This window comes from uncultured Polaribacter sp. (assembly GCF_947497125.1).
Taxonomy (GTDB): domain Bacteria; phylum Bacteroidota; class Bacteroidia; order Flavobacteriales; family Flavobacteriaceae; genus Polaribacter.
This window is the reverse complement of sequence record NZ_CANMFI010000006.1, coordinates 173015-228106: the sequence shown is the minus strand read 5'-3', so window position 1 is coordinate 228106 and position 55092 is coordinate 173015. Positions and strand designations below refer to the sequence as shown.

Here is a 55092-nt window from a genome sequence, read left to right as displayed (position 1 = left end):
AAGGATTGAAACGGCATCCTTTTTTTTGTAATTATAACCTGCTAAATGGAAATACATCCCTAAAACAAACTATAAATATTATCTGATAACTTACAAATCCAACAAAAAAAAGATACAGTGGAAAGCCTGACGCAACCTTTTTTGGGGGCGGAACTCTAAAAAAAATACTACGTTATAATAAGTACATATATATATTGTAGGAATTATTGTTTTCTAATATCTTTGTGCTTCTAAAATTAGATTGATTTAAATGATTAAAATTACTTTACCAGACGGAACTATTAAAGAGTTTGAGAAAAATTGCACACCAATGGAGGTTGCAAAGAGTATTAGTGAGGGCTTTGCTAGAAATGTAATTTCGGCAAATTTTAATGGCACAACCATAGAAACCACTACTCCACTTACAACCGATGGTTCTTTAATTTTATATACATTTAATGATGAAGGCGGTAAGAAAGCTTTCTGGCATTCATCTGCCCATGTATTGGCTGAAGCTATTTTAAGTTTTTACCCAAAAGCTAAGTTAACTATTGGGCCTGCTATTGAAAATGGTTTCTATTATGATGTAGATTTAGGTGAAGGTGTTATTTCTGATAAAGATTTTGCAGCTATTGAAAAGAAATTTTTAGAAATAGCTAGAGGAAAACACAAGTTTTCTATTAGAGCCGTTTCTAAAGCAGATGCTTTGTCTTTATATAAGGAACAACAAAACGAATATAAAGTTGAGTTGATTGAAAACTTGACCGATGGTGATATTACCTTTTGTGACCATAGCAATTTTACAGACTTATGTAGAGGAGGCCATATACCAAACACGGGAATTATTAAAGCAATAAAGGTGATGAGTGTTGCCGGTGCTTATTGGCGTGGTGATGAAAAAAACAATCAATTAACACGTGTGTATGGTATTAGTTTTCCGAAACAGAAAATGCTTACAGAGTATTTAGAGTTGTTGGAAGAGGCTAAAAAGAGAGATCACAGGAAATTAGGGAAAGAGTTAGAATTATTTACTTTTTCTCAGAAAGTTGGTGCTGGTTTGCCTTTATGGTTGCCAAAAGGAGCTGCGCTTCGTGCACGTCTTGAAGATTTTTTGAAAGCTGCACAGAAAAAAGCAGGATATGAAATGGTGATGACACCGCATATTGGGCAAAAGGAACTATATGTTACTTCTGGACATTATGAAAAATATGGTGCAGATAGTTTTCAGGCCATAAAAACACCTAAAATGGATGAGGAGTTTTTATTAAAGCCGATGAACTGTCCACATCACTGTGAAGTTTATAATTTTAAACCATACTCATATAAAGACTTACCAAAACGTTTTGCAGAATTTGGAACAGTATATAGGTACGAACAAAGTGGAGAACTACATGGATTGACTCGTGTAAGAGGGTTTACCCAAGATGATGCGCATATATTTTGTACACCAGAGCAATTAGACCAAGAATTTAAAGAAGTGATAGACTTAGTACTATATGTTTTTGGTTCTTTAGGTTTTGAAGACTTTACTGCACAGGTTTCTATAAGAGATATGGAAAACCTAGATAAATATATAGGAGATGCCGAAACTTGGGAGATTGCAGAGCAAGCTATTATAAATGCAGCTACAGACAAAGGCTTAAATTTTATTATTGAAGAAGGTGAAGCAGCATTTTATGGCCCTAAATTAGACTTTATGGTTAAAGATGCTTTGGGCAGAAGCTGGCAATTAGGTACCATACAAGTAGATTATAACTTACCTAAACGTTTCGATTTAACTTATACTGGTTCAGATAACCAAGCACACAGACCAGTAATGATTCATAGAGCACCATTTGGTTCTATGGAACGATTTATTGCAGTATTGTTAGAACATACCGGAGGAAATTTCCCTCTTTGGCTTACTCCAGATCAAGTTATCTTATTGCCAATCAGTGATAAATATCAAAAATATAGCGAAAAAGTTTTAGAATCGTTAGAAAATTCCGAAATTCGCGCCCTCGTAGACAGTCGAAGTGAAAAAACTGGACGTAAAATACGAGACGCAGAAGTTAGCAAAGTACCATTTATGGTGATTGTTGGCGAAAAAGAAGAACAAGACGGCACCGTTTCTGTAAGAAAACATGGAGAAGGAGATCTTGGTACTTTTACAATTGAAGAATTTATTTCTTTAATTAAAACAGAAGAAAGTAAAACATTGAAGAAATTTTAATTAATTTTGACAAATAATAGATAGGTCGCTGAAAAACAGCGAAACATTAATTTTTAAATTTACACGTCATAGCAATTCGTAGAAGCAGGTCGAGAAGACCGTTAAGAGTAATCAAAGAAGATCAGCATAGGATTAATGAAAAAATAAAATATGTTGACGAAGTTCGTCTTGTGGGCGAAAATATAGAAGTTGGTGTATATCCTTTAGAAAAAGCTAAAGAATTGGCCAAAGAGCAGGAATTGGATTTAGTAGAAATTTCACCAAAAGCAAAACCACCTGTTTGTAAAATTATTGATTACAAGAAGTTCTTGTATGAACAAAAGAAAAGAGAAAAATCTTTAAAATCGAAAGCTACCAAAGTAACGATTAAAGAGATACGTTTCGGACCTCAAACAGATGAGCACGATTACGAATTTAAAAAGAAGCATGCTGTAAAGTTTTTACAAGAAGGAGCTAAATTAAAAGCTTTTGTATTCTTTAAAGGACGTTCTATCATCTTTAAAGAACAAGGACAAATTTTATTATTAAAATTAGCCCAAGAACTAGAAGAGTATGGTAAAGTAGAACAATTACCAAAATTAGAGGGTAAACGTATGATTATGTTTATTGCCCCTAAAAAAGTAAAGTAATAAACGTTTTAAGGTTTAAAAGTTCTTCAGGTTTAAAAGTCTAGTTTATACACTACTTTAAAACACATTATAAACTTTTATACTTTTTAACTCACAATAATAAGCAAGATAAAAACGAAGGAGAGATGCCTAAAATGAAAACAAAATCTAGCGCCAAAAAACGATTTAAAGTTACTGGTACTGGAAAAATCAAAAGAAAGCACGCGTTTAAAAGTCACATCTTAACAAAGAAGTCTAAAAAACGTAAATTAAAGTTAACTCATGATGGTTTAGTACATAAGTCTGATGAGTCTAACATTAAACAACAATTAAACTTAAAGTAAGTTTAATAAGGGAATTTAATTATTAACCATGGAGTTAGGCAAAAATAAAAAGTATTCTTAAACGAATCGCCTACTACAAAAAACATTGAAATTATGCCAAGATCAGTAAATTCAGTAGCCTCAAGAAAAAGAAGAAAAAAAATCTTGAAGGCAGCAAAAGGTTACTTCGGACGTAGAAAAAACGTTTACACAGTAGCAAAAAATGCGGTTGAAAAAGGTATGCTTTATGCATATAGAGACCGTAAAAATAACAAAAGAAACTTTCGTTCTTTATGGATTGTACGTATTAACGCTGCAGCTCGTTTACACGGAATGTCTTATTCTCAGTTTATGGGGAAAGTAAAAACCAACAATATCGAATTAAACCGTAAGGTTTTAGCAGATTTAGCGGTTAACAACCCAGAAGCTTTTAAGGCAGTTGTAGAGAAAATAAAATAATTAACAATACTTGCTTATTTAAAAAACCCAAACTTTTTAGTTTGGGTTTTTTTTATTAATTTACACGTCATAAAAAATAAATGATGAGAGCTCCTTTAATTACTTTACTACTTTTATTAACCACTGCTACTTTTTTCTCACAAGAAACTTTGGAACCTGTAAATACAATAGAAAATCAGTTTGATGAGATTTACAAAAAATCTTCTAGTTACCAGACTTATAAAGTAATCAGTAAAGATAAATTTAACAAATTAAAGGCCAATATTTTAGATAGCTTAGAGCGATTAGAGGCTACTATCGCTAAAAAGGAACTTTTATTAGTTACAGCTAATAATACTGAAACAGCACTTAAGGACGATTTAAATGAAACAAAGAAAGCCTTAGAAACTGCTATTAAAAAAGAAAATACAATTTCGTTTTTTGGAATCCCCCTTAGCAAACTAGCCTATAATTTTTTAATGTGGATACTTGTTATTATCTTAATTGCGGGCATGAGCTACTTTGTGTTTAAATATCTTAGAAGTAATATTTTAACAAAAAAGGCTCAAAATGATTTGTCTGCAGTTAATGAAGAATATGAAGAAAGTAGAAAAAAAGGGTTAGAAAGAGAGCAAAAACTGAGAAGGCAACTTCAAGATGAGATTATGAAACATCAAAAATAAAGTAAAAACTTAAAGCCCAAAAAAATATTTTTGGGCTTTATTTTTATAAAATAAAATCAATAAGAAAAGGAATTCATAATTAAAGACCTCAATTATTTTAATTAGATACATAATCTTTAATCATTTTTAGATATTACTAATTAAGTAGCAATTCCAAAAAAGTACCGTTCAACTTCAAAAATATTTTGTAAATTGAGATACTAATCAATTCATTTTATTCTTTTGAAAGTATTACATATAAGTGCAGAATGTTTTCCTATTGCAAAAGTTGGAGGTTTGGCAGACGTTGTTGGCGCTTTGCCGAAATACCAAAACAACTTAAAAACTACGAGTAGTGTTGTAATGCCTTTTTACAACAACAGGTTTACCAAGCAGCATACCTTTACTGAGGTTTATAAAAACACCATTGCTCTTGGGCATCAATATTTTCAATTTAACATACTTAAATTGGTTGACAGTTCTTTGGGGTTTGAATTGTACTGTGTAGATATTAAAGAACTCCTATTTACAGAAAATGTATATACAAATGACGATACGGATCGTTTTTTAGCGTTTCAAATTGCAACGCTAGATTGGATACTAAGTGGTCATGAATACCCAGATATTTTACATCTGCACGATTACCATACAGGCTTAATTCCTTTTATGGTTTCTAGGTGCTACAAATACAAACCTTTAAGCAATATACCTACTGTCTTAACCATACACAATGCACAATACCAAGGTTGGTTTTCTCATGATAAAGTAAATTTACTACCTCCATTTAATTTTGAAGATGTTGGTTTGTTAGACTGGGACAATACAGTGAACCCACTTGCAGCTGCCATAAAATGTGCCTGGAGAGTAACTACTGTCTCGCCATCATACATGATAGAGTTAAAACAAAATGCAAACGGTCTAGAAAATTTACTACTTCATGAAAGCGCAAAATGTGTAGGAATTCTTAATGGTATTGATACCGCAGTTTGGGATCCGGAAACCGATAAAAGACTCTTGAAAAACTACAGTTCTACAACCGTAATTTCTGGTAAAAAAGAACATAAAAAATGGCTTTGCAATAAATTTAATTTAGATGTAAAAAAACCACTCTACACCTTTATTGGTAGATTGGTTGGTGAAAAGGGTGCAGATTTATTCGCAGAAATTTTTAAAGAAGCACTTTCACACAAAGACATCTCTATCCTTCTATTAGGTTCTGGAAATCCAGATACAGAAAAAGAAATAACCTCAATTAAAGACCCTAACTTTAACACCTATATTGGTTACAATGAAGATTTAGCGCATAAAATATATGCAGGTTCAGATTTTCTGTTGATGCCATCTCGTGTAGAACCTTGTGGATTAAACCAAATGTATGCACTTCGCTACGGAACAGTACCCATCGTAAACGCTATTGGAGGGTTAAAAGACACCATAATTGATATTGATAATAACGGTTTTGGCTTGTTACATGATGGGGTAACCACAGCTAATGTAAACGCAGCAATACGAAGAGCTTCAGAATTTTATTCGGAAACTAAAAAATTTAGAAGCAATTTAAAAACCATAATGGCAATTGATAATTCTTGGAACAATTCTGCCAAAACATACGTTAACTTATATAAATCTTTAAAAAAATAATTATGATAAATGACAAAGTGCTTGGTATTATTTTAGGTGGCGGACAAGGTTCTAGATTGTATCCTTTAACCGCAGATAGGTCTAAACCTGCGGTGCCAATTGCCGGTAAATATCGATTGGTAGACATTCCTATTTCTAATTGTATCAATTCTGATATTAAAAGAATGTATGTGTTAACGCAATTCAACTCTGCTTCTTTAAATAAACATATCAAAAACACATATCATTTTAGTTTTTTTAGCGCTGCTTTTGTAGATGTTTTGGCTGCAGAACAAACCATGAAAAGTGACAAATGGTTTCAAGGAACAGCAGATGCTGTAAGGCAAAGCATGCATCATTTTTTACAACATGATTTTGAATATGCACTTATATTGTCTGGAGACCAGTTGTACAATATGGATTTTAATGACATGATCTCGAAACACGAACAAAGTGGCGCCAAAATTTCGATAGCCACCTATCCAGTGAATGCAAAAGATGCTACCTCTTTTGGTATTTTAAAAACTGATAAAAACAATACCATTACTTCTTTTATAGAAAAACCTAAAAAAGAATTATTACCAGATTGGACATCCAATGTAAGCCAAGAAATGAAAAATGCTGACAGAAATTACCTTGCCTCTATGGGAATTTACATTTTTAATAGAGATTTATTGGTAGAGTTGATGAGCAATCCTGACACAATAGATTTTGGTAAAGAAATTATACCACAAGCTATTGGCAAACATAAAACCATGAGTTATCCTTACGAAGGTTATTGGACAGACATCGGTAACATAGATTCTTTCTTTGAAGCAAATATAGGACTGACAGATGAACTGCCTAAATTTAATTTATATGATGAAAATCGTGTGTATACTAGAGCCCGTATTTTACCAACCTCTAAAATTGCAAATACTACTTTAAATAAAACCATTATTGCAGATGGCTGTATTATTAATGCCGAAAAAATAGAAAAATCTGTCATTGGTATTCGTTCTAGAATTGGTAAAAATAGTGTGGTAACCAACACCTATATGATGGGTAATGATTTTTACGAATCTTTAGAAGACATTCAAAATAAAAAGATAGAAAACCTAGTTGGTATTGGAGACAATTGTACTATAAACAACTGCATCATCGATAAAAATTGTAGAATTGGTGATGGCACTGTCATTAACGGTGGTATGCATTTAAAAAATATAGAAACAGATACATACCAAGTAAAAGAAGGTATTGTTATTATTAAAAAAGGTGCTACTATTCCAAAAGGAACTCGTATTTAAAACACATCAATCTAAACAAAAAACATGTCTAAAGTTATAGCACACAGTCTCTTTTCAGATTTTGACATCAGTCTTTTTAAGGCTGGTAAACATTATAAATTATTCGAAAAATTTGGTGCTCATATAATAACCAAAGATGGCATACTGGGTACATATTTTGCTGTTTGGGCTCCTAACGCACAAAAAGTAGCTGTTATAGGAGATTTTAATTATTGGAATACAACACAACACTTGTTAAATGTAAGATGGGATTCTAGCGGTATTTGGGAAGGTTTTATTCCTTTTGTGAATAAAGGAAACCTATATAAATACAAAATTACAAGTAGTACAGGTAGCGAAGAAAAAGCAGATCCGTATGCAAGAAGGGCTGAGCATCCGCCAAAAACGGCCTCTGTTGTTTGGGAGGACAACTATGGTTGGAAAGACAAAAATTGGATGAAAAACAGAAAAAAGCACAACTCTTTAGAGGCGCCTTTTTCTGTGTATGAAGTTCATTTAGGTTCTTGGAAAAAACAATTAGAAGAAAATAGGTTTTTAAGTTATGTAGAATTGGCAGACGATCTAGTAACCTATGTAAAAGAAATGAATTTTACGCATGTAGAGTTTATGCCAATTATGGAATACCCATATGACCCAAGTTGGGGTTATCAATTAACCGGTTATTTTGCACCTACGGCTCGTTTTGGATATCCTGATGAGTTTAAATTTTTAGTGGATAAATTTCATGAAAATAACATCGGAGTTCTCTTAGATTGGGTACCTTCTCATTTTCCTTCTGATGCCCACGGATTGGGGAATTTTGATGGTTCTTGCCTTTATGAACATCCAGATCCAAGAAAAGGATACCATCAAGATTGGAAAAGCTTAATCTTTAATTATGGAAGAAATGAGGTAAAATCTTTTTTAATAAGCAATGCCATCTTTTGGCTACAAGAATACCATGCAGACGGCCTAAGAGTTGATGCTGTGGCATCGATGTTGTTTTTAGATTATTCTAGAAAAGATGGTGAATGGGAACCAAATCAATTTGGTGGAAGAGAAAACTTAGAAGTCATCTCTTTTTTAAAAGAAATGAACGAGGCGGTTTACAAAAACTTTCCAGATGTACAAACCATTGCAGAAGAATCTACATCTTTCCCAATGGTATCTAGCCCAGTATTTCTTGGAGGATTAGGTTTTGGCATGAAATGGATGATGGGTTGGATGCACGATACTTTAGACTACTTTGCCAAAGAACCAATTTACAGAAAACACCATCAAAATGAATTAACCTTTAGTTTAAACTATGCATTTACAGAAAATTTTATGCTTCCTCTTTCTCATGATGAAGTAGTGTATGGTAAAAAATCTATTGTAGAAAAAATGCCTGGTGATGAGTGGCAAAAATTTGCAAACCTTAGATTGCTATATTGCTTTATGTTTACACACCCGGGTGCAAAGTTATTGTTTCAAGGAGATGAATTTGGGCAAACGAGCGAATGGAACTTTAACAGTAGTTTAGACTGGCATTTACTTGAGTATGATGTACACAAAGGCGCTCAAAATATTGTAAAAGAGTTAAATAAATTATACAAAAAAGAGCCTGCTTTGCATGAAAAACAATTTTCTTCTGATGGTTTTGAATGGATAGATCATGGAGATCATGAAAACTCTGTCATTAGCTTTCTTAGAAAAGGCAAAACAGCAACAGAAAATATTATTATTGTTTTAAACCTTACGCCAATACCAAGAGAAATTTATAGAATTGGTTTGCCTAAAAATGGTACTTTAAAAGAAATTTTTAATAGCGATGAAATACAATACAACGGAACAGACAATTTTAAAAACACGACTGTTGTCTCTGAAACAATAGATTGGAATCTAAGAGAACATTCGGTAGTATTAAAACTTCCACCTTTAGGTATGATCGCTTTAAAATACAGTTAAACTAGATTTAATGTCGGTATTAAATTCGTAATAAAGAAAGTTTTTTTTTAATACTCCGTAATAAAAATGGGCATTTTTAGAAGTATAAAAAATAGTACTGCTTTTTTAATAAATATCTCACTATTGCACTAGTTTCTAAATAAATAAAGAATAATTTCGTTTAAAGTTAGACGAATACGTTATCGTAAAAAAAGGCGATTTCAGAATAGTAACCTACAAACTTTTACGATTTTTACACCTCCTAAATAAACAGTTTATATATGATTGTTAATACAGAATTAGAACAAAAAGGAAATCTTTTTCCTTCAAAAATAAAAAGCTACAAAAAAGATGTAGACACCTTATATTTTACAACCGAAAACAATGTAATACTTCAACTTACCGTTGTTAGAGATAGTGTTATTCGTTTTAGGTATTGTACTACAGGTAAATTTGAAAAAGACTTTTCTTATGGCGTAACAATACACGCTAGCAGAGGCTATAATTTTTTAAATATCTCTGAAAACGACACTCATTATACCATTACAACTTCAAAATTAATTTGCACAGTAGAAAGAAGTAGTTTGCAAGTTAAAATTTATGATGCCATTGACAACAAGTTAATTAATGAAGATGAAATTGGTTTTCATTGGGAAGAAAGTTATGAATTTGGTGGAGACATTGTGAAAATGAGTAAAACTTGCCAAAAGGCAGAAAGTTTTTATGGCTTAGGAGACAAACCTGTTGATGTTAATTTAAAAGGAAAACGCTTCGAAAACTGGGCTACAGACTCTTATGCTTTTGGTAAAAACACAGACCCTATTTACAAAGCAATTCCGTTTTACACAGCATTGCAAGACAATAAAGCGTATGGTATTTTCTTTGACAACACCTTTAAAACTCATTTCGATTTTGCAAACGAACGAAGAAATGTAACCAGTTTCTGGGCGCAAGGTGGCGAAATGAATTACTATTTTATCTACGGTCCTAAAATGGAAGATGTAGTTGCTAACTATACAGATTTAACAGGAAAACCACATGCGTTACCGCCATTATGGGCTTTAGGATTTCATCAATGTAAATGGAGTTACTACCCAGAAGCAAATGTGAAAGCGGTTACAAATACATTTAGAGACTTAAAAATACCTTGCGATGCTATTTATTTAGACATCGATTATATGGATGGTTTTAGATGTTTTACTTGGGATAAAAATCATTTTCCGGATCCTAAAAGAATGGTAAAAGAGCTAGAAGATGATGGTTTTAAAACAGTGGTTATTATAGACCCGGGAATTAAAATTGATTTAGAATACAATGTTTTTAAAGAAGCATTAGACAAAGACTATTTCTGTAAACGAGCAGACGGCCCCTATATGAAAGGAAAGGTATGGCCAGGAGAATGTTATTTTCCTGATTACACAAAACCAGAAGTTAGAGAATGGTGGTCTGGCTTATTTAAAGAATTAATAGAAGAAATTGGAGTAAAAGGTGTTTGGAATGACATGAATGAACCTGCTGTAATGGATGTACCAAACAAATCTTTTCCGGATGATGTTAGACACGATTATGATGGCAACCCATGCTCTCATAGAAAAGCACATAACATTTATGGTACTCAAATGGCACGTGCAACGTACCATGGTTTAAAAAAATATGCCTATCCAAAAAGACCTTTTGTAATTACAAGATCTGCCTATTCTGGGGCGCAAAGATATACGTCTACTTGGATGGGAGACAACGTTGCAACTTGGGAACATTTGGCAATTGCCAACAACCAAGCGCAAAGAATGGCCATGTCTGGATTTTCTTTTGCTGGTTCTGATATTGGTGGGTTTGCAGAACAACCACAAGGCGAATTATTTGCTAGATGGATTCAATTAGGCGTTTTTCATGCGTTTTGTAGAGTACATTCTTCCGGAGATCACGGAGACCAAGAGCCTTGGGTCTTTGGAGATGAAATTACAGATATTGTAAGAAAGTTTGTAGAATTAAGATACCAACTACTTCCTTATTTATACACCGCTTTCTGGGAATACATTACAGACGGCACACCTATTTTAAAATCTTTGGTTTTGTATGACCAAGAAGATCATCAAACACATTATCGAAGTGATGAGTTTGTGTATGGAAATAAAATATTAGTATGTCCTATTCAAGAACCAAACGCAAAAGGAAGAAGAATGTACATTCCTAGAGGTAAATGGTATAATTTCTGGACTAATGAGCAGATAGAAGGTGGTAAAGAAGTTTGGGTAGATGCAGATATTGATAGCATGCCAATTTTTATCAAAGAAGGAGCTGTCATTCCAAAATACCCTGTTCAACAATATGTTGGTGAAAAAGATTTTGATGAAATTACGTTAGATGTTTATTACAAAGATGGTAAAGAAATCTCTAAATTATATGATGATGCACATGATGGGTATGATTATAAAAAAGGAAGATTTAGCTTGCGAAGCTTTAAAACTACGGGTAAAAACAACGAATTTATTTTACAACAACACAAACGTGGAGATTTTAATGCAGATTACACTAAATTTAAAATTGTGTTTTATAATTTACCTTTTCAAGTAACTTCTGTACAATTAGATAATGTAGAAATATCCATAGATTCTTTTAATAAAGAGACAAGTACAATTACTTTAGACAAAGAATTTACAGAATTGCATTTATTTGGAGAATAAATGTCACTAAAACTAGCGCATAAAAAAACCTCAGAAAATTCTGAGGTTTTATTTTTTAATAAGAAATTTTAAATACCGTCTCCTAAAGTTTTTAATTTCTCTGTATTTTCTGCTAGCATCAATTCGTCAATAATTTTCTGAATATCACCATTCATAATATTTGGCAAATCATATAAAGACAAACCAATTCTGTGGTCTGTTACTCTACCCTGTGCATAATTATACGTTCTAATTTTTGCACTTCTATCACCAGAAGAAACCATAGAACCTCTTTTTAAAGCATCTTCTGCTTGTTTTTTAGCCAACTCCATATCGTACAAACGAGAACGCAATACTTTAAATGCTTTTTCTTTATTCTTGTGTTGCGATTTTTGATCTTGACACTGTGCTACCAAACCAGTAGGAATGTGAGTTAAACGAACAGCAGAATAGGTTGTGTTTACAGACTGACCACCAGGACCTGAAGAACAGAAAAAATCGATTCTTACATCTTTTGGATTAATTTCTACATCAAATTCTTCTGCCTCTGGAAACACCATACAAGTAGCTGCTGATGTATGCACACGACCTTGAGTTTCTGTTTGTGGTACTCTTTGCACACGATGCACACCTGCTTCAAATTTTAAAATTCCATATACATCTGCACCTGTAACTTCAAACTGAATTTCTTTAAATCCGCCATTGGTTCCTTCAGAGTAATCTACGGTAGACACTTTCCATCCTTTGCTTTCACAATATTTAGAATACATTCTAAACAGATCTCCTGCAAAAATACTTGCTTCATCTCCACCAGTTCCTGCACGCAATTCTACCACCGCGTTTTTAGAATCTTCAGGGTCTTTAGGAATTAATAAAAACTTTATTTCGTCTTCTAATTGCGGAATTCTAGTATTGGCTTCTTCTAACTGCATTTTTGCCATTTCTGTCATTTCTGCATCAGAACCGTCTGCAATTATTTCTTTAGCTTCTTCTATATTTTCTGTAAGTTGCTGGTATTCATCACCTTTTTTCACAACATCACCCAAATCTTTATATTCCTTCATTAATTGCGCATAACGCTTCTGATCCATGATAATTTCTGGTTGAATAATCAAATCAGAAACCTCATCATAACGTTGCTTAACAATTCTTATTTTTTCTATCATCTTCTAGACTTTTCTTGGAATGCGAATTTACAATTTTATTCGGAAAATTTCATATTTCATTTTAGTATCTTAAAATACATCAACACAAAAACAGCAAACTTAAAAACACTTATAAATTTGGTACTACTTTTGATATAGTAGTATCAAACAATTAAAAACCAACTGTTATGAAAAAAATCACATGGATTGCCTTATTATTTTTTACCGCTTTTTCTTTTGCACAAAACAAAACATTTTTAGATGTTTCTTATATGGAAATGAGTGCAAGCGCAGATTCTTTAGTTTCACCTGACCGAATATACCTATCTATTTTTATCAACGAATTAGATGAAAAAAACAAAATTTCTGTAGAAGAATTAGAAGCCAAAATGATGAATGAACTAAAAGCATTACAAATAGATACCAAAAAACAACTAACCTTATCTGATTTAGGGAGTAATTTTAAAAAATACTTTCTAAAGAAAAAAGACGTCATAAAAAATAAAAAGTACAGTTTACAGCTCTTTGATACTCAAACTGCAGGTAAAGTTATTGTTGCTTTAGAAGAAGTAGGTATCTCTAATGTACACATCGAAAAAACCGAATATTCTAAAATTGAGGCCTTACAATTAGCACTTAGAACGAAAGCCATGCAACGTGCCAAAATACAAGCCGAGGCTTTATTAAAACCTTTGAATCAAAAAATAAAAGGAGCAATACATATTACAGAAAATAACTCGAGCGGATATTTATATAGCAGAAATGCTGATGTGCATGAAGTAATGGTAATGAGTAAAAGTTTAAAAGAAGAATACCAAGCACCAGACATTGAATTTAAACCAATTAATGTAAAAGCATTTGTGTTTGTAAAATTTGCAATAGAATAAACAGAAACTATTAACTCTAGACATTCAACTTGTGTAAATTAGGTTGAAATACAAGTGTCGAAAATGATAAATAATTCTTATATCTACGCTAATAAAATTGATATTACAGTTTAAAAATTGATGTAATTATTCTTTATATTTGTGAGAGATCGTTAAAATAAGACTATGAAGATATTTAATAAAATAAAGTGGATTTTAGGAATTTTAATTATTTTTGGACTAATAGTAGCAACAAATCTAATTGATAGAGCAAATTTTATTCGAGTTAAAGATTCTGCTGTTACAATCTACGAAGATAGACTTGTTGCAAAAGATTTAATTTTAAAATTATCTAACGCTATTCATACTAAAGAACTAGCAATCGCTAAACAGAATACAGCCTTCTTTTTAGATAAAAACATTAAAACAAATACCGAAATTGATACTTATCTTATAGGATTTGAAAATACCAAGTTAACAAAAGAGGAAGAAGCTGTTTTTGTACAATTTAAACAGCATCTATTGCAACTAAAAAAAGCTGAAACCATTTACCTTAATACTTCATTTACGAATGAAGAAGCTATACAAAACGGAATACATAAACTTAAAGAGGACCTAAATAATCTGTCTAAAATTCAATTAATAGAAGGAGAAAGACAAATGTCTATAAGTAAAAAAGCCATTGATAAAATAGACTTATTTACTAGCATAGAAATTTACATTCTTATTGTATTGGCTATTATAGTTCAGGGTATTATCTTATATACTCCAAAAAAAGAAAATGTTTAAAATATGGGTTTCCTTTTTGATTTCTCAAAAATAACCTCTACGAATCTAATATTCAAAAACTCCAAACTCACTTTTAATAGTGAGTTTTTTGTTGTTCTTATGATCATTAGAATCTAAAGCCTTTACACTACCTACAATTTTAGCAGCTACATTAAAAGACTTTGAGATTGCAATAATATCTGATGCAATTTCTGGAGAAACGTAAATCTCCATTCGATGTCCACAATTAAACACCTGGTACATTTCTTTCCAATCTGTTTTAGACTGTTCTTGTATCAGCTTGAATAAAGGCGGAACCTCAAACATATTATCTTTTACAATATGTAAATTATCTACAAAATGTAATATTTTGGTTTGCGCACCACCAGAACAATGAATCATTCCGTGAACGTTATCTGCGGTATATTTCGATAGAATTTCTTTTATAATTGGCGCGTATGTTCTTGTTGGTGACAAAACTAATTTACCCGCATCAATAGGAGAATTCGCTACCTTGTCGGTTAGTTTTGTATTTCCAGAGTACACCAATTCTTCAGGAACAGCAGCATCAAAACTTTCTGGATATTTTTCTGCTAAATACTTATGAAAAACATCGTGTCTTGCAGATGTTAATCCGTTAGAGCCCATTCCACCATTGTATTCAGATTCGTAAGTTGCTTGTCCAAAAGACTCTAAACCAACAATTACATCACCAGCTTTTATGTTTGCGTTGTCTATAACATCGGTACGTTTCATTCTTGCAGTTACTGTAGAATCTACAATAATAGTTCTTACCAAATCGCCAACATCTGCAGTTTCACCTCCAGTAGAATGTATGGTAACTCCGAAACCTTTTAAGTCTTCTATCAACTCCTCTGTTCCGTTAATAATTGCTGATAAAACTTCACCAGGAATTTTAGATTTGTTTCTACCAATGGTAGAAGACAACATAATGTTATCCGTTGCACCTACACATAATAGATCATCAATATTCATAATTAACGCATCTTGTGCAATACCTTTCCATACAGAAACATCGCCAGTTTCTTTCCAATACATATATGCCAAAGAAGATTTTGTACCAGCGCCATCTGCATGCATTATCAAACAATAATCTTCATCATTTGTTAAATAATCGGGTACAATTTTACAGAATGCTTTAGGAAATAACCCTTTGTCTATGTTCTTAATAGCATTGTGTACATCTTCTTTTGATGCAGAAACGCCTCTTTGTGCGTATCGTTTTGAAACTTCTGAGCTCATGTTGTTGTGTTGAATTGCAAATTTAATCTTTTGCTTAAAAAAAACGATGAATTTTTACTTGAATATTTTAGAATTAAAAAAAAGTAGCATTACACTTCTAAAAATGGAATAAAAAAAGTAACGTTATGATATATGAAATATATTGCTATATTTGGTTTAATAATTAACTCTTAACCCTTAAAAATGAACAAACTTACTTTACTTACTTTACTTACTTTTATTAGTTTTACAATTTCTTCTCAAGTATCAGCAAAAAAATATATCGATTTTATTCCGATTCCACCTGTACAAATAAAAAATTTGGTACTAAGCACTTCTGCAAATAATAAGATTGTTAATTTGTCTACCACTCAAATGTCTTTAGACAAGCAGGCTGTTTTAAACTTTGTGCCTAATGAATCTATGGAAACTACAATTCAAAAATTTAATAATGAAGGGAATATCGAATATTACTATTCAGGTAGATCTGTAAACAAAGGAAGTTACCGGTTAATCATAGATTACAACAAATATATTATTCATAATATAGACAAAACAGGGCAAGAAGATTGCCAGGGATACGCTAAAATAGGAATAGGTTTAAGAATTATTGCCAATATTAAAGCCCTTAAAAACAACATAGACATTAGTAGTTTAGTCGCTATCGGTAATGCTGCAAAAGACGGTAATATTTCTGGTACTGTTGGCTATCAAGTTATTGGAATAGAGTCTAAAGAAATTACGGCAATTTTACCTATAAATTCTGAAATCACTTCTTCTATCAATCAAATTTTTTTACAAGCAATAGGTGTCGTAAAAGGTAAAATTTATGATGAAAAAACAAGACTTCACCCACAAATTATTGCTTTAAAACATACAGGGTGTGAAATTAACGTTGTTCTTAAAAACTTAATGGCACAATATACCGTTAACAAATAATTATGTAAATAAGAAAGCCTTTTTCATTATTTTAAAAGCACCTGTTTTTTTTAACAGGTGCTTTATTTTTTACTTTATAAATAATAACTCTCTATATTTTGTTAACGGCCACAAATTGTCATCTACCATGGTTTCTAATTGATCGCAGTGCTCTCTAATTTGATCAAAAAATGGTTGTATTTTTTGACTATAAGTTTCTGCAGACTTAAATAATACTTGCGAATTAGCTTTTGATTTCTCTGCCTCCATTTTAACTACCAATGCATTAATTTGAGTAATATGGTTCGAGATATTCATAATTAATTCTATCTGTTCTTTGGCTATATTTTTATAATCATTACCAAAAATTTCTTTTAAATTCTTTGTGTTTTCTAGTAATGTATTTTGATAAATAACAGCTGTAGGCACTACATGATTTCTTGCAATGTCTGCAATTACCCCAGCTTCTATTTGCATTTTTTTAGCATAAGTAGCCAAATCTACTTCATACCTAGCAGTAACCTCTATGCTATTCATAACTTCCATTTCTTCAAAAAGGGCAACCACTTCTTTAGAAACCTTAACTTTTAATGCATCTGGAGTTGTTGTATTGTTACTTAAGCCTCTTTTTTTAGCCTCTTTTTTCCAACTTTCGCCATAACCATCACCATCAAAACGAATATTTTTAGATTCTTTAATATATTCTCTTAGAATATTAAAAACAGCTTCGTCTTTTTTCAAGCCTTTTTCATCAATTAAAAAATCTACCTCTCTTTTAAATTCTTTTAATTGTTTAGCTACAATGGTGTTTAAAACCGTCATTGGTATTGCACAATTAGCACTTGCACCTACTGCTCTAAACTCGAATTTATTACCTGTAAAAGCAAACGGAGAAGTTCTGTTTCTATCAGTATTATCTAATAAAATTTCAGGTATTTTTCCAATAATATTTAACTTTAAATCGGTTTTTTCTTCGGGTGATAGTTTTCCTTTAGTTACATTTTCTAACTCGTCTAAAACAGCCGATAATTGACTACCTACAAAAACCGACATGATTGCGGGTGGTGCTTCATTTTTACCTAATCTACGTTCATTACTTGCAGATGATATTGAAGCTCTTAACAACTCTTCATAAGTGTTAACTGCCTTAATTGTATTTATAAAGAAGGTTAAAAACTGTAAGTTTTTCATTGGTGTTTTACCCGGACTTAATAAATTAGTGCCAGAGTCTGAAGATAAAGACCAGTTGTTGTGCTTACCAGAACCATTTATACCTGCAAATGGTTTTTCATCAAAAAGAACTTTAAATTGATGTCTGCGAGATACTTTTTGCATCACATCCATTAATAAAGAATTATGATCTACTGCTAAATTAGCTTCTTCAAAAATTGGTGCTACCTCAAACTGATTAGGCGCCACTTCATTATGCCTTGTTTTAACAGGAATCCCTAAAAGCATACATTCTTGCTCTAAGTCTTGCATAAAACTCATTGCTCTGGCAGGTATAGTACCAAAATAATGATCATCTAACTGTTGCCCTTTTGCTGGCGAGTGCCCTAAAAGGGTTTTACCTGTTAACTGTAAATCTGGTCTAGAAAGAGCCAAAGCATCATCAATTAAAAAAAACTCTTGCTCCCAACCTAGGGTTGCAATCACCTTATTTGCGTTTTTGTCAAAATACTTACAAACAGCAGTTGCATGAGTATCTATGGCTTGTAAAGCTCTTAACAAAGGTGTTTTATTATCTAAAGCTTCGCCTGTATAAGACACAAAAATAGTTGGTATACACAAGGTTGTTTCGTAAATAAATGCCGGTGAACTTGGGTCCCAAGCAGTATATCCTCTGGCTTCAAAAGTGTTTCTAATTCCGCCATTCGGAAAACTAGAGGCACCTGGCTCTTGCTGAACCAACTGCTCTCCATCAAATTTTTCCATTGCCAAACTACCATTTATAGACTCAAAAAATGCATCGTGTTTTTCTGCTGTTGCACCTGTAAGCGGCTGAAACCAATGTGTATAATGAGTTGCACCTTTAGACATTGCCCAATCTTTCATGCTGACAGCTACTTGATCTGCAATTTTTCTATCTATTTTAGTTCCGTGCTCAATTGCATTCATCACACTCTCATATGCAGCTCTTGTAAGATACTGTTGCATAGCATATTTATTAAATACATTTTGACCAAAAAGTGTAGATCTTTTTTCTTTTTGAATTACATTTTTAGGACTTCTGTGAAGAGTTTCTTGTAATGCGTTAAATCTTATCCTTGACATATTACTAAAATTTTATACTTTTTTTAAATTTAAAACAAATATACCCTTTAGATATTAGGGATAAAATTATTTTTTAATCATTTTTAATATTTTACCCCTCATTTTTTTGATATAACACTATTTTTTTTGATTTTTGTAAGCGAATCCATTCAAATAAACAATTACTATGGCAAAAATTAAATTAGAATACATTTGGTTAGACGGATATTATCCTACTCAAAACTTAAGAAGTAAAACCAAAGTTGAAGAACACGAAAACTTTAAAGGGACAATTGAAGAATTAGGACTTTGGTCTTTTGATGGTTCTTCTACTAAACAAGCTTCAGGAGGCGCTTCTGACTGTATTTTAAAGCCAGTTGCTATTTATCCAGATCCTACAAGAAGAAACGGATGGTTAGTAATGACAGAGGTAATGAATGCTGACGGTACACCACACAAATCTAACGCACGTGCTACAATAGAAGATGATGATAACGATTTCTGGTTCGGTTTTGAACAAGAATATTTTATTATGGATACTTCTACAGGTTTACCATTAGGTTTTCCTAGAGGCGGTTACCCAGCACCACAAGGTATGTACTACTGTTCTGTAGGTGGTAAAAATACTCATGGTAGAGACTTTGTTGAAAAGCATGCAGATTTATGTATAGATGCTGGTTTAAACTTTGAAGGAATTAATCAAGAAGTTGCTTCTGGACAATGGGAATACCAACTATTTGCAAAAGGAGCAAAAAAAGCTGGAGATGAAATTTGGGTTTCTAGATATTTATTAGATAGATTAACAGAAGGAAAAGGGATGTATATTGAGTACCACCCAAAACCATTAGGTAAGGATATGGATTGGAATGGTTCTGGTATGCACGCTAACTTTTCTAACTCTATTTTAAGAACTTGTGGTTCTAAAGAAAAATACGCAGAAATTTGTGAAGCTTTTAGACCATTTGTTAAAGAACATATTGAGGTTTATGGAGAGTTTAACGACCAACGTTTAACTGGTGATCACGAAACAGCATCAATCAATGATTTTTCTTGGGGTGTTTCTGATAGAGGAGCTTCAATTAGAATTCCAATTATTGCTGTAGAAAAAGGTTACAAAGGTTGGCTAGAAGACAGAAGACCTTCTTCAAACGGAGACCCATATAAAATTGCTGCAAGAATTATAAAAACAGTAAAACCAATAAAATAATTTATTTATTTTAAACTTATATTTTAAGCATCAACATTTATTGTTGATGCTTTTTTTATGCAGTTACTTTAAAAACCATATAAATAAAAAACACATATGAAATAAACAATAGCGCCCCTTTAAATCTGGTTAACACTAATTTTTTTGAAATAAATATTAGTGGTAATAAAACAATTGCAAAACCTAACATCCAAAAAATATCTCTAGATAAAATTTGAGGTTCTGTTACCGGAATTTCTTTAACAATAGCTGTAAGCCCCAATACAGAGGCAATATTAAAAATATTTGAGCCAATTAAATTTCCTAAAGAAATTGCTTTTTCTCCTTTTAAGGCTGCAATAACAGAAGCAGCCAACTCTGGCACACTTGTACCAATAGCAATCATTGTTATAGAGATAACACCTTCGCTAATTCCCATATTTAAGGCAATGTCTTTTGCACCGTCTACTAAAAAATTAGCTCCATAATAAAGAGAGGCTCCTCCTATAAGCAACCAAATAACTATTTTCAAGTATCCTACTGACGCCAAAGCATCATCAACCTCATCAGTGGCATCTTCTTGATCAGCATTTTTTCTTGCATTTTTTATCAAAACATATAAAAAAAAGAGCAAACCTATTAAAAGTAAGATTCCTTCTAATCGAGATAAAACAGCATCATTATTTAAAAAGTAATATAAAACTACCGAAAACATCATCATTACTGGCCAATTCAATTTATAAAAATCTTTACTTACCGTAATCGGACCGATAAGAGCTGTAATACCCAGTACCAAACCGATATTTGCAATATTTGAACCTATAACATTATTAATTGCTATTGCCGGAGAGCCTACTAAAGCTGCCTGTATACTAACTAAAAGCTCTGGCGCAGAAGTTGCAAAAGAAACCACTGTCATACCAATAACCATTTTAGAAATGTTTAATTTAAAAGACAATCCTATAGATGCCCTTACTAAAAACTCGCCCCCAAAAACCAATAAGGCTAGGCCAATACAAACATAAAAAATACTCATAGTTATCTATTTTTTGCGAAGATATGATTTTATATATCTAAATTATAAAAACACTACTTCTCAAAGTGCCTTAAAAGTTGATTCATGTCTAGTTCATAATTTTTTACTAGAGAAAATACCGATATTTTTTAGTAAATTTGATAGTAAATCATCGACTAATGAAAAAAAAAGTTTTTAAAACTATTGCAGCAATTAATAAATTAATACTACCTTCTTACTCTAAAAGGAAGCTAGATATTACAAAAGCCTCTAAAACGCAACTTGCAGTTATAGGCTGGCGAGCTTATGTTACACAAAACTCATTAGACTAAAAAAGAACGACTATGGAAGAAAATTACACTAAAGTATTTACAGGAACTTTGATTATTATTAGAGGACTAGAGCATATTTTAAACGAACACAATATTGTATCATTAATAAAAAACCACAATGAATCTGCTAGATTAAGTGGCTTTGGCGTTCCATCAAACTCTGTAGAGTTATTTTTATTAACAAGCGAACTTGAGAAAGCCAAGCCTATTATAGAAAGCTACAAAGAAAAAATTAATATTTAAAAAATGCATTAAGATTTTCTATTTCAAAAAAATGCTATTATATTTGCACCCGCAAAAAGGCCATGTGGCGCAACTGAATAGCGCACTTGATTACGGCTCAAGAGGTTCTAGGTTTGAATCCTAGCATGGTCACAAACAAAAAACGCATCTTAATTAAGATGCGTTTTTTTTTATACTTTCTATTTAAGTTTTTATTACAACTGATAACGAAGCCTAAAACTTATAAATCTTGGCAATATAAAACGTTCGTTTATATTAAACGATACTAAACTTTGATTAACAGAGGTTTCAGAACCTGTTGCTAATAAGTTATTACCAACCAATTCATATTCCCATTTAGCATCTTTATCTTTTCTATATGCTAATTTTGCGTTCCATATTTTAAATGAACTCTGTTTAGCACCATCTTGTCTAACTTCATTAAAAGTAAAGTCTGATGTTACTGTTACTGAGTTCCAAATATAAGCATCAAAATCTACCGAAGGCGCATGTGTAACTGTCTTTAAATCTATAGGTCTTGCACTGTTACTTTGGTCTCTAAAGAAAACATTGTAACGAAAAGTTACATTGGGTGCTTTTGTAAAATTGGTTCCTACTCGTGCATTAATTCCTTTACTAACACTCTCGTTTGTATTTTCATTAGAATTGATAAACTGATAAGTTTTACCGTACGAAAAATTTGCTCCTAAAGAGGTACTAATTTTTTTAAATCTTTTACCCACATTACCAAAAGCAGTTAAGTTTTCATTATCGAAAGGAGAATTTAAGGTAGTACTACTAGATACCACAGAACCTGGCTCGAAAATGGTATTTCTATTTACCTGATTCTGTGTTTTAGAGTAGCTAATTCTTGCAAAAGCATTGGTACCATTATAAAGGTTAAAACTACTATAGTTTAATCTTAAATTATGAGAACTTGCATTTACCAGATTTGAATTACCAGCAAAAAAAGAATTATAACTATTAGCAACAATACCTCTTGCTATCTGGTTTACATCGGTAAAATTAACTTGTTGTTTGTAACTAAATCTTAAACTTTCACTTCTTTTAAATTGGGCAATAATTTCTAATTCTGGCAAAAACTCTTCAAACTTATCTCTAAAACTTTCTGAACCATATTGGGTATTTTCAGCAACATAAGAGTGCACTGTAAATCCGGGTGTAAATGTAAAAATACCTGCTTTTAATCGATATCTTAAACCTGCATAAAGGTCTGTAAAATTATATTCTGTATCGTTGGTGGTTAGTGCATTATCAATCCCTTGAATTGTAGGAGTAGGATCTAATTGAGAACCATTGTCTAAAATTTGAAAAAACCTTGAATCAAAATTTTGCTGACTTAAAATTGTACCTCCTACAAAGTTTAAATTACTCTTATTATTTAAAATATAATAGTAATCTAGCTTTGCATCTACTTGGTTTGTTTTTACTCTTCTATCTTGCTCTAAAGTATAGTAAAGATTAGATCTATCTAACCCTAAACTTTCGGCTGCATCATCAAAACCATCTTCTAAAGCATCTAAACTAGTATCGTCTGAAGGATTATTATTGTTTGGATCGTTCTCTAATGAAGCTACATAAAAAGGATCTTCATCTTGTAATAAATGTTGAACTTCTAAAGCAAAAATATGTTTTTCACCTGCAGTATAGAAATAGCTAAAGTTTTGGTTTATCTTAAAAGGTGTTGCTCTTTCTTGCTCATTAATATCACTCAAAACAAATGAGTTTACATCATCTGTTCTAAACTCATTAGAAAAACGCCCAGTAACATCATAATTAAACTGATTGTTAAAATCCTTTTTATAAGCTGAACTAAACCTAAACAAACCGGTATTACTTGTTTGAGTTGTTTTATTATCTACAAAATCGTCTGGAGTATTAGGATCTACATAATTGATAGAATTAATGTTTCTTTGTCCGTTACTATTGCTAGACCAAATTAAAAACCCACTTAAATCTAATTTTTTATTTGGTGAATAACTAAAATTAAGAGCCGTTAATTTTGTTTCTATTTTATTAGCATTTCTAGCTCCGGCACTTAAAAAACCAATACCAGCATCTGCAATATTAATATTGGTACCATTTGACGGACTTTGACTTTGAAAACTACCCCCAAAACTTCTTAAATCTCTTCTGCTCAATACCACATCGCCAATATTATTTACATCACCAATAACATTGATTGTGTACTTTGGAGTGTAATAAAATAATTTTGGCTGAAAAAGATACAATCCCTCATCTGGTGATGTTCCAGCGCCAGCAGTAACATCACCAAACCAGAAATTCTTTTTTCCTTCTTTTAGTTTGATGTTTATTGCTACTCTATCTTGATTGTTTTGCACACCACTTAACTGGCTTACATTTGAGTAATTTCTTAAAACCTGAATTTTATCAACAGCATTCGATGGAATGTTTTTAGTTGCTAACTTACTATCTCCACTAAAAAACTCTTTACCATCTACCATTATTTTTTCAACAGCCTTACCTTCTACTTCTATTTGACCTTGATCATTAATTTCTACACCAGGCAACTTTTTTAAAACATCTTCTAGCTTTCTTTCAGAACCATTTTTAAAAGAATCTGCATTGTAAATAATAGTATCTCCTTTAACTGTAACTGGCATTTTAGAGACTATTTCAATACCGTCTAACATCTTATTTTCTGTCATTGTAAAGGCAGCACTCATGTTTTTAGCCCCAGTGTTTACAAAAGCACTAATATCATCATAACCAATATAGCTTATCTTAATATTGTATGTTGTATTAGTATTTAAGCTAAGTTTAAAATTCCCTTTTGCATCGGTAAAACCATAAGAGGTAATTTTTTTTGCTACAGTATCTATTGCAATTACGTTTGCCATTTCTAAAGAAACACCCAAAGAATCTTTAACGACTCCTTTGTATTCAATTTGAGCAGAAAGAGCCGCAGAAATTAAAAAAAGAACGATTACTAATTTATTTTTCATAGTTTATTATTGATTTTTTTATAAAATAAGGACTAAAAACGACCTCTACCACCTCTATTTCCTCTATTCTGAAAACGCTCTTTTAACTCTGTTGTCTTTACTTTTATTATTTCATTATATTCTTCTCTAGAAACTTCTTTTCCCTTGTTAGGCTCTGTAATTTCTACAATATCTTCGGTATTAATTGCTACCTCTGTACATAACATTGTTGTTCTACCAGCATTTAACTCTAAAATTAACCCCGGCAAACCATAATATTTGTCTGGTCCAGAACTTACTGGTATTTGTGGTGTGTACCAAGCTGTAACGCTTAACATTTTCTTGGCCGGTTTTTCTTGTTTTACATCAGTAGAATCTTTTTTAGCACTTGGACCTCTTCTAAAAATACCTCCCCAATCTACATTTTTATCTTCAATAGTCATGGTTGCTTTGTAACAAGTATATTCACCAATTTTTTTTGTCTCGACACCCATTTCCCATTGTGGCTGCTCCATTGCTTCAATAATTAAAAAACGTTTGCTAAATTGCTCTACGTCTTCTATCATTTTTTTATCTTTTGTATTCTTGTATATAGAGCCTTGCCCATTACCTCTACCCCAACTTGGTCCAGAAGCACCGGGTGCTTCTAAAGCTACATTTTCTTTAAATGATGAAGCTGTTTTATTAAAGGTTAAAGTGTATGTTTTTTCAAGAAAATTTTTCATACGACTCATAATTTCCTTTTTTCTTTGTTCGCTCATTTTGTCTCCAAAACGATTCATATCCATCGTAGTTTTGGACATGTAGGTCGCTTTTCCTTGAAAATTTTTCTGGCTAAATACTGTAATTGTAGCTAATAGTAAAATAAATGTAAATATTGTTTTCATAAATATAGATGTCGATTTTTAGCGAAAGTAAGATTCACTTTTTTTATAAGACTTAAAAAAATCATAAAGGTTTAATAAGAGCAAATAAATCTTATCCTCCGATACGTATCTCAACTCCATCTGCATTTCCTCTTCTAGTTTTAAATTGATCAATACCTTGTATACTTTTTTGAATTTTAAATTAGACATTGAACATAACAAAAAGAACTTAAGTTTAATGCTATTATCTTAAAATGATATTACAATTCGTTTTCTAACTATAAAAATTTAGTACTTTAGCAGCTTATTTAACTTTATTACAATTAAAATATGCACGTCGCAATTGCAGGAAATATAGGCGCAGGTAAAACAACGCTAACCAAACTATTGGCAAAACATTATAAATGGAAACCTCATTTTGAGTCTGTTGATGAAAATCCGTATTTAGATGATTTTTACAACGAAATGGAACGCTGGTCTTTTAATTTACAAGTCTATTTTTTAAATAGTAGATTCCGACAAATTTTAGAGTTAAGAAAAACAGGAGAGAAAATTATTCAAGATAGAACCATTTATGAAGATGCTCATATTTTTGCTCCTAACTTACATGCTATGGGATTAATGACAAATAGAGACTACGATAATTATAGTTCTTTATTTAACTTAATGGAAAACCTAGTTACACCACCAGACTTATTAATCTACTTACGAGCAGATATTTCTACCTTGGTTAGACAAATTCATAAACGTGGTAGAGATTATGAAAACAGCATTAGCATAGACTACCTAAGTAGACTAAATGAAAGATACGAAGCATTTATATCTACCTATACAAAGGGAAAACTACTAATTATTAATGTTGATAATTTAGACTTTGTAGACAACCAAGAAGATTTAGGCTATATTGTAGACAGAATAGATGCTCAAATTAATGGGCTATTCTAATTAATAAAAAAACTAAAATTGAAAAGAGACCGAATATCGGTCTCTTTTTTTTGTGATAAATCACATTTTGATAGTTTGTCCCCCAACTCCCTATCAAACTCTTTTAACTTTAATTGTACTTTACTTTCTCTTTAATATAGTAATCGGTTAATGTATTCGGGTATTTTATCAGAAATAAATCTGCAATATCGTAGGTGCATTTAATCATCATAACATCATCTAAAATGCGCCCCTTAAGCTTTTTAGGTACTTCATAATCGGTGCCAATAGTCTTAAAAGGATTTTTCATAGTAATTACATCTCATCATAAATTTTTACAACTTTTGCTTTTGCTCTTTTAATTCTCATTTTAACGGCACTTTCACCTACTTGCAATGCTTCCATAATTTCTTTAATACTCATATCATCTTGATACTTCATTAATAAAATCATTTTTTCTGCAGGCTCAATTAACGCTAAAACTTTTACTAATTTTTCTGACTTTAATTCAAATAAATTAGCATCATCAATTTCATCAAAAGCACTTTCTTCTTTTATTTGATCTGTAACAACTGTAACTCTTTCTCTTTTCTTGTGTGCATTTCTTTGTACATAATTTACACAGTAATTGTACGTAAATGAATACAACCAAGTAGAAAATTTAGAGTTCCCTTTAAAAGTTCTTAACTTCACAAATAACCTAATAAAAACATCATGTGTTAAATCTTCTGCTTCTTCTTTATTTTTAGAAAAACCATAACATTTATTATAAACAAGTCTCGAAAATCGATCATAGAGTTCTGCAAATAATTCTGCATTGTTTGTTTCTACAATTTTGAAGACTAAAGCTTCATCCGATACTTTTTTTACAAGTGTTTTCAATTTGGTTATTTTTATGACACAAAAAAACGAAAACAGTCACATGTTAAAATAAATAAAAGTTTAGTTGCCCATTTATAACGTTGAATGGTAAAAAATAAACTTTTAAAAAAAAATACTATTTTTTGTAACATTTAAAAACAATACAACGTATACTATAATGTAGCATTTACACTAATGTTATTTTAATAGCACACAAAACAATGAGACAACTTAAAATTACCAAACAGGTTACCAATAGAGAAACCGCCTCTTTAGACAAATACTTACAAGAAATTGGAAAAGTAGACTTAATTACTGCCGATGAAGAAGTAGAATTGGCGCAATTAATTAAAGCTGGAGACCAAAGAGCTTTAGAAAAATTAACAAAAGCAAACTTAAGATTTGTTGTCTCTGTAGCTAAACAATATCAAAACCAAGGATTAACTTTACCAGATTTAATAAATGAAGGTAATTTAGGTTTGATAAAAGCCGCAAAACGTTTTGATGAAACTAGAGGTTTTAAATTTATATCATATGCCGTTTGGTGGATTCGTCAATCGATTTTACAAGCTCTTGCAGAACAATCTAGAATTGTGCGTTTGCCATTAAATAAAATTGGTTCTATTAATAAAATTAATAAAATGTACGCTTTCTTAGAACAAGAAAACGAACGCCCACCAAGTGCAGAAGAAATAGCTAAAAAGCTAGACATGACTGTAAATGACGTAAAAGAATCTATGAAAAATTCTGGCCGTCATGTATCTATGGATGCACCTTTAATTGAAGGTGAAGACTCTAACTTATACGATGTATTAAACTCTGGCGAGTCTCCAAACCCAGATAGAAAATTATTGCACGAATCTTTAAGAATTGAAATAGATAGAGCCTTAGAAACATTAACACCTAGAGAAGCAGATGTTGTAAAACTTTACTTTGGTTTAGGTGAACATCAACCAATGACCTTAGAAGAAATTGGAGAAACTTTTGATTTAACACGTGAACGTGTTCGTCAAATTAAAGAAAAAGCAATCAGAAGATTAAAACACACTTCTAGATCTAAAATATTAATGACATACCTAGGTTAATCATTATTCAAACAACTATTAAACTCTCAAAATTCATCGTTTTGAGAGTTTTTTTTTGAAGCCATTTCCCGCTTTTCGTTATATCTTTTTATACCGCCTTTAAATAACATCTTTAAAAAAGGAATTTCAATATCATATTTAAATACAAATTGCTTGCTATAAGTTTAAGTATAAAAAGGATGCCACTTCAATCGGGGCTAACCCATTTGTAAAATTAATTACTGGTTCAACGGTAATCTATTTAACGAATTAAGTACCTTTGTAAAAATATAACTACACAACAATATACAATGAACAATTTAATAGCACCTTCAGTATTAGCAGCAGACTTTGCCAACCTACAAAGAGATATAGAAATGGTAAATAATAGTGAAGCAGACTGGTTTCATATAGATATTATGGATGGCGTTTTTGTGCCAAATATTTCTTTTGGTATGCCTGTCTTAAAAGCAATTGCCAAGCACGCTAAAAAAACGATTGATGTACATTTAATGATTGTCAATCCAGATCAATACATAGAAACATTTGCAGCTTTAGGTGCAAACATATTAACCGTTCATTACGAAGCATGTACACACTTACATAGAACAGTACAGGCTATTAAAGCTACTGGGATGCAAGCAGGTGTTGCCTTAAACCCACATACACCTATTGCTGTTTTAGAAGATATAATTACAGATTTAGATCTTGTTTGTATTATGAGTGTTAACCCAGGTTTTGGCGGTCAATCATTTATAGAAAATACGTATAAGAAAGTATCTCAACTAAAACAGCTAATAGAATTTACAAACAGTACTTGTAAAATTGAAATAGATGGTGGTGTTACAGACAAAAATGCTAACGCACTTATAGAAGCCGGAGCAAACGTTTTGGTTGCTGGTAGTTATGTTTTTGGATCAGAAAATCCTACAGAAACTATTGCCAATTTAAAAAATAGTATTGCTTAATTAATAGCAAAAAAAACCACTCAATAAATTGAGTGGAAAAAAATTTGTTATGAAAAGAAAATACTATAAATAGTATTCAACAAAAGTACTTTAGTTTCTCTCAAAAAATAAAATAATGTTGTGAAACCCTTGTTTTTTGTTGTAGCAATCCTTAAAAAATAAAAAGTGTATTCAGTTGTAGATATCGAAACCACAGGAAACGGTTATAAAGGCTCTAAAATAACAGAAATATCAATTTTTATATTTGATGGAAAAAAAATTGTAGAAGAATTTACATCATTTGTTAATCCAGAGAAAAACATTCCTCTTTTTATAACCAACCTCACAGGCATTACCAATGCAATAGTAAAAAATGCTCCTAAGTTTTTTGAGATTGCAAGAAAAATAGAAGAACTAACCAAAGACTGTATTTTTGTAGCTCATAACGTTAATTTTGACTACAACATTATTTGTGAAGAATTTAAAAGTTTAGGCTTTAGTTTTAAAAGAAAAAAACTATGCACCGTTCGTTTGTCTAGAAAAATAATACCAGGTTTAAAATCGTATAGTTTAGGTGTTATTTGCGAAGCAGAAAACATTCCTATAAATGGGCGACACAGAGCTAAAGGAGATGCTGAAGCAACCACAGAGTTATTTAAAAGAATACTAGAAAGAGATACTAATTTTATTGTTAACTCATTTTTAAATCCAAAATCTAGACAAGCAACCTTACCGCCATTATTAAAAAAAGAAACAGTAGACAACCTACCAGAAACTTTTGGGGTTTACTATTTTAAAAATGAAGCGAAAGAAATTATATACGTAGGCAAAGCCAACAATATTAAACAACGTGTTATTAGTCATTTTTATGATAAAAAGAAAAAAGAACAAAACATGTGTTTAGAAACTGCCGATATTTCTTTTACCAAAACAGGTAGCGAGCTGGTTGCTCTTTTACATGAATCATCAGAAATAAAAGAAAACGCACCTAAATTTAATAGAGCACAAAGAAAAACAAAAGAAGCTATTGGGCTTTTTAACTACGAAGATCAAAAGGGAATCATTCACTTAGCCTACAACAACTTAAAACTGGTGCCGAATGCTTTATCTAAATACTACTCTATAATTACTTGTAAAAATCATTTAGAGGCGCTTTGTAAAGAGTTTGAATTATGTCCGAAATATTGTCAACTAGAAACAAATTTTTCGAGTTGTTTTAAATACCAACTTAAAGAATGTAAAGGCATTTGCTGTAATAAAGAATCGGTAGAAAACTACAATCTTAGAGTAAAAAAAGCCATCCAATCCTTGGGTTTAGGTGCCAAAAACTTAGTTATAAAAGAAACTGGCAGAACAAATAACGAAATTAGCTTTGTACTAATTATAAACGAAGTTTATATGGGCTTTGGGTATTTAGACAAAACACATGCGGCTGAATTAAACAACCCAGAAGACTATATGCTTTTTGTACAACCTCAAAAAGACAACAAAGACGCACAACGAATAATCACTTCTTACCTAAAGAAAAAAGACCTTTTTAATACAATATAACATGCAGAAATCAGACTACAAAATACATATTATTGGTGCAGGAATTAGCGGATTAATCGCTGCAAAAGTTCTTGAAGATAATGGCTACAAACCAACCATTTTAGAGGCAAGTGATTCTGTTGGTGGACGAGTAAAATCTGATGTAATTAAGGGATATAACCTAGACCATGGATTTCAAGTATTGCTTACCGCATACCCAGCTGCTAAAAAATATTTAGACTATAATAAACTCGAATTACAAGAATTATTGCCAGGTGCAGTGATTTTTAAGAACTCTAAAACGCTAACAATAGGAGACCCTTTAAGGAAACTATCTTTATTAATACCAACACTAACAAGTGGTATTGGCTCTATTGCTGACAAAATTAAAATCTTAAAATTAAACCGTATTTTAAAGAAAAAATCTTTAGAAGCAATCTTTGAATCTCCAGAAAAAACAACTTTAAAATATTTGAAAGATTTTGGCTTTTCGACTTCTATGATAAACACTTTCTTTGTTCCTTTTTTTAGCGGAATATTTTTAGAAACAACCTTAGAAACTTCTAGTAGAATGTTCGAGTTTGTATATAAAATGTTTGGTGAAGGATATGCAACTATCCCTAAAAACGGAATGCAAGCAATACCAAATCAACTAAAAAACAATTTAAAAAACACTACTTTTAATTTCAATTATTCGGTATTAGAAGTAAAAGACACTGCTATTATTTTAAAAGATAACACCAGTATTGAAACAGATATTACCATCATTGCAACCCAAGCAAACCATTTAGTTACTAACTTAAAAACAGAAGATAAAGCCTGGAAAACCTGCGATACTCTTTATTTTGAAACTTTAAATAGAACTATTAAAAAACCTTTAATCGGACTTGTAGCAAACTCAAATTCATTAATAAATAATATTTTTTACACCAACAGTATTGCTACATCAAACAGTAATGATAAAAATTTAGTATCGGTTACAATTGTTAAAAATCATCAATTATCAGAAGAAGAACTTATTGTAAGAATACAAAAAGAATTACAAGATTATTGTGGTATAAGCAACGCTACCTTCTTAAAAAGATATCAAATTAAAAATGCATTGCCTAATTTAACTGGCCTACAATATGAACTTACAAGTTCTGAAACCAAATTAAAAAGCACGATATTTTTAGCTGGCGATCAATTGCTAAATGGCTCTTTAAATGCTGCAATGATTGCGGGAGAGAGAGCTGCGATGGGAGTGATAGAAACCTTAAATGCCGATTCAATATAATAATTTTAAAAAAATATAACTAAAAAACCGCCATAAGAAATAAGTATCTTATAGCGGTTTTTTTATTAAAACTTGCTAATCAAACTTAAAGCAAATAATCTGTATTGATAAAGTTAGATGCTTTTTTATCTAACAACTCTTCTAAAATTGCGTTGTTATAAGGCGTGTCTTTTGCAGCAACAAAAGTTCTAATAGAAAAAGTACGCAAGGCATCATGAACACTTAAAGTTGCTACAGCCGAATCTTTTCTACCTGTAAAAGGGTACACATCTGGTCCTCTTTGCGCAGCGCTATTCAAATTTACTCTACAAACTAAATTCACCAAAGTATCTATTAATGGTGCCAATGTTTTAACATTACTACCAAAAACACTTACTTGTTGCCCATAATTAGATGCAGCCATATCATCTAACGGCTGTTGTATATTTTTAAAAGAAACTATTGGGGTAACAGGACCAAATTGCTCTTCTTTAAAAACTCTCATTTCTTTTGTAACTGGGTATAACAATGATGGAAAAATATAATTTTCTGAAGTTTGCCCTCCTTTTTTATTAATAATTTTAGCTCCTTTATCAATTGCATCATCTATTAATTCTTGAATATAAGCTGGCTTGTCTGGTTCTGGCAAAGGTGTTAAAACAACATTTTCTTCCCAAGGATTACCAAACTTTAAAGCATCTAATCTTTCTGCAAATCGTTTGTTAAACTCATCTACAATATCCTCATGAACATACATAATTTTTAAAGCAGTACAACGCTGCCCGTTAAAAGATGTTGCTCCAGAAATACATTCGTTTATAGCTAAATCTAAATCTGCATCTGGTAAAATTATTGCCGGATTTTTAGCCTCTAATCCAAAAACCAATCTCAGCCTGTTTTTATAAGGATGATTTGCTTGAATGGCATTCGCCGACTTACTATTACCTATCAATGCCAACACATCTACCAATCCTGTTTTCATAATCGGAGTTGCTAAAACCCTACCTCTACCATAAATAATATTTACAACTCCTTCCGGAAAACTATTCTGAAAAGCTTCCATTAAAGGAGATAGTAATAAAACCCCATGTTTTGCAGGTTTAAAAACGGTAGTATTACCCATTATTAAAGCAGGAATTAATAGGGCAAATGTTTCGTTTAAGGGATAATTATAAGGCCCTAAACATAAAACAACCCCTAATGGACCTCTTCTAATATGTGCATGAACACCACCATGTTTTTCAAATTTAGCAGCATCTCTATCTACTTGTTTATACTCTTCAATGGTATCATAAATATAGTCGATTGTTCTATCAAACTCTTTTTCAGAATCTGGCAGTGCTTTACCAATTTCCCACATTAAAAGTTTTACCACTTCATCTCGTTTGGTTTTCATTTGCTCTGCAAACTCCTCCATACATTCAATTCTATCTGCAACACGCATGGTTGGCCACATCCCTTGCCCTTTATTATATGCTTTATGTGCAGCGTTTAATGCTTCTAAACCTTCTTTTTCTGTTAAATTTGGTACCGTACCCAATAAAGTTGGCTTATAAACTTCTGTTGATGAAATTGTAGATTTTACCTCAGTAAAATCTCCTTTCCATGCTTTTAATTCACCATTAACCAAATACGTTTTTTGGTGAACTAGTTCCGAAATTTTATATTTATTGGGAATTTCTTTAATGCTCGTTTTCATAAATTTTATGCAACAAAAAAGTATACTTTTTTGCTATTTTTTTTAATTATTATATTTCAAAACTAACCAATAATTAGTTTTCAACTATCCTTTACTGTCCTAAAATGTTAAGTTTTTATACTAAAAACTGAAATAAATCTGGTTTATCATTTAAATATTCTCCAAAGAAGTTTTTTTCTTTCATTCTTTGCATTAATGGAGCTAAATCTTTTGCAGATTTTAACTCTAAACCAACCACAGCTGCGCCATTTTCTCTATTGGTTTTTTTGGTGTATTCAAAATGTGTAATATCATCATTAGCCCCTAAAATTTCTACAACAAATTCTTTTAAGGCACCAGCTCTCTGCGGAAACTTTACAATAAAATAATGCTTTAAGTTGGCATATAACAAAGCTCGTTCTTTAATTTCTGCTGTTCTTGTAATATCATTATTACTACCACTAACAATACAAACTATATTTTTTCCTTTGATTTCATCACTGTAAAAATCTAAAGCTGCAATGCTTAAAGCCCCTGCTGGTTCTACCACAATAGCATCTTTGTTGTACAAATCTAAAATTGTCTGACACACCTTACCTTCTGGAACCGTAATGACATCTGCTAAATATTGCTGGCAGATTTCGAAATTTAAATCTCCTACTCTTTTTACCGCTGCACCATCTACAAAAGGGTCTATACTTTTTAAAGCGGTATTTTTTTTATTTTTGATAGAAGTTAACATCGATGGTGCTCCTTCTGGTTCTACACCTATAATTTTTGTTTCAGGCGATAAATATTTAAAAACGGATGATAATCCAGACGACAATCCGCCACCGCCAATGGCAACAAACACATAGTCTATTGGATGCTTGGTTTGCTCTAAAATTTCTAACCCAACGGTTGCCTGACCTTCAATTACTTTTTCATCATTAAAAGGATGAATGAATGTTTTCTTCTTAGCATCGCACTCTAACGTTGCGGCATTAAAAGCATCATCAAAAGTATCGCCTTCAATTACAATATCTATAAATGCTTCGCCAAACATTTTTACTTGATTGATCTTCTGATTTGGAGTTGGAGAAGGCATAAAAATTGTACCTTTTATCTGTAATAATTTACAAGACAACGCAACGCCTTGGGCATGGTTACCTGCACTAGCACAAACAATATCTTGTTGTTTTTCATCTGAAGATAAAGAAGACATTTTATTGTATGCACCTCTAATTTTATAGGAACGTACTACTTGTAAATCTTCTCTTTTAAAGAACACATTTGCACCAAACTCTTTAGAAAATGTAGTATTTTGATGTAATGGTGTTTTATAAGCAACACCCTCTAATTTCTTAGCAGCTAATTGTATATTTTCTAAACTAGGTATATAAATTTGTTTTGTTTGCATAGGTTAAAGGTAAAAAGAAAACCTGTTAAGTTTTTACATCTTAACAGGTTTTTAAAAAATTTTAAAATCTTAAAATTATGCAGATTTTATTACTTTCATTGCTGTCATAGAAGCTCTTAATTTTGCACCTACTTTTTCTACCGGATGATTTCTAATAATGGCATTTATTTTTATCAACTCTTGGTTATCTACATCGTTTTTACTTGAAAAAGATTTACCAATTACGTTGGTAGAAACTGTTTTCATAAAATCTGTTAATAAAGGCTTACAGGCATGGTCAAATAAATAACAACCATATTCTGCAGTATCAGAAATTACACGATTCATTTCATACAATTTTTTACGCGCAATTGTATTTGCAATTAAAGGCGTTTCGTGCAAAGATTCATAGTAAGCAGAAGCTTCTATAATTCCAGATTCTGTCATTGCCTCAAAAGCCAATTCTACACCCGCTCTTACAAAGGCTACTAATAAAGTTCCGTGGTCAAAATATTCTTGTTCAGAAATTTCTGCCGTAGTTATTTCTTGTTTTTCAAAAGCAGTTTCACCAGTTGCTGCTCTCCAGGTTAATAAATTTTTATCATCATTTGCCCAATCTTCCATCATGGTTTTAGAAAAATGACCAGTCATAATATCATCCATATGTTTTTGAAACAACGGACGCATAATGTCTTTTAATTCTTCTGATAAACGAAATGCTTCTACTTTTGCAGGGTTAGACAATCTGTCCATCATGTTTGTAATACCACCATGCTTTAAGGCTTCAGTTACGGTTTCCCAACCATACTGAATTAATTTTGCTGCATACTCCGCATCAATACCTTCTGCCACCATTTTATCAAAAGATAAAATAGCACCTGTTTGTAACAAACCACATAAAATAGTTTGTTCTCCCATTAAATCAGATTTTACCTCAGCCACAAAAGAAGATTCTAAAACCCCCGCTCTATGTCCGCCAGTTCCTACAGCATAAGCTTTTGCTTGCGCCCATCCTTTATTTTCTGGATCATTCTCTGGATGTACCGCAATTAAAGTTGGTACTCCAAAGCCTCTTTTATATTCTTCTCTAACCTCAGATCCCGGACATTTTGGCGCCACCATAATAACGGTTAAATCTTTACGAATTTGCATCCCTTCTTCTACAACATTAAACCCATGAGAATACGATAATGTTGCTCCTTTTTTAAGCAATGGCATAATTGTTTTTACAACATTGGTATGCTGCTTGTCTGGTGTTAAATTGATAACAACATCTGCAGACGGCAATAAATCTTCGTAAGTACCTACGGTAAATCCGTTTGAAGTTGCATTTACAAAAGACTCTCTTTTTTGATCTATAGCTGCTTGTCTTAAAGTATAAGCAATATCTAAACCAGAGTCTCTCATGTTTAAACCTTGATTTAAACCTTGCGCGCCACAACCCACAATAACAATTTTCTTTCCTTTTAATGCGTTTACACCGTCTTCAAATTCTGAAGCGTCCATAAAACGACATTTTCCTAATTGTTCTAATTTTTCTCTTAATGTTAATGTGTTAAAATAATTTGACATTTTAATTGTTTTTGTTTGTGATAAGAAAAAAGAATAAAAAGTATAGACTTAAATTACTACGTTATTATCTGTCTATATTCTTTTATCTCTATTCTATACTCTTTTTTAGTTGTTATATGTTTCTAATAGTTCAGAAATTCGCATTTCATCTTTTGTAACTGCTATTAAACCAGAACGTGTGTATTGCATTATACCAAAAGTGCTTAGCTTGTTGTACAATTCTGCAATTTCTTCTTTTCTGCCCGATTTTTCTAATACAAAAAAAGCGGTATTTACCGTTACAATTCTGGCATTGCTTTCTTTTATAATATTCTGTATTTGAGGTTCTTCAAACAATAATTCTGACTTAATTTTAAACAAACCAGATATTTGATAAATAATTTCATCTAACGTATGGTAATACGCTTTTATAACCTCTACTTGTTTTTCTATTTGACCAATAATTTTTTTCACATCTACCTCAATCATGTTTACCACAATTGTAAATCTCGACACATTATCAATCTCTGAAGGAGAAATATTTAAACTCTCTATATTGATGTGCCTTCTCTGAAAAATTGCCGAAATTCTATTTAACAAACCAATATTGTTCTCGGTGTAAACAGATATGGTGTATAATTGTTTTTCTGTATTCATTTTTAAGTTCAAGGTTTAAAGTTTAAAGTTTCTAAGTTGCCACTCTTCTCTTTAAGCTTTGTTCTTTATTCTCTTTTCTTAATTCTTTTTTTACTCCAACCTTATATCAGAAACACTAGCGCCAGAAGGTACCATCGGAAAAACATTTCCTTCTTTTTCTACACAAACTTCTAAGAAATAAGCCTCTTTACTTTCCATCATTTCTTTAACAGCTTCTTTTAAGTCGGCTCTTTTTACAACTTTTCTAGCTTTTAAGTAATAACCTTCTGCAATAGCCACAAAATTAGGATTTGTCATTTCTGTTGATGCATAACGCTTGTCAAAAAACAACTGTTGCCATTGGCGTACCATTCCTAAAAACTCATTATTTAAAACAACAATTTTTACCGCTGCTTTTTGCTGAAAAATAGTCCCTAATTCTTGTATGGTCATTTGATAACCACCATCACCAGAAATAGAAACAACCTCACGCTCTGGTGCTGCCATTTTTGCACCAATTGCTGCTGGCAATCCAAAGCCCATGGTACCCAATCCGCCAGAAGTAATGTTACTTTTAGTTTTATTAAAATCGGCATACCTACAAGCAATCATTTGGTGTTGCCCTACATCTGTTACAATAGCTGCCTCACCTTCACTTTGTATGTTAATTTCATTAATAACCTCGCCCATTGTTAATCCTTCTTTGGTTGGGTGAAGGTCATTTTTTATCACTTTCTGATACTCTATTTCGTATAAATCTTTAAACTGTTGATGCCAGTTTGTGTGAGAATTTTCTTGTATTAATGGTAAAATAGCTGCTAGTGTTGCTTTTGCATCTCCTAAAACAGCAACATCTGCTTTTACATTTTTACTAATTTCTGCCGGATCAATTTCAAAGTGAATTACCTTGGCTTGTTTTGCATATTTACTTAAATCGCCTGTAACACGATCATCAAAACGCATACCAATGGCAATTAAAACATCGCATTCATTAGTTAACTTATTAGGTGCATAATTACCATGCATCCCTAACATACCAACATTCAAAGGATGAGAAGTTGGCAAAGCCGAAGCACCTAAAATAGTCCAAGCAGCAGGTATACCCGCTTTTTCTACCAAAGCCTTAAAAGCTGTTTCTGCTTCACTTAATACTACCCCTTGACCCCAAACTATAAACGGCTTTTTTGCCTCATTTATTAATTTTGCTGCCACCTCTAAAGAACTTTGTTCTGTTTTAGGTATCGGATTGTAGCTTCTTATTTTGGTGCACTTTTCGTAAGAAAAATCAAATTCCTCAAATTGTGCGTCTTTCGTAATATCAACTAAAACAGGACCGGGTCTACCACTTTTAGCAATGTAGAATGCCTTTGCCAAAGCTGCAGGAATGTCTGCTGCTTTCGTTACTTGGCAATTCCATTTTGTTACTGGTGTAGAAATACCAACAATATCGGTTTCTTGAAAAGCATCACTTCCCAACAAATGAGAAGGAACCTGACCAGTAATACAAACCATTGGTGTAGAATCTATCTGCGCATCTGCAATACCTGTAATTAAATTAGTGGCTCCAGGGCCCGAAGTTGCAATAGCAACACCTACTTTACCAGAAATTCTTGCAAAACCTTGTGCAGCATGCGTTGCACCTTGCTCGTGACGTGTTAATACATGATGAATTTTGTCTTGATACTTATACAACTCATCATAAACTGGCATAATTGCGCCACCAGGATAACCGTAGATTACTTTAACCTCTTCGGCTATTAAACAACGAACAATTGCTTCACTACCAGAAATTTTTTCAGTAGTTTTTGTAGCTTTCGAGTTGTTTTGTATGGTTTGTGTTTCCATATATTTTCTTTTTTGATAAGCATAAAAAAGATTGCATAAAGACATTTTGATATCTCTTTTAACCTCTTATTTCTTTGGTCTTGTTTCTTTATTTATTGACTACTCTTTTACAAATCTGTAACACAACCTTTAGAGGCAGATGCTACATACTTTGCATATTTGTATAAAATACCTTTTGTATGTTTTAAAGCAGGCGCTACCCACTTTGCTTTTCTTTCGGCTAATTCTTCTTCAGAAATTAAAACATTGATTGAATTGTCTTCTGCAGAAATTCTAATTTTATCACCTGTTTCTACCAAACCAATTGCCCCACCAGATTGTGCTTCTGGTGTAATATGCCCTACAACAAAGCCGTGTGTTCCTCCAGAAAAACGACCGTCTGTAATTAATGCTACCGATTTTCCTAAACCAGCACCCATAATTAAAGAAGTAGGTTTTAGCATTTCTGGCATTCCAGGTCCTCCTTTAGGTCCTACATAACGAATAATAACAACATCACCTTTGGCTACTTCACCATTAGAAATACCTGTGTTTGCTGCTTGCTCACCATCATACACCACTGCTTTTCCTTCAAACAACAAGCCTTCGTTTCCTGAAATTTTTGCAACTGCTCCTTCGGTTGCTAAGTTTCCGTATATAATCTGAATGTTACCTGATGTTTTTAAGGCTTTGTCTTTTGGAAAAATTACATCTTGCGCTTCAAACTCCATTGCAGTAACGTCTGCTAGGTTTTCTGCCAATGTTTTTCCTGTAACAGTCATGCAATCTCCATGAAGATATCCTTCTTGCAATAAATATTTCATAATTGCGGGTGTACCACCAACGCCATGCACATCTTCCATTAAGTATTTACCAGATGGTTTTAAATCTGCAATTAGCGGAGTTCTATCTGAAACTCTCTGAAAATCTTCTAGTGTAAAATCGATCTCTGCGGCATGTGCAATTGCTAAAAAGTGCAATACTGCATTTGTAGAACCTCCCAAAGCATTTACCAAAGCAACCGCATTTTCTAACGATTTTTTAGTAATGATGTCTAATGGTTTTAAATCTAACTCTAACAGATTTTTAATTGCTCTTGCTGTTCTTTCTGCTTCCGATAATTTATTCGGATTTTCTGCAGGAATAGAAGAGTTGTATGGCAATGCAAAACCCATACATTCTATAGCAGAAGCCATGGTATTTGCAGTATACATACCACCACAAGCACCTGCACCCGGAATGGCTCTTTTTATAATTTCTTTGTATTCAGTTTCATCGATTTCACCTGCTACTTTTTGACCCAAGGCTTCAAAAGCAGAAACGATATTTAGTTTTTTTCCTTTGTACTTACCTGAAGCAATAGAACCACCATACATCATAATTGCAGGTCTGTTTAAACGCAACATAGCAATAATAGAACCTGGCATGTTTTTATCGCAACCAACAATGGCCACAACAGCGTCATAACTTTGTGCATTCATTACCGTTTCAATAGAATCGGCAATAATATCTCTAGATACTAAAGAGTAATTCATACCTGAAGTTCCCATAGAAATACCATCAGAAACCCCAATTGTATTAAAACCTAAGCCCACCATACCTGCAATATTGCATTCTACTTTTACTTCCTCTTTTAGCCTGTTTAAATGCATGTTACAAGGATTGCCATCATAACCTGTACTAGCAATACCAACTTGGGCTTTGCTCATATCTTCATCGGTTAAACCTACCGCATACAACATTGCTTGTGATGCTGGTTGAGATTCGTCTTGTGTTAATCTTTTGCTATGCTTATTTAATTCCATTTACTAAATTGTTGTATTTGTTGTCTAAATTATTGCATTTCTGTCTTTTTGTTGCATATTCTTTAATAACATTCTTTAAATTCAGGTGTTAAAAAAATAACTTAAAATACTGATTTAAAGTATTTTAATCTATTTTTAATATGATACTCAATCATTGAAATAAATTCAAAAAAAACCTTCCAAATTAATGGAAGGATCGTTTATAAAAAATATAAATAGCACTTCCTTATCATGTCGTAATAATTACGTTGACAATAATAATAGAAATAATATTTAATATTTGTTTTTTCATTTGGATGTCAAATATTGTGATTTTTAATTTATCAAAAGAATTAAATTCAACTTTTTTAAGTAGGAATTGAAACTTTTTTAAAAGCGAATAGCTGACAAACAAGTTTAGCCCAGATTGAAACGGCATCCTTTTTATGCTAAACTAGTCTGCATAATTCTGCTTTAATAATAAAATTACTTTTATAAAAAAGCCAGGTATTAATATAAATATGCATAAAAAGATATAGTGAAAAGCTGGAAATAGCTTCAAAAAAAACTTAAATAATGGTACTTTGCCCCATATGAATGTTCTTAAAATTCATATTGCTATCTTCTTGATTTGTAATATAATCGGCAATAAAATCGCCAACTTTAGCTGTTGAAGCAGCATATTGATTTTTTCCTTTTAAATCTTGTGTAGTAATACCCAAATCTAAAGATTTTTCTACAGCGCGTTGTATGGCGTCTGCCTCATCATGCAACCCTAAATGCTCTAAAAGCATGGCCGCAGATAATATAGACGCAATTGGATTGGCAATATCTTTACCTTTTGCTTGTGAGTAAGAACCATGAATAGGCTCGAAAAGAGCATTTTCTGTACCTACAGAACTGGAAGCCAAAATACCTATAGAACCACCAATTACGCAAGCTACATCAGAAATAATATCTCCAAAAAGGTTTTCTGTAAGTACTACATCAAATTGCTTCGGATTTAATACTATCTGCATTGCAGCGTTGTCTACAAACATAAAATCTACAGCTACATCTTTATATTGTTTTGCAATTTCTGCAACAGTTTTTCTCCATAAACGAGAAGTTTCTAAAACATTTGCTTTATCTATGAGCGTTACTTTTTTGTTTCTATTCTGAGCAGCTTTAAAAGCTAGATGTGTTATTCTTGTAATTTCTTCTACCGTGTAAGAACAGACATCAAAAGAAGATAATCCGTCTTTACTTGTTTCTTTTTCACCGAAATAAATACCACCACTTAACTCTCTATAAATAGCGATATTGGTACCAGAAATAATTTCTTTTTTTAAAGGCGAATTTTTTAAAAGTTTTGCATATGCCTTTATTGGCCTTATATTACAGAACAAACCTAATTCTTTTCTTAACCTTAACAAACCTTGCTCTGGTCTTACTTTTAAAGATGGATCGTTGTCATATTTTAGTTCGCCAATAGCACCGAACAAAATAGCATCGGCACTTTTACAAACATCTATGGTTTCTTTTGGTAACGGATTGCCTGTTTTGTCTATGGCACATGCACCCATTAAAGCTTCTTTGTACAGAAAAATATGATCATACACCTCTGCAACTGCATCTAACGCTTTTTTTGCTTGAGTAGTTACCTCTGGCCCAATACCATCACCTGGAATTACTGCTATTGTGTATTTCATTACTGCTATTTGAGTTTGTATCTGTTATCAAAGGTAGCTAAATGTTTTAAATAAAATTTAAAGACAATTAACTACCATTGAAGACAAAGTACTATTATTTTTTTAAGCCATTGCTATTTTAGAGGTTTTATTTACCTCTTTCATAAGAACATGAATGTCTTTATCTAAGACTTCTTTTTGCGTATCTGCCATTGTTAAAAAAGCAGTATATGCCAAATCTAATTGCACCTTGGTTAACTCGTAACCAACTTTTTTAGCTCTGTAAGCCAAGGCTGCTCTACCACTTCTTGCAGTTAAAACAATTGCACTTTCTGTAACACCAACGTCTTCAGGATCCATAATTTCGTATGTTTCTCTGTTTTTGATAACACCATCTTGATGAATACCAGAACTATGTGCAAAGGCATTTGCCCCAACAATAGCTTTGTTTGGCTGTACAGGCATGCCCATACTTTCTCTTACTAAAATACTAGTATCGTATAACAATTTAGTATTGATGCTTGTCTCTAAATTTAAATACGGATGTTGCTTTAACACCATAACCACTTCTTCTAAAGCAGTATTACCAGCACGTTCTCCAATACCATTTATAGTACATTCTATTTGACGCGCACCATTGACAACCCCAGCAATTGAGTTTGCTGTTGCCAGACCTAAATCGTTATGACAATGACAAGACAAGGTTACATTTTCGATGCCTTTTACGTTCTCTCTCAAATATTTAATTTTTGCACCATACTCTTCTGGCAAACAATACCCCGTTGTATCGGGGATATTAAGAACAGTTGCACCAGCTTTTATAACGGCTTCACAAACTTTTGCTAAATAGGCATTGTCTGTTCTACCAGCATCTTCTGCATAAAACTCTACATCTTCTACAAAAGACTTTGCATAAGAAACAGCCTTTACAGCTCTTTCAATTACCTTATCTCTGGTAGAGTTAAATTTGAATTGTATGTGTGAATCACTTGTACCAATACCTGTATGAATTCTAGGTAACTTAGCATATTTTAAAGCTTCTGCAGCTACTTTTATATCGTTTTCTACCGCTCTTGTTAAACCACAAACGGTTGCATTTTTAACTATTTTAGATATTTCTGTTACAGACAAAAAATCTCCTGGGCTAGAAACTGGAAAACCTGCTTCTATAACATTAACCCCTAATAAATCTAACCTTTCTGCAATAATTAACTTCTGAGTAGTATCTAATTTACAGCCGGGAACCTGCTCTCCATCTCTTAAAGTAGTGTCAAAAATTTGTACTTGATTGTCTTGCATCATTTGGTTGAATATTATCTTAATTTATCTCAAATTTATATTTTGAGATTAAAATAAATACTTACTTTTACCACTCTGTACGATTTCTAATAGCATTAGCAAAAACATAATAGTTTTAAAATCAGTTATTTATGAGTAAAGTTATTACATCAGCCAATCAACAAAATGACGCTCTTTTTGTTTTAATTAAATCTTTAACAAAATCTGAAAAAAGGCAATTCAACCTTTATGTTGGTCGTTTGGGCGGTAATATTGATGCTAAATTTTTCTCTTTATTTAAGTTTTTAGAGAAACTAAAAATCTATGATGAAAAAGTAATTATTGGAAGTGGTATTGTTTCTAAACAACAACTTTCTAATTTAAAAGCACACCTTTACAAACAAATATTAATTAGTTTACGACTGAATCCTGCACACAAAAACGTACGTATTCAGATTAGAGAGCAGTTAGATTTTGCAACGGTTTTATATCAGAAAGGCTTGTACAAACAAAGTTTAAAGCTTTTAGAAAAAGCTAAAAACATGGCGCTAGACAATGAAGAAAAAAACATTGCCTATGAAATTGTAGAGCTAGAAAAAGTAATAGAAACACAATATATTACTAGAAGTTTAAGCAACAGGGCAAATCAGCTTTCGGTACAAGCAAAAGAACTAAGTCAGCAAAATGTTATTGCAAGTAAATTGTCTAATTTGTCTTTACAACTCTATAGCCATTTATTACAAAACGGCTACATAAAAAATGAAGAGGAGCTTCAATTTATAAATACTTATTTTGAAGATAGACTGCCAAAGTACAAGTACAAAGAGTTAGGTTTTAGAGAGCGATTATGGTTGTACAAAGCACATTTATGGTATAGCTTTTTAACGCAAGACTTTTTGCAAAGCTATAAATACGCAACAAAATGGGTAGACTTATTTAAAGAAGATCAAAAACTAATAATTTTACATCCTGTTTTTTTCTTAAAAGGAATCAACTATCTTTTGGAGGCTTCTTTTTTAGTGAAAAAAGTATCTACCTTTAAAGAAGAATTGACCGCGTTTGAAGAAGCAATTCAAACTAAAAAAATACCTTTAAACACCAATACAGAGTTGTTAATTTTTCAATACCTGTATGCCAATAAATTACATTTACACTTTTTAGAAGGCACTTTTTCTGAAGGGGAATATTTAGTAGAAACGATAAATACAAAATTAGAAAAGTACAAAAACAGGTTAGACAGTCACCATGTGGTAATGTTGTATTACAAAATTGCTTGTTTGTATTTTGGAATGGGTAAAAACAGAGAATGTATCTCTTACTTGCAAAGAATAATTAAATCTAAAAACTTAAGTGCTGCAGAAGATTTACAATGCTTTGCAAGAATATTAAATCTTATTGCACACTATGAATGTGGCTTAGATTACGATCTAGAAAGACAATTTATAGACACCTATAAATTTCTTTTAAAGATGGAAAATTTACAAGAAGTACAAAAGGTATTCTTAGAATCTATTAGAGATTTAAGTGATGTTTTTCCGCATGAAATAAAAGGCGAATTTAAAAAAATACATGCAAAATTAGAGGTTTTTGAAAATCACCCTTATGAAAAGAGGGCTTTCTTGTATTTAGATATCTTGTCTTGGTTAGAAAGCAAAATTAAAAACAAACCTATTGCAGCCATTATTAAAGAAAAAACAATGCTTCTAGGGAAATAAAATTAATTACGAAATTTAAATAAGTTAATTTTATGAAATTGATATAAATCGACCTAAATTCGAAAATATTATTCAATTTATAAGCTGAAATTAAATATTACTGCTACTTTTGCCTTGTGAATATTTCTAATCTACATACTAAAACCACTCAAACTATATCTATAGTAGGCATTTCTATGGGAAATATTACACGCACTTCTACAACAATTACCCTTTAGGGGTTCTCTACTATTATACAAACTCAGGTTCTATTTTTTTCGATACAATTCGGAACAAAACAATAAAACAGTATTATTTCATTCTCATATACACTCAAAATGAAAGTATTAAAATTTGGCGGTTCGTCTGTCGCAAATTCAGAAAACATAAAAAAAGTATTGGCAATTGTTGCAAATGCATCTAAAAAAGATACAATTGCAGTTGTAGTTTCTGCTTTTGGCAAAACAACTAACAATCTATTGGCTGGCGCAAATGCCTCACTAAAAAATATAGAGGAAGCTAAAGAAATATTATCAAACATAAAAACACTACACAATGAGGTAATTAACGACCTGATTGTTAAAAACAAACCCGAAGTTATACAAAAAACAACGGCTTTGTTTGATAGACTTCACTCAATTTATGAAGGCATCTTTTTGTTACAAGAATTGTCTGACAAAACATTGGCAAAAGTATCTAGTTTCGGAGAAAGACTGTCTTCTTACATCATTGCAAATGCAGCAAATGAGGTTTTAGATGCTGTACATAAAGAGAGTCGCGATTTAATTATTACAAACAACGATTTTTTAGATGCAGAGGTAAATTTTAAAGCTACCAATGCAAATATTGCTGCTTTTTTCAAAAAAAATACACACCAAGTAACTCTTTTAGGAGGTTTTATTTCTGCTAATATAGCTGGCGAAACAACAACACTTGGTAGAGGTGGATCAGATTTTTCTGCTGCTATTTATGCTGCTGCAATAAACGCTTCTGAATTACAAATATGGACAGATGTTGCCGGTATGTTTACAGCCAACCCAAGAGTTGTAAAACAAGCCTATGCGATTTCTGAAATCTCTTACGAAGAAGCGATGGAATTGTCGCATTTTGGTGCAAAAGTATTGTACCCACCAACCATACAACCAGCATTAAGAAAAGAAATTCCGATTCGCATACAAAATACTTTTGACCCAGAAAATATTGGAACTTTAATTTGTAAAAACCCTAAAAATAGTAACGAAGTAAAAGGGATCTCTCATATAGAAGACATTAGCTTAATTACTTTAGAAGGTGGCGGAATGATAGGTATTCCTGGGTTTTCGAAACGTTTGTTTGAAACACTTTCTGTTGCAAAAATTAACGTCGTTTTTATTACACAAGCTTCTTCTGAACATTCTATTTGTGTTGGTGTCTATGAAAATGATGCTACAAAAGCGCAAGAACTTTTAAACGAAACTTTTAGTATTGAAATTGATAGAAAAAAAATAAAACCTGTAAGTGTAGAAAATGACTTGGCAATTATTGCTGTTGTTGGAGAAAGCATGAAAAACTACCAAGGTTTAAGCGGACAAATGTTTGCTGCGTTGGGTAAAAACAACGTAAATGTAAGAGCGATTGCACAAGGTTCTTCAGAAAAAAATATCTCTGCTGTCATTGATAAAAGTGATGCTAAAAAAGCATTAAATACCTTGCATGAGCAATTTTTTGAAGAAAAAACAAAACAACTCAACCTATTTGTTACCGGTGTTGGTAATGTTGGCGAAAAGTTTTTAGCTCAATTAGACCAACAGAAAAAGTTTTTAAAAGAAAATTTAAAATTAAAAATTAGAGTTATCGGATTGTCTAATTCTAGAAAAATGGTTTTTGACAACGATGGCATCAACCTAAAAAACTGGAAAGAGGCACTAGAAAACGGAGAACCTACAAGTTTAGACAACTTTTATAAAAAGGTAAAAACAGCAAACCATAGAAACAGTGTTTTTATAGACAATACCGCAAATCAGCAAGTCTCTGAAGTATATGAAAAATATTTGAGAGATAGTATTTCTGTAGTTACATGTAACAAAATTGCCTGTGCGTCTAACTATAAAAATTACAAAATACTTAAAGAAGTCTCTAGAAAATACAACGCTTCATTTTTGTTTGAAACCAATGTAGGCGCAGGCTTACCTATTATAGATACGCTAAAAAACTTAATCAATTCTGGAGACCGAATTCATAAAATTCAAGCAGTATTGTCTGGAAGTTTAAATTTTGTGTTTAACAATTTTAATACAAATGCTACTTTTCATGATGTAGTAGCACAAGCACAAAAAGAAGGATTTACAGAACCAGATCCTAAAATTGATTTGAGCGGTGTAGATGTTGCCAGAAAAATTTTAATTTTGGCTCGTGAAAGTGGTTATCAACTAGAATTAGAAGACATTGCAAACAACGCTTTTTTACCAAAAGATAGCTTGCAAACAACAAATAATAACGATTTTTACGCATCATTAACAAAGAACGAAACGCATTTTCAACAGCTATTTAAAGAAGCTAATGACAAAGATTGCCGCTTAAAATATGTTGCAGAATTTGTAGATGGTAAGGCAAATGTTGGTTTGCAACACATTGCTGCAGACCATCCTTTTTACAATTTAGAAGGCAGCGATAATATTGTATTATTTTTTACAGATAGATATCCGTCAAACCCTTTAATTATAAAAGGTGCAGGTGCGGGTGCAGAAGTTACGGCTTCTGGTATTTTTGCTGATGTAATTAGAATTGCTAATAAATAGTTATTCGTTTTTAGTTGTTGGTTTTTGATTGTCAACCAGAATAAAAACCAACAACTAAAAACCACAAACCAAAATAAATGGATTATTTAAAAATATTTTCTCCGGCAACTGTAGCCAATGTTTCTTGCGGATTTGACTCTATGGGCTTTGCCGTAGATGCAGTTGGAGACGAAATGTCGTTTACCAAAACAAGCTCAAAAGGAGTAAAAATAACAAATATTACAGGTGCAAATTTAACCTATGATATTGATAAAAATGCCGCAAGTGCTGTTGTGCAAAAAATGCTAAACGATGCAAAAGCTGATTTTGGAGTTGCACTTACAATTCACAAAGGTTTTAAACCAGGTAGCGGTTTAGGAAGCTCTGCTGCTAGTGCTGCAGGCGCTGCTTTTGGAGCAAATAAACTACTTGGAAACCGATACAATAACTTAGAACTCACAAAATTTGCCATGTATGGCGAAGAAGTTGCCTGTGGATCTCAAATTGCAGACAATGTAGCTGCCGCAATATACGGTGGTTTTATTCTTGTTAGAAGTTACAATCCGTTAGAAATTGTAAAATTACCTGTCCCTAAAGAATTAAGAGTTGTTGCAATACATCCGCAAGTAGAAATAAAAACAAAAGATGCTAGAGACGTATTGCCAGCAAACGTACCTTTAAAAAATGCCATTACGCAATGGGCAAATGTTGGCGGACTGGTTAGCGGCTTATTTACAGATGATTATCAACTAATTAGCAATTCTTTGGTAGACCTTGTTGCAGAACCTGCCAGAAAAAGTTTCATTCCGTTTTTTGATGACGTTAAAACAAATGCAGTAAAGGCAGGTGCTTTGGGTGCAGGAATCTCTGGATCTGGCCCTACAATTTTTGCATTGTGTAAAGGTGATAAAAGTGCCGAAAATGTTTACAAATCGATACAAGAAACCTATGCTAAAACAGCAATAGATTTTACAATTTTTACTTCAAAAGTAAATGCTGAAGGAATTAAAATATTAGAATAGTTGTTGGTTATTTGTTTATAGTTGTTGACTCATACACAAACTGTAAATCAAAAACCAAACACCAAAAAACATAAAAAATGAACTACTATAGTTTACACCACAAATCGCCAAAAACAACTTTTAAAAACGCAGTAATAGAAGGCTTGGCAAAAGATAGAGGAATTTATTTTCCGGAAGAAATTACACCGCTTTCTAAAGATTTTATAGACAATATTGAAAACTATACCCATCAAGAAATTGCGTTTGAAGTTATTCAGCAGTTTGTTGGAGATGAAATTCCTGCTGAAAAATTAAAAGAGATTATTGCAGAAACTGTTTCATTTGATTTTCCGGTTGTAAAAGTAGATGAGAATATTGCAACTTTAGAATTGTTTCATGGTCCTACCATGGCATTTAAAGATGTTGGTGCCAAATTTATGGCAAAATGCCTTGAGTATTTTAACAGAGACAACAACAAAGAAGTAACGGTTTTAGTGGCTACCTCTGGCGATACAGGTGGCGCAGTTGCCAACGGTTTTTTAGGCGCAAAAGGAGTAAATGTTGTTATTTTATATCCGTCGGGAAAAGTAAGCGACATTCAAGAAAAACAATTAACTACCTTAGGAAAAAACATTACAGCACTAGAAGTAGATGGTGTTTTTGATGATTGTCAAGAAATGGTAAAAACTGCCTTCTTAGATGAAGAAATTACCAAAACACTAACCTCTGCAAACTCTATAAATGTTGCAAGGTGGTTGCCACAAATGTTTTATTTTTTCTTTGCTTATAAAGAATTAAAAAAACTAAATAAAGAATTGATTTTCTCTGTTCCAAGTGGAAATTTCGGAAATATCTGCGCAGGTGTTATGGCACAAAAATTAGGCTTGCCTGTAAAACATTTTGTAGCTTCTACAAATGTTAATGATACTGTGCCAAACTATTTAAAAGAGGGTACTTACAACCCAAAACCATCTAAGGCAACCATTTCTAATGCAATGGATGTTGGAAACCCAAGTAACTTTATTAGAATTAGAGAATTGTTTAACAACGATTTTAACCTACTTAAAAAGCACTTTTCTTCGTATAGTTTTTCTGATGCTGAAACGCGTGAAACGATGAAAGAAATATATTCAAACTCAGGATACGTTGCAGATCCTCATGGAACTGTAGGCTATTTAGGATTGAAAAAACACGGAATACAAAAACATGAATTTGGTATCTTTTTAGAAACTGCACATCCTGTTAAATTTTTAGATGTTGTAGAAAGTACCTTACCTGTAAAAGTGGCCATTCCACCACAAATTAAAAAAGTCATTAACAATAAAAAAGTAGCTCTTAAAGCGAGTTCTTATGAGGACTTAAAAGCATTTTTAATGCAAGAGTAAAACTACTACAAAAGCAAAAAGCTTCAAAATTTAAAATTTTGAAGCTTTTTTTGTTGGCCTACAAGGCAATTTATTCTTATGATTTTTGAATTGTAGGAAATAGGTTAAGACCTTAATAAATCTTTAATCTTCTTTTTATTCTTCCTCTTTTTCCCTTTTGTTATCTCAAAAGGAAGTGTTAACACTAAAAATAAGAGTTTAAACGGAATTACTATTTTTTTCATACTCATATTTTTTATTAAATTTTCACTAGAAATACGTACATAGAAATTAATACAATAACAAAATAAGTGTAATTGTAAGTAATAGGAAACATATTATAAGATGTATAAATCAGCCACAAGAACCTCTTTATAAACTTAAAAACCTGTATATAAATTACAAGTATTTCTAATTACAGCTTGTTGTATATAAAGAAATATTTAAAAACTCTTTTTGTTTAAGACTCTTCTTTCATCCATAGTGGCGTTACCAAAAACCACAAAATGGTGCCTATTAACATTAAAATCTTCATATTAGCTGCATTCATTGAACCCAATAATAAAAGTATGCTAGTTAATAGTATGAAACCAACTATTGACAATGCACTTATTAATTTTAGTATTTTCATAATTTAAGATTTTTGAAGTTTCATAATAACTACATACAACACACTAGAAGCTATCCAAGAAGGTATTACTGCATAAGCAGGAAATAAACCTTGACCAAAGATAAAATACAACCCTAAGGCTACAGGAATCAACCAAGCTAATAAAACACCTGTATTAAAACCGGTTCCTTTTTCATCTGCATAATCTTGTGTAAAATTCATTTTCTTAGCTAGATAATGGTTTACAAAAATAACTCCTCCCATTGGCCCTAAAATGGCTCCATACAATCCTACAAAATCAAGTAACTTACCTGAAAGCGATGGAAAAATTCCTGCTGCGGTTGCTACTATACCTGCTAAAATTACACCTGAATATTTTTTAGATTTTAATGGAAATAAAGTTTGAAAAGCCAAACCTGCTCTATATATTGTAGGGTTAGCGGTGGTCCAACCTGCTACAATAACACAGATAATACCTGTCCAACCTACAGCACTCCAAGCTAACGCACCAGGATTTGCAGAAATATCTCCTGTTAATTTAATCTGAGCAGCTAACATAAAAGATGCACAGATCCATGCCATATAATGTCCTAAAAACATTCCTATAGAAGGTCCCCATCCAGCACGACTATCTTTTGCAAAACGCATAATAGTTAAATCTGCCATACCAAAATGCATTGCTGCATTACATAGCCAAGAAAAAATGACAATTTTCCAAAAACCAAAATCTGTTTTCCCGTTAACCGATTGTACTACACTAATTCCTTTATCCCATTCAACTAATAAACTCTCCCAAGAATCAACCTCCATTTGACTTAAAGCTGATAATCCACAAGCTGCAAAAACAACAATCATCCAAGGTGCTGCGATATTCGCAAATTTAGAAACCGTATTATATCCAGCTGCAGCAACTACAGTCATTACAACACCTACAATAATTACAATCATGGAAAAAGCTGGTGTACTTAAACCAAAAATATTTTCAGGAATAGAAAAATTTATATCAAAAGGGATTCCAACAGCACTAGCAGAAACGGTAATCATTGCACCTGCCAAAAAACAGAAAAGCACACCGTTTACAACATTATATATCTTTACTAAATTTTTTCCAGCAATTTTTTCTAATTGATAATACAATGTTAGTTTGCTAGAAACAGCTATAGGTGCCACTAAGTATCTCCAAGTTAAAATAGCTAAAATATTACCTAAAAGAAGTCCTAACGCTAAATCTTTTAAACTAGCTCCTGCAGCTAGAAACAAGGGGCCAATCATAAATTCAGTACCTGCAGCGTGTTCTCCTGCATACATTCCTAAAAAAGATTTCCATCCTTTTAATTTTGATGAAGGTACTGGAGTTCTTTCAAACTCTCCTCCTGCATTTTCATTAGTAATTACTGCTGCATTTTGCGATTCTGCCATAATACTTGGTGTATTTTAATTAATTTTGAATAATTACGAATGTAGATTAGATCATAAAATTTTCTATCCTGTACTGTACCGTATAAAAAAACTCAGCAAAATTGCTGAGTTTTTAAATGTATGACTTTTTTTGATGCTACAGATCTTTAATTAGATGATTTGGAAAATCTTCTACACGTTCACAACAAATTTGCTCCATTACTTGTTGCAACTCTGTTTTTAAAAGTGATATTGTATGATCTCCACCTTGTTTTCCTAAAGCAGACACTCCATACATAAATGAACGTCCCATAAAGGTAAATTTTGCTCCAGAAGCCAAAGCTCTAGAAACATCTACACCAGAGCGAATACCACTATCCATCATTACCTCTATTTGATCTCCGTATTTCTCGGCAATAGTTGTAAGTGGTTTTATAGTTGATTCTCCTGCGTCTAATTGTCTTCCTCCATGGTTTGATACAATAATACCATCTAAACCTAAACGAATAGCTTGTTCTGCATCGTAATGAGAAGCAACTCCTTTTAAAACAATTTTACCTTTCCACATATCTCGAATTGGTTTTATTTTCTCTTCATTTAACCTACCGCTAAATGTTTGATCCATAAATTTTCCCAATTGTTTTAAATCTAAATTTTTAGGCATGTAAGGTAATAGATTTGCAAAATTTGGAATGCCATGTTTTAGGGTCTGTAAACTCCAATGAGGTCTTCCAAAAGCTTGTAAAATATTACTAACATTCATTTTTGGTGGCATAGCCAAACCGTTTCTAATGTCTCTTGGTCTAAAACCAAAACTTGGCACATCACACAAAATTACCAATACAGGGCATTCTGCAGCTTCTGCTCTTTTTAAAATATCATCTCTTAAACTATTTTCTGTTGGATGGTATAATTGAAACCAAGCTTTTCCTTCTGTTAGCTCTGCTGCACGCTCTATACTTGTTGTAGTTACTGTACTTAGAATAAAAGGCACATTATGCTTAAACGCTGCTTTTGCAAGTATTTCTGGAGAATTTGGCCACATTAATCCTTGTAATCCTACGGGTGCAATACCAAAAGGAGCATCATATTCTATACCAAATAATTTTGTTTTGGTTGATGAACCTCCATGATTTCTTAAGTAATTAGGCTTTAATTGCACATCTCTTAATTCAGAGGTATTTCTGTGTAAATTTACATCTTCATTACAACCTCCATCTAAATATTCAAAAGCAAATTTTGGTATTTTCTTTCTTGCTTTGTTTCTTAAATCGTCTACAGAGGGGTATTTTGTATTAATTTTTAAAGCCATAGTTTTTTATTTGATTATAAATGGTACGTGTTTCTTAAGTGAATAATTCTTTTTTAAGAATTTAGAATTTAATTTAGTATCAGAAATTGAAATTGCAGCTCCTAAAGCAGAACCTAAAGACGCTTTTGTTGTTCTTAATTTCATGCCTCTTAAGTAATGAGATAACAACTTAATGTACAAATCATTATCAGAAAAACCACCATCTACATACAATCTATCTATATCTTGAGTATTTGCTATTCTTTTAATGCCTTGTACCTGAAGCTTAACCAACTCTATCATCAAATGATGATAAGCATGCTCAAAAGTAGCATACGAATACGTTGTTTTTGTAGGCATGTTTTTATCTGTAAAAGACTCCCACTTAAAAGCATATGTAAAATCTTTTATAATTTCTGAATATACTGTGTAATCAAACTGAACAGTCTTATGATAGTCTTTATCTACGTTAAATCTTTCTGACATTATTTTAGCTTGAATTTTGTATTCATTTCCTAAAAATAGCCTAGAAGATTTAACAGGCTTGCCATTAATTCGCATGTAATTGATACAGCCTAATGTTGTTTCTTCTTTGGTTAAAGCACTATCTGAAAAAGGATTTAAAGCTATAGACCATGTACCGGTAGACACCAAAACAAAAGGTTTTTTTACACTTCTAACATAAGGTAAAAGTGCAGACGAACTATCGTGTATACCTACACCAATTTTAATTCTATTTCCATTGTAATTCATATTTACACTCGTTTCTGTTGAAACTATTGGAGGTAATATTTTATGAATTCCTTCTTTGTAAACCCAATTGTGGTAATCTTTAGTTTCATAATTCCAAAGAGAAGTATGACAACCAATACTTGTGTATTCACTAAACGGAATTCCTGTGAAAATAAAACTTAAATATTGAGGCAAATGCAATGAATATCTAATTTTACTAAATATTTCTGGTTTGGTTTTTTTTATCCAATACAGCTGCATTCCAGAATTTAACAGACCAGATTTTGGCGAACCCGTACTTCTTGTGAATTCTAATTCTGGACCATATTTTTCATAAAAATCAGCCACCAAATCCTCATCAATTTCTTTGGTGTAATTATACAAAGGTGTT

General features: G+C 32.0%; 43 protein-coding genes and 1 tRNA gene (1 of these 44 running past the window's edge). 25 read left to right on the top strand and 19 right to left on the bottom strand.

All coding sequences use genetic code 11. From position 1 onward, the window contains the following. The first annotated feature begins 250 nt into the window (after positions 1-250). The 9 genes from thrS (at position 251) to Q0678_RS10355 (ending at position 11717) form a co-directional block, all read left to right on the top strand. Positions 251-2191, top strand: a complete 1941-nt coding sequence (gene thrS, locus Q0678_RS10395; RefSeq protein WP_299057560.1) for a threonine--tRNA ligase — start codon at positions 251-253, stop codon at positions 2189-2191. Positions 2192-2301: 110 nt separating this feature from the next. Further along, complete coding sequence (gene infC, locus Q0678_RS10390) at positions 2302-2820, top strand: translation initiation factor IF-3 (RefSeq protein ID WP_299057568.1); 519 nt, start codon at positions 2302-2304, stop codon at positions 2818-2820. 125 nt (positions 2821-2945) lie between these two features. Beyond that, positions 2946-3143, top strand: a complete 198-nt coding sequence (gene rpmI, locus Q0678_RS10385) for a 50S ribosomal protein L35 (RefSeq protein ID WP_242178236.1) — start codon at positions 2946-2948, stop codon at positions 3141-3143. A 93-nt stretch (positions 3144-3236) separates the two neighbouring features. After that, positions 3237-3581 (top strand): 50S ribosomal protein L20, encoded by a 345-nt coding sequence (gene rplT / locus Q0678_RS10380; protein WP_299057551.1) that lies wholly within the window; start codon positions 3237-3239, stop codon positions 3579-3581. Positions 3582-3661: 80 nt separating this feature from the next. Next, positions 3662-4243, top strand: coding sequence for a hypothetical protein (locus tag Q0678_RS10375; protein WP_299057549.1), 582 nt, complete (start codon positions 3662-3664; stop codon positions 4241-4243). A gap of 222 nt (positions 4244-4465) precedes the next feature. Continuing rightward, positions 4466-5863 (top strand): glycogen synthase, encoded by a 1398-nt coding sequence (locus tag Q0678_RS10370; RefSeq protein WP_299057547.1) that lies wholly within the window; start codon positions 4466-4468, stop codon positions 5861-5863. Positions 5864-5865: 2 nt separating this feature from the next. Then, complete coding sequence (locus Q0678_RS10365; RefSeq protein ID WP_299057545.1) at positions 5866-7128, top strand: glucose-1-phosphate adenylyltransferase; 1263 nt, start codon at positions 5866-5868, stop codon at positions 7126-7128. A 24-nt stretch (positions 7129-7152) separates the two neighbouring features. Then, on the top strand, positions 7153-9054 hold the full coding sequence (glgB, locus tag Q0678_RS10360) for a 1,4-alpha-glucan branching protein GlgB (RefSeq protein ID WP_299057543.1): 1902 nt from the start codon (positions 7153-7155) through the stop codon (positions 9052-9054). Between the two features lie 260 nt (positions 9055-9314). Beyond that, a complete protein-coding gene (locus tag Q0678_RS10355; RefSeq protein ID WP_299057541.1) occupies positions 9315-11717 on the top strand; it encodes a glycoside hydrolase family 31 protein in 2403 nt (800 codons plus the stop codon). 68 nt (positions 11718-11785) lie between these two features. On the opposite strand, the gene prfA is transcribed toward Q0678_RS10355, so the two are convergent. Continuing rightward, complete coding sequence (prfA, locus tag Q0678_RS10350) at positions 11786-12862, bottom strand: peptide chain release factor 1 (RefSeq protein WP_299057538.1); 1077 nt, start codon at positions 12860-12862, stop codon at positions 11786-11788. 167 nt (positions 12863-13029) lie between these two features. Here prfA and Q0678_RS10345 point away from each other — a divergent pair, with 167 nt between their 5' ends. Together Q0678_RS10345 and Q0678_RS10340 are read left to right on the top strand one after the other, a co-directional pair. Further along, positions 13030-13728 (top strand): SIMPL domain-containing protein, encoded by a 699-nt coding sequence (locus Q0678_RS10345; RefSeq protein ID WP_299057537.1) that lies wholly within the window; start codon positions 13030-13032, stop codon positions 13726-13728. Positions 13729-13893: 165 nt separating this feature from the next. After that, positions 13894-14496: an MCP four helix bundle domain-containing protein gene (locus Q0678_RS10340; protein WP_299057535.1), complete on the top strand. Its 603-nt coding sequence runs from the start codon at positions 13894-13896 to the stop codon at positions 14494-14496. Between the two features lie 45 nt (positions 14497-14541). Here Q0678_RS10340 and Q0678_RS10335 read toward each other — a convergent pair whose 3' ends face one another. After that, the gene (locus Q0678_RS10335) at positions 14542-15738 is read right to left on the bottom strand and encodes an AIR synthase related protein (RefSeq protein ID WP_299057533.1); all 1197 of its coding nucleotides are present in this window, start codon (positions 15736-15738) and stop codon (positions 14542-14544) included. 183 nt (positions 15739-15921) lie between these two features. Here Q0678_RS10335 and Q0678_RS10330 point away from each other — a divergent pair, with 183 nt between their 5' ends. Beyond that, a complete protein-coding gene (locus Q0678_RS10330) occupies positions 15922-16656 on the top strand; it encodes a hypothetical protein (protein WP_299057531.1) in 735 nt (244 codons plus the stop codon). A 69-nt stretch (positions 16657-16725) separates the two neighbouring features. Here Q0678_RS10330 and Q0678_RS10325 read toward each other — a convergent pair whose 3' ends face one another. Beyond that, positions 16726-18909 carry a glutamine synthetase III gene (locus Q0678_RS10325; RefSeq protein WP_299057529.1) on the bottom strand — a complete coding sequence of 728 codons (2184 nt, stop codon included), beginning with the start codon at positions 18907-18909 and terminating at the stop codon, positions 16726-16728. 166 nt (positions 18910-19075) lie between these two features. Here Q0678_RS10325 and Q0678_RS10320 point away from each other — a divergent pair, with 166 nt between their 5' ends. Continuing rightward, positions 19076-20095 (top strand): glutamine synthetase beta-grasp domain-containing protein, encoded by a 1020-nt coding sequence (locus Q0678_RS10320; protein ID WP_299057526.1) that lies wholly within the window; start codon positions 19076-19078, stop codon positions 20093-20095. A 55-nt stretch (positions 20096-20150) separates the two neighbouring features. Here Q0678_RS10320 and Q0678_RS10315 read toward each other — a convergent pair whose 3' ends face one another. Next, positions 20151-21110: a calcium/sodium antiporter gene (locus tag Q0678_RS10315; RefSeq protein ID WP_299057523.1), complete on the bottom strand. Its 960-nt coding sequence runs from the start codon at positions 21108-21110 to the stop codon at positions 20151-20153. 158 nt (positions 21111-21268) lie between these two features. On the opposite strand from Q0678_RS10315, the gene Q0678_RS10310 reads away from it, so the two are divergent. The 3 genes from Q0678_RS10310 (at position 21269) to Q0678_RS10300 (ending at position 21796) form a co-directional block, all read left to right on the top strand. Then, complete coding sequence (locus Q0678_RS10310; RefSeq protein WP_299057521.1) at positions 21269-21421, top strand: SsrA-binding protein; 153 nt, start codon at positions 21269-21271, stop codon at positions 21419-21421. Between the two features lie 12 nt (positions 21422-21433). Beyond that, on the top strand, positions 21434-21664 hold the full coding sequence (locus tag Q0678_RS10305; RefSeq protein ID WP_299057519.1) for a DUF2007 domain-containing protein: 231 nt from the start codon (positions 21434-21436) through the stop codon (positions 21662-21664). Between the two features lie 58 nt (positions 21665-21722). Continuing rightward, positions 21723-21796 (top strand) — tRNA-Arg (locus Q0678_RS10300). A gap of 62 nt (positions 21797-21858) precedes the next feature. Here Q0678_RS10300 and Q0678_RS10295 read toward each other — a convergent pair. After that, positions 21859-24630 (bottom strand): carboxypeptidase-like regulatory domain-containing protein, encoded by a 2772-nt coding sequence (locus Q0678_RS10295; RefSeq protein ID WP_299057517.1) that lies wholly within the window; start codon positions 24628-24630, stop codon positions 21859-21861. Between the two features lie 32 nt (positions 24631-24662). Then, complete coding sequence (locus tag Q0678_RS10290) at positions 24663-25496, bottom strand: GLPGLI family protein (RefSeq protein WP_299057515.1); 834 nt, start codon at positions 25494-25496, stop codon at positions 24663-24665. Between the two features lie 309 nt (positions 25497-25805). On the opposite strand from Q0678_RS10290, the gene Q0678_RS10285 reads away from it, so the two are divergent. Next, positions 25806-26420 (top strand): deoxynucleoside kinase, encoded by a 615-nt coding sequence (locus tag Q0678_RS10285; RefSeq protein ID WP_299057512.1) that lies wholly within the window; start codon positions 25806-25808, stop codon positions 26418-26420. 109 nt (positions 26421-26529) lie between these two features. On the opposite strand, the gene Q0678_RS10280 is transcribed toward Q0678_RS10285, so the two are convergent. Both Q0678_RS10280 and Q0678_RS10275 read right to left on the bottom strand, forming a co-directional pair. Then, on the bottom strand, positions 26530-26709 hold the full coding sequence (locus tag Q0678_RS10280) for a hypothetical protein (RefSeq protein WP_299057508.1): 180 nt from the start codon (positions 26707-26709) through the stop codon (positions 26530-26532). Positions 26710-26714: 5 nt separating this feature from the next. Beyond that, the gene (locus Q0678_RS10275; RefSeq protein ID WP_299057505.1) at positions 26715-27281 is read right to left on the bottom strand and encodes a sigma-70 family RNA polymerase sigma factor; all 567 of its coding nucleotides are present in this window, start codon (positions 27279-27281) and stop codon (positions 26715-26717) included. Between the two features lie 200 nt (positions 27282-27481). Between Q0678_RS10275 and Q0678_RS10270 the strand changes: the two genes are divergently transcribed. From Q0678_RS10270 to Q0678_RS10255, 4 genes are all read left to right on the top strand, one after another. Then, positions 27482-28345: a sigma-70 family RNA polymerase sigma factor gene (locus Q0678_RS10270; protein WP_004569073.1), complete on the top strand. Its 864-nt coding sequence runs from the start codon at positions 27482-27484 to the stop codon at positions 28343-28345. 290 nt (positions 28346-28635) lie between these two features. Then, a complete protein-coding gene (gene rpe / locus Q0678_RS10265) occupies positions 28636-29292 on the top strand; it encodes a ribulose-phosphate 3-epimerase (protein ID WP_299057498.1) in 657 nt (218 codons plus the stop codon). A 165-nt stretch (positions 29293-29457) separates the two neighbouring features. Then, positions 29458-30822 carry an exonuclease domain-containing protein gene (locus Q0678_RS10260; RefSeq protein WP_299057496.1) on the top strand — a complete coding sequence of 455 codons (1365 nt, stop codon included), beginning with the start codon at positions 29458-29460 and terminating at the stop codon, positions 30820-30822. A 1-nt stretch (position 30823) separates the two neighbouring features. After that, positions 30824-32077 (top strand): FAD-dependent oxidoreductase, encoded by a 1254-nt coding sequence (locus tag Q0678_RS10255; protein ID WP_299057493.1) that lies wholly within the window; start codon positions 30824-30826, stop codon positions 32075-32077. Between the two features lie 85 nt (positions 32078-32162). Here Q0678_RS10255 and Q0678_RS10250 read toward each other — a convergent pair whose 3' ends face one another. The 8 genes from Q0678_RS10250 to Q0678_RS10215 all read right to left on the bottom strand — a co-directional run bounded on the left by Q0678_RS10250 (position 32163) and on the right by Q0678_RS10215 (position 43876). Then, complete coding sequence (locus tag Q0678_RS10250; RefSeq protein ID WP_299057490.1) at positions 32163-33755, bottom strand: NADP-dependent glyceraldehyde-3-phosphate dehydrogenase; 1593 nt, start codon at positions 33753-33755, stop codon at positions 32163-32165. A gap of 115 nt (positions 33756-33870) precedes the next feature. Next, entirely contained in the window at positions 33871-35133 is a 1263-nt protein-coding gene (ilvA, locus tag Q0678_RS10245) for a threonine ammonia-lyase IlvA (protein WP_299057487.1), read from the bottom strand. A 75-nt stretch (positions 35134-35208) separates the two neighbouring features. Next, positions 35209-36684, bottom strand: a complete 1476-nt coding sequence (gene ilvC, locus Q0678_RS10240; protein WP_299057484.1) for a ketol-acid reductoisomerase — start codon at positions 36682-36684, stop codon at positions 35209-35211. A 105-nt stretch (positions 36685-36789) separates the two neighbouring features. Next, positions 36790-37320 (bottom strand): acetolactate synthase small subunit, encoded by a 531-nt coding sequence (gene ilvN / locus Q0678_RS10235; RefSeq protein ID WP_299057481.1) that lies wholly within the window; start codon positions 37318-37320, stop codon positions 36790-36792. A 90-nt stretch (positions 37321-37410) separates the two neighbouring features. Next, positions 37411-39144 carry a biosynthetic-type acetolactate synthase large subunit gene (ilvB, locus tag Q0678_RS10230; protein WP_299057478.1) on the bottom strand — a complete coding sequence of 578 codons (1734 nt, stop codon included), beginning with the start codon at positions 39142-39144 and terminating at the stop codon, positions 37411-37413. Positions 39145-39251: 107 nt separating this feature from the next. Continuing rightward, positions 39252-40928 (bottom strand): dihydroxy-acid dehydratase, encoded by a 1677-nt coding sequence (gene ilvD, locus Q0678_RS10225; RefSeq protein WP_299057475.1) that lies wholly within the window; start codon positions 40926-40928, stop codon positions 39252-39254. Positions 40929-41476: 548 nt separating this feature from the next. Then, positions 41477-42598, bottom strand: a complete 1122-nt coding sequence (gene leuB / locus Q0678_RS10220; RefSeq protein WP_299057472.1) for a 3-isopropylmalate dehydrogenase — start codon at positions 42596-42598, stop codon at positions 41477-41479. Positions 42599-42700: 102 nt separating this feature from the next. Further along, positions 42701-43876, bottom strand: coding sequence for a 2-isopropylmalate synthase (locus Q0678_RS10215; RefSeq protein ID WP_299057566.1), 1176 nt, complete (start codon positions 43874-43876; stop codon positions 42701-42703). 131 nt (positions 43877-44007) lie between these two features. Between Q0678_RS10215 and Q0678_RS10210 the strand changes: the two genes are divergently transcribed. From Q0678_RS10210 to thrC, 4 genes are all read left to right on the top strand, one after another. Then, positions 44008-45570, top strand: a complete 1563-nt coding sequence (locus Q0678_RS10210; RefSeq protein ID WP_299057470.1) for a hypothetical protein — start codon at positions 44008-44010, stop codon at positions 45568-45570. A gap of 317 nt (positions 45571-45887) precedes the next feature. Beyond that, positions 45888-48326, top strand: a complete 2439-nt coding sequence (gene thrA / locus Q0678_RS10205; RefSeq protein WP_299057467.1) for a bifunctional aspartate kinase/homoserine dehydrogenase I — start codon at positions 45888-45890, stop codon at positions 48324-48326. Between the two features lie 77 nt (positions 48327-48403). Beyond that, positions 48404-49327, top strand: a complete 924-nt coding sequence (locus tag Q0678_RS10200; protein WP_299057464.1) for a homoserine kinase — start codon at positions 48404-48406, stop codon at positions 49325-49327. 77 nt (positions 49328-49404) lie between these two features. Then, positions 49405-50691 carry a threonine synthase gene (gene thrC, locus Q0678_RS10195; RefSeq protein ID WP_299057462.1) on the top strand — a complete coding sequence of 429 codons (1287 nt, stop codon included), beginning with the start codon at positions 49405-49407 and terminating at the stop codon, positions 50689-50691. A 613-nt stretch (positions 50692-51304) separates the two neighbouring features. On the opposite strand, the gene Q0678_RS10190 is transcribed toward thrC, so the two are convergent. The 3 genes from Q0678_RS10190 to Q0678_RS10180 form a co-directional block, all read right to left on the bottom strand. Beyond that, positions 51305-52699, bottom strand: coding sequence for a hypothetical protein (locus Q0678_RS10190; RefSeq protein ID WP_299057460.1), 1395 nt, complete (start codon positions 52697-52699; stop codon positions 51305-51307). 136 nt (positions 52700-52835) lie between these two features. Further along, a complete protein-coding gene (locus Q0678_RS10185) occupies positions 52836-53990 on the bottom strand; it encodes an alpha-hydroxy acid oxidase (protein ID WP_299057458.1) in 1155 nt (384 codons plus the stop codon). Between the two features lie 6 nt (positions 53991-53996). Next, positions 53997-55092, bottom strand: partial view of an FGGY family carbohydrate kinase gene (locus Q0678_RS10180; RefSeq protein ID WP_299057456.1) — the 3' portion only. Its footprint extends 278 nt past the window's final position; 1096 of the gene's 1374 nt are visible here — the last part of the coding sequence; the start codon falls outside the window, past its right edge; it ends in the stop codon at positions 53997-53999.

What these genes read in the sequence shown, in the direction of transcription:
- Q0678_RS10185 (WP_299057458.1), bottom strand. Translation starts at nt 53,990, where the DNA reads ATGGCTTTAAAAATTAATACAAAATACCCCTCTGTAGACGATTTAAGA.
- Q0678_RS10290 (WP_299057515.1), bottom strand. Translation starts at nt 25,496, where the DNA reads ATGAAAACAATATTTACATTTATTTTACTATTAGCTACAATTACAGTA.
- Q0678_RS10340 (WP_299057535.1), top strand. Translation starts at nt 13,894, where the DNA reads ATGAAGATATTTAATAAAATAAAGTGGATTTTAGGAATTTTAATTATT.
- Q0678_RS10215 (WP_299057566.1), bottom strand. Translation starts at nt 43,876, where the DNA reads ATGCAAGACAATCAAGTACAAATTTTTGACACTACTTTAAGAGATGGA.
- Q0678_RS10325 (WP_299057529.1), bottom strand. Translation starts at nt 18,909, where the DNA reads ATGTCAAGGATAAGATTTAACGCATTACAAGAAACTCTTCACAGAAGT.
- ilvC (WP_299057484.1), bottom strand. Translation starts at nt 36,684, where the DNA reads ATGTCAAATTATTTTAACACATTAACATTAAGAGAAAAATTAGAACAA.
- Q0678_RS10280 (WP_299057508.1), bottom strand. Translation starts at nt 26,709, where the DNA reads ATGAAAAATCCTTTTAAGACTATTGGCACCGATTATGAAGTACCTAAA.
- Q0678_RS10270 (WP_004569073.1), top strand. Translation starts at nt 27,482, where the DNA reads ATGAGACAACTTAAAATTACCAAACAGGTTACCAATAGAGAAACCGCC.
- thrS (WP_299057560.1), top strand. Translation starts at nt 251, where the DNA reads ATGATTAAAATTACTTTACCAGACGGAACTATTAAAGAGTTTGAGAAA.
- leuB (WP_299057472.1), bottom strand. Translation starts at nt 42,598, where the DNA reads ATGAAATACACAATAGCAGTAATTCCAGGTGATGGTATTGGGCCAGAG.
- ilvB (WP_299057478.1), bottom strand. Translation starts at nt 39,144, where the DNA reads ATGGAAACACAAACCATACAAAACAACTCGAAAGCTACAAAAACTACT.
- Q0678_RS10345 (WP_299057537.1), top strand. Translation starts at nt 13,030, where the DNA reads ATGAAAAAAATCACATGGATTGCCTTATTATTTTTTACCGCTTTTTCT.
- Q0678_RS10200 (WP_299057464.1), top strand. Translation starts at nt 48,404, where the DNA reads ATGGATTATTTAAAAATATTTTCTCCGGCAACTGTAGCCAATGTTTCT.
- Q0678_RS10255 (WP_299057493.1), top strand. Translation starts at nt 30,824, where the DNA reads ATGCAGAAATCAGACTACAAAATACATATTATTGGTGCAGGAATTAGC.
- Q0678_RS10210 (WP_299057470.1), top strand. Translation starts at nt 44,008, where the DNA reads ATGAGTAAAGTTATTACATCAGCCAATCAACAAAATGACGCTCTTTTT.
- Q0678_RS10355 (WP_299057541.1), top strand. Translation starts at nt 9,315, where the DNA reads ATGATTGTTAATACAGAATTAGAACAAAAAGGAAATCTTTTTCCTTCA.
- Q0678_RS10310 (WP_299057521.1), top strand. Translation starts at nt 21,269, where the DNA reads ATGAAAAAAAAAGTTTTTAAAACTATTGCAGCAATTAATAAATTAATA.
- Q0678_RS10305 (WP_299057519.1), top strand. Translation starts at nt 21,434, where the DNA reads ATGGAAGAAAATTACACTAAAGTATTTACAGGAACTTTGATTATTATT.
- Q0678_RS10190 (WP_299057460.1), bottom strand. Translation starts at nt 52,699, where the DNA reads ATGGCAGAATCGCAAAATGCAGCAGTAATTACTAATGAAAATGCAGGA.
- thrA (WP_299057467.1), top strand. Translation starts at nt 45,888, where the DNA reads ATGAAAGTATTAAAATTTGGCGGTTCGTCTGTCGCAAATTCAGAAAAC.
- rpmI (WP_242178236.1), top strand. Translation starts at nt 2,946, where the DNA reads ATGCCTAAAATGAAAACAAAATCTAGCGCCAAAAAACGATTTAAAGTT.
- Q0678_RS10320 (WP_299057526.1), top strand. Translation starts at nt 19,076, where the DNA reads ATGGCAAAAATTAAATTAGAATACATTTGGTTAGACGGATATTATCCT.
- Q0678_RS10365 (WP_299057545.1), top strand. Translation starts at nt 5,866, where the DNA reads ATGATAAATGACAAAGTGCTTGGTATTATTTTAGGTGGCGGACAAGGT.
- ilvN (WP_299057481.1), bottom strand. Translation starts at nt 37,320, where the DNA reads ATGAATACAGAAAAACAATTATACACCATATCTGTTTACACCGAGAAC.
- ilvA (WP_299057487.1), bottom strand. Translation starts at nt 35,133, where the DNA reads ATGCAAACAAAACAAATTTATATACCTAGTTTAGAAAATATACAATTA.
- glgB (WP_299057543.1), top strand. Translation starts at nt 7,153, where the DNA reads ATGTCTAAAGTTATAGCACACAGTCTCTTTTCAGATTTTGACATCAGT.
- Q0678_RS10375 (WP_299057549.1), top strand. Translation starts at nt 3,662, where the DNA reads ATGATGAGAGCTCCTTTAATTACTTTACTACTTTTATTAACCACTGCT.
- thrC (WP_299057462.1), top strand. Translation starts at nt 49,405, where the DNA reads ATGAACTACTATAGTTTACACCACAAATCGCCAAAAACAACTTTTAAA.
- Q0678_RS10295 (WP_299057517.1), bottom strand. Translation starts at nt 24,630, where the DNA reads ATGAAAAATAAATTAGTAATCGTTCTTTTTTTAATTTCTGCGGCTCTT.
- prfA (WP_299057538.1), bottom strand. Translation starts at nt 12,862, where the DNA reads ATGATAGAAAAAATAAGAATTGTTAAGCAACGTTATGATGAGGTTTCT.
- Q0678_RS10285 (WP_299057512.1), top strand. Translation starts at nt 25,806, where the DNA reads ATGCACGTCGCAATTGCAGGAAATATAGGCGCAGGTAAAACAACGCTA.
- Q0678_RS10330 (WP_299057531.1), top strand. Translation starts at nt 15,922, where the DNA reads ATGAACAAACTTACTTTACTTACTTTACTTACTTTTATTAGTTTTACA.
- rplT (WP_299057551.1), top strand. Translation starts at nt 3,237, where the DNA reads ATGCCAAGATCAGTAAATTCAGTAGCCTCAAGAAAAAGAAGAAAAAAA.
- rpe (WP_299057498.1), top strand. Translation starts at nt 28,636, where the DNA reads ATGAACAATTTAATAGCACCTTCAGTATTAGCAGCAGACTTTGCCAAC.
- ilvD (WP_299057475.1), bottom strand. Translation starts at nt 40,928, where the DNA reads ATGGAATTAAATAAGCATAGCAAAAGATTAACACAAGACGAATCTCAA.
- Q0678_RS10250 (WP_299057490.1), bottom strand. Translation starts at nt 33,755, where the DNA reads ATGAAAACGAGCATTAAAGAAATTCCCAATAAATATAAAATTTCGGAA.
- Q0678_RS10335 (WP_299057533.1), bottom strand. Translation starts at nt 15,738, where the DNA reads ATGAGCTCAGAAGTTTCAAAACGATACGCACAAAGAGGCGTTTCTGCA.
- Q0678_RS10315 (WP_299057523.1), bottom strand. Translation starts at nt 21,110, where the DNA reads ATGAGTATTTTTTATGTTTGTATTGGCCTAGCCTTATTGGTTTTTGGG.